The following is a 43,007-nucleotide window of genomic DNA, read 5'->3' on the forward strand; positions in this document are numbered from 1 at the left end:
GTCCCTCCCCTCGCCGCCGACCCTCCCCTCGCCGCCGTCCGGCCGGCCGCCCTCGCCGGGCTCCTCGTCCACGATGTCCGCGTCCACCACGTCGTCCTGGCCCGTGCCGCCGGTCTGTCCGGGCCCCTCCTCCGCCGTCCGGGAGCCCTCGGCGCCCTCCTGGCGCTCCCTGGCGCGGGCGTACATCGCCGTGCCGATCTTCTGCGCCGCAGTGGAGGCGCGCTCGACCGCCTGACGCAGCACCGCGGTGTGTTCCGCGGCCTGCGCGGGGTCCTCGGGAGTCTCGGCCAGCCGCGCCTTCAGGTCGTCCAGCGCGCCCTCGGTCTCGGAGCGGGTCTCGGCGGGGACCGCGCCGTCGTCCGTGTCGGCCAGAAGCCGTTCGGTCTGGTGCACGAGTTGCTCGGCCTGGTTGCGGGTCTCGGCGGCCTCGCGGCGCTTGTGGTCCTCCTCCGCGTACTGCTCGGCCTCGCGCATCATGCGCTCGATGTCGTCCTTCGGCAGGCTGGACCCGCCGGTGACCTGCATCTTCTGTTCCTTGCCCGTCCCCAGATCCTTCGCGAAGACGTGCATGATGCCGTTCGCGTCGATGTCGAAGGTGACCTCGATCTGCGGCACGTTGCGCGGCGCCGGCGGCAGCCCCGTCAGCTCGAACATGCCCAGCTTCTTGTTGTACGCCGCGATCTCCCGCTCACCCTGGAAGACCTGGATCTGCACCGACGGCTGGTTGTCCTCCGCCGTCGTGAAGGTCTCCGAGCGCTTCGTCGGAATCGTGGTGTTCCGCTCGATCAGCTTGGTCATGATGCCGCCCTTGGTCTCGATACCGAGCGACAGCGGCGTCACGTCCAGCAGCAGGACGTCCTTGACCTCACCCTTGAGCACACCCGCCTGCAGGCTGGCACCGATCGCCACGACCTCGTCCGGGTTCACGCTCTTGTTGGCGTCCTTGCCACCGGTCAGATCCTTGACCAGCTCCGCGACAGCCGGCATCCGCGTCGAACCGCCCACCAGGATGACGTGCTCGATGTCGGACAGCTGGATGCCCGCGTCCTCCACCGCCTGGCGGAAGGGGCCCTTGCAGCGTTCCAGCAGATCCTCGGTCAGCTGCTGGAACCGCGTACGCGTCAGCTTCTCCTCCAGGTGCAGCGGACCCTCGGCGGACGCCGTGACGTACGGCAGGTTGATCGTCGTCTCGGTGGACGAGGACAGCTCGATCTTCGCCCGCTCCGCCGCCTCCCGCAGGCGCTGCACGGCCATCTTGTCCTTGGACAGGTCGATCCCGTGCCCGTCCCGGAACCTCGCGACCAAGTGGTCGACGAGGCGCTGGTCCCAGTCGTCACCGCCCAGAGAGGTGTCGCCCGCGGTGGCCTTGACCTCCAGGACGCCCTCGCCGATCTCCAGCAGGGAGACGTCGAACGTGCCGCCGCCGAGGTCGAAGACGAGGACCGTGTGCTCGTCCTCCTTGTCGAGCCCGTAGGCGAGGGCGGCGGCGGTCGGCTCGTTGACGATCCGCAGCACGCCCAGGCCCGCGATCTCGCCGGCCTCCTTGGTGGCCTGGCGCTCCGCGTCGTTGAAGTACGCCGGAACGGTGATGACGGCGTCGGTCACCTCTTGGCCCAGGTAGTTCTCCGCGTCTCTCTTGAGCTTCTGCAGGACGCGGGCGGAGATCTCCTGCGCGGTGAAGGACTTGCCGTCGAGCGTGCCGGAGGGCGGGAAGCGCCAGTCGGCCTGGCCCATGTGGCGCTTGACCGAGCGCACGGTGCGCTCGACGTTGGTGACGGCCTGCCGTTTGGCGACCTCGCCCGTCAGCACCTCGCCGCCCTTGCCGAACGCCACCACCGAGGGCGTCGTCCTGGCCCCTTCGGCGTTGGCGACAACGGTGGGCTCGCCGCCCTCCAGGACGCTGACGACGGAGTTCGTCGTACCGAGATCGATCCCGACAGCGCGTGCCATCGCCGTCCTCCTTCGCCGGCTGCCGTGTGGGCCCCGTCGGCCCGCACTCGCGGGGCGCCGGCCGGCTAGGAAAGAGTCTTGCCCTCCTCGATGGCTTCGGCCACTTCTGCGGTCCGTTCGGCCTCCTCGGCGGCGAAACGCTCGGCGTCCAGCTTCTCGGCGATCTCCTCGTCCTGTGCCATGAGCAGGTCGAGGTTCTGGTCGCCCATCTCGAAGACGCCCATGTCGAGGTAGGCACGCTGCAGGCGCTCGCCCCACAGTCCGATGTCGCGCACACAGGGCACGATGCGGCTGAAGAGGAGCTTGCGGAAGAGCTGGAGGTACTCGGACTGCTCACTGAAGACGTCCGCCTCGGCGCGCGGTATGCCGAAGTTCTCCAGCACCTCCGCGCCCTTGAGGCGGTCGCGCATGAGGTAGCAGCCCTCGATGACGAACTCCTCGCGCTCGCGCAGCTCGGCGTCGGTGAGCTGCTTGTAGTAGTCGCGCAGCGCCATTCTGCCGAAGGCGACGTGCCGGGCCTCGTCCTGCATGACGTAGGCGAGGATCTGTTTGGGCAGCGGCTTGTCGGTGGTGTCGCGGATCATGCCGAAGGCGGCCAGCGCCAGTCCCTCGATCAGCACCTGCATGCCCAGGTACGGCATGTCCCAGCGGGAGTCGCGCAGGGTGTCGCCGAGGAGGGACTGGAGGTTGTCGTTGATCGGGTAGAGCATCCCGACCTTCTCGTGGAGGAACCGGCCGTAGATCTCGGCGTGCCGGGCCTCGTCCATCGTCTGGGTCGCGGAGTAGAACTTCGCGTCCATGTCGGGCACCGACTCCACGATCCGCGCCGCGCACACCATGGCGCCCTGCTCCCCGTGGAGGAACTGGCTGAACTGCCAGGAAGCGTAGTGCCGGCGCAGCTCGCCGCGCTCCGCCTCGTTCATCTTGTCCCAGTAGGGGGTGCCGTGGAGGGTCATCGCCTCGTCGGGGGTGCCCAGCGGGTCGTACGGGTCGACCTCCAGCTCCCAGTCGATGCGGCGCTGTCCGTCCCACTGCTTGTCCTTGCCCTTCTGGTAGAGGGCGAGGAGGCGGTCCCGGCCGTCGTCGTACTCCCAGGAGAAGCGGGCACTGCCGGAGGCGGGGACCTGCCAGAGGGGGGCGTCGGTTGCGTGCACATAGAGATCGTGTGTGGACACGGACATCTCCTTCGGTCACGGACTGCCCGGTGTGCATGGGTTGTTGGCAGAGTCACACGCGTGTTACCGCGCGGTCAACAAGTGGTGCGCGGGGGATTGACGCCCCTGCTGACAAGCAGTCTCATAAGAGGCGACAGCAGACGTGACCACCGGTAACCCTCGCGAGTCGGTAGCCCCTCGCGAGCCGGTGACACCCCGACGAAGAGGTGCCCCAGCATGACGACAGCGCCTGACATCGCCGCGACGGAACGCGAGGCGCTCAGGGACGCCCTCGGACTGCTCAAAGACCGCGAGCAGGTCGCCGAGCGCCTCCTCGAGTCCTCCAGGAAGCACTCCTTCGACCCGGACACCGAACTGGACTGGGACGCGCCGTTCGAGGACGACAAGTGGTTCTGGCCGCCGGAGCTCGTCTCCCTCTACGACACGCCCCTGTGGCGGCGCATGTCACAGGAGCAGCGCAAGGACCTGGCCCGGCACGAGGCCGCCTCGCTCGCCTCACTGGGCATCTGGTTCGAGGTCATCCTGATGCAGCTGCTGGTGCGGCACATCTACGACAAGCCGCTCACCAGCAACCACGTGCGCTATGCCCTGACGGAGATCGCGGACGAGTGCCGGCACTCCATGATGTTCGCGCGCATGATCAAGCGGGGCGGCGCACCCGCCTACCCCGTCTCCCGGCTGCACCACAACCTGGCACGCGTCCTCAAGACGATCTCCACCACGCCGGGTTCTTTCACCGCGACGCTGCTGGGAGAGGAGATCCTCGACTGGATGCAGCGGCTGACGTTCCCGGACGAACGGGTGCAGCAGCTCGTACGCGGCGTGACCCGTATCCACGTCATCGAGGAGGCCCGCCACGTGCGTTACGCGCGCGAGGAACTGCGCCGCCAGATGGTCACCTGCCCCCGCTGGGAGGCCGAACTGACGCGGATCAGCTCCGGGGAGGCCGCGCGCGTCTTCTCCATCTCGTTCGTCAACCCGCAGGTCTACGAGAACGTCGGGCTCGACAAGCGGGAGGCGGTCGCCCAGGTGAAGGCCAGCGGCCACCGCAGGGAGATCATGCAGACCGGCGCCAAGCGGCTGACCGACTTCCTGGACGAGATCGGTGTCCTGCGCGGCGCGGGACGCAAGCTGTGGGTGAGCTCGGGACTGCTGGCCAAGTGACACACCCCGACATCCCTCCGCTCCGCGTGAGGGCCGCGTAAGCGTCGCGCGAGGGCCACGTGAAGCCCTCGTGGAAGAGCGGGGAAAAGATCTGCGGAGCCCGGGGAACATCCGAGCGTGCCGGGACGGTTACGCTGCACTGCATGAGCAGCAGTGGCACCGCCCCGGCGTATCGCAGGCTCAGTGTGGACGAGCGGCGCAGCCAACTGCTCCGTCACGCCCTCGACCTGTTCGCGCACAAGTCGCCGGAGGACGTCTCACTGGACGACGTCGCGGTCTCCGCAGGCGTCTCGCGGCCACTCGTCTACCGCTACTTCCCCGGCGGTAAACAGCAGCTCTACGAGGCCGCGTTGCGCAGCGCGGCCAACCGGCTGGAACAGTGCTTCGCCGAACCGCCCGCCGGACCGCTCACCACCCGGCTCGCCCGGGCGCTCGACCGGTACCTGGCGTTCGTCGACGAGCACGACGCGGGTTTCATGGCCTTGCTGCAAGGCGGCAGCGTGGTGGAGACCTCGCGCACCACCGCGATCGTCGACGAGGTGCGCAGGGACGCGGCCGAGCAGATCCTCACGCACCTCGAAGCGGAGGCGGGCCCCGGTTCGGCGCGCTTGCGGATGGCCGTCCGCACCTGGATCGCCGCCGTCGAGGCCGCCTCCCTGATCTGGCTGGACGAAGGCAAACAGCCGCCACTGTCCGCGCTGCGCGACTGGCTGGTCGACCACTTCGTCGCCGTACTGACCGCCACCGCCGCATCCGACCAGGTGACCGCCGCCGTGGCCCGGAGGGCGCTCGCCCTGGAGGAGAGCGACGGGCCGGTCGCCCAACTGGTGACCAGAGCGCTTCCCGTGGTCGCCGACGCGGGGCATCTGCTCGGCTCGTGAGCGCACGACTGTGCGGTCACACGGCTGTGTGGCCACACGACTGTGTGGCCATGCGACCGTGCGGTCGCATGGGGTGGCAGGCACGTGAGCTCGTACACATACAGACTTAAAGAACGCTTGAACGTCGGGCTAGGCTGGCCCCATGGCGACTCACCTGTCATGGAAGGCCAAGGAGGCCACCGTCGGAGAGCTGGCGGAGCGAGCCGGCGTGGCCACCTCCGCACTGCGCTTCTATGAGCGCGAAGGGCTCATCCGCAGCCGCCGCACCACCGGTAACCAACGGCGCTACAGCCGCGACACGCTGCGCCGAGTCGCGTTCATCCGGGCCTCCCAGCGCCTCGGCATCCCCCTCGCCGCCATCCGCGACGCCCTCGCGCTGCTTCCCGAAGGGCGCACACCGAACCGCGACGACTGGGCAGCCGTCTCCGAGTGCTGGCGCGAGGACCTCAACCAGCGCATCGCGCTCATGGAACAACTCCGCGACCACCTCACCGACTGCATCGGCTGCGGCTGCCTGTCCATGACCACCTGCGCGTTGGTCAACCCACGCGACCGGCTCGGGGACGAGGGGCCAGGTGCCCGCCAACTCGCCCAGCCGTGCGGCCCCGACCCCAGCCGGGCGGACGTTTCCGCGTGTGGGACAGGGGGTGCGGGGGCTTCCGCGTACGGAGCGGATGGCTCCGCGCGCGGGGTGGACGATTCCGTGTGCGGAGCGGACGATTCCGCGTGCGGGGCGGACGATTCCGCGTGCGGAGGCGGATCCGGACGCCGGGCCCGCGTCGCCGCCGAGGAGGCGGTCTGAACCCGTGCGCAGCGAACAGACCGCCTTCCGTGGCGGTCCGCTGGACGGCCGCACACTCGCCGTCCCTCTCGGTCCCACCGGCAGGCCGCCGCGCACCTACGAGGTACCGGTTCCCGCTGCCGACGGCGGCCCCACGACGGTCCACGTCTACCGGCTGGAACCCGCCGCCGTGAACCGGCTCGGACTGCCACGCGGCTGGGCGTACGTCTACGAACCGGACGGGACGCCCGAGAAGGCGCCATGGGCGCGGCTGCCGTGGCGACGAGGGCGCGCCGGCTGAAGGAGGCACGCCGCTCCGGCACGTGGAATGCCGACAGGGCGTCCTCTTTCCGCCACCCGCTTGTCACCGCCGGACCTGGACAGACGGGCAACGGCGGGGTTTTCTGCTGGACGTGATCGACGGAATCGCACGGCTGCCCGAAGCCGGCCCGCAGCGGCTCGGCCCCTTCCGCCTGTTCGGCGTCCTGGGCAGCGGCCGGACGGGCACCGTGTACCTCGGCAGAGGCGCCGCACGGCGCGGTACCCGCAAGCGGATCGCGGCGGTGCGCGCGATCCGGCCCGAGCTCCTGCGTGACCGGCAGCTACGGGCCCTGCTACGGCAGGAGACGGCCCGGGTGGCCGACGCGGTCGACAGCCCGTTCATCGCCGAGGCGCTCGGCTGCGAACTGGACAGTGAGCAGCCGTGGCTCGCCGGCGCGTTCGTTCCCGGCCTGCCGCTGTCAGCGCTGGTGGCGTCGTACGGGCCGCTTCCCGAGATGTCCGTCCGCGCCCTCGGCGGTGGCCTCGCCCGCGCCCTGGCGGCGTTGCACGCGGCGGGCACCGTCCATGGGGACCTGCACGCCGGCAACGTGGTGCTGACCCTCGGCGGGCCCCGCGTGGTGGACCACGGCGCGGCCCTCGGACGGCAGGCCGCGTCCCCTGACGGCACCGGCCAGAGCGCTGCGACGGTTCCGGGTCCGCTGACACGACGGGCCGAGGACGTCTTCTCCTTGGCCACCGTGCTGGTTCTGGCGGCGAGCGCACGGCACCCGTTCGCCGGGAGCGCCCTGCCCACCGATCGCGAGAGCCCGGATCTGACGGGCGTTCCCGACGCTCTCCGTGCCCCACTGCTCGCCTGCCTGCACAAGACGCCCGAGACCCGCCCCCACCCCGAGGCCCTGGCCCGCGCCCTGGACCTGTCCGGTGCGGCGGGCCGCCCGGCGCGGGAATGGCTTCCGGACGCCTACCTCCACGAGATTCACGGCCGCGCCGAGGAGGCCCGGAAGCTGGTGGGCAGGGGGCCGTGGCGCCGTTGAGCGGGGGACGCCGCTGAAGCGGGCGCGATGGGGGCGGGGACACTACTGAGGCGGGTCGCAGGGCCGGGCTTCGGCTCAGCTCCCTACTGTCACCCGTGCGAGTGAAGACGGTCGGGTGCCGAGTACTGGACGGAGCGCGGCACCAGAGGTAGGGAAGCGCTTTTTCGTCAGCCCGGGGCCGGGGGATGGCACCCCGCCCTGTGCCGGCTGACCACCTCTCGCGAGCCGGACCAGCGCGGAGTCGTCCCGAGGGCCGGCGGCCGACCCCGACCGCCGTCACCTGACGCCGCCCCTCGTGGGACCTCGGCGCGAGCTGCCGAGACCGTCGCCGGACTCCGGTGTCATCTCGATCGGGTGAGAGACGTGCGCCCTCCCGCTCAGCTCGCCCTGAGCCGACAGCCCAACCCGTGCCACGATCGCGGCGGAGCGGCCTGAAACGGGGAAACGCCGCTCGGAAGCGAGGTGCGCGGTGTTGGTGAGGGCACGGAGGACCCAAGCGGTCGGCGACCACGAGCGGAGCCGAACCGCAGGGCGCGGCGGTACGGCACGCCGCCGCGTCAGGGCGCGCGGAAGTACGGCGCGTGGAGGTACGGCACGTGGGGGTGCGGCGCGTGGGGGTGCGGCGCGTGGCGGTGGAACGACGCTCGCGGTGGTGATGCCGGTGTTGGTTGCCCTGGGGCTGGTGGCCCCTCCGGTCTTCGCGGCGGTGCCCGAAGCGGTCGTGCGGGTGCCCGGCACGCCCGCGCCCGGCCCTGAACCGGGCCCTGTGGGGGCGGGGCGGAAATCGGTGGGCGAGCTGCTGGGCGAGCTGAGCGTGCTGTACCAGCGCACGGAGGAGGCCTCGGAGGCGTTCAACAAAACGGCGGAGAAGCTCAAGAAGCAGCGCGCGTCCTCCCGGAAGGCCCAGTCACGGCTGGCCCGGGCCCGGACGGCGCTGGAGCGGGAGAGGGCCCGCGCGGGCGAGCTCGCCCGTCAGCAGTACCGGGGGGCGAGTGTCGGGCTGCCACCCGCCGTCCAGATGCTGTTGAGCTCCGATCCCGAGCGAGTGCTGGAGCACGGCCACTTCCTGCGGCGGGCAGCCGGAACACAGGCGGCGACGGTACGCAGGGTGACCGACGGCCGACAACGGCACGCCACCGCGGCGAAGCGTGCTCGCGCCGCCGTGAAGCGGCAGGAGGGGCTGACGGAACGCAAGAAGAAGCAGCGCGACAAGGTGCGCAAGCGGCTGCGCAACGTCGAGAAGCTGCTCTCCTCGCTGACCGGGGATCAGCTCGCCCGGCTCCACGCGCTGGAGCGTGACCGTACGGACGCGGCACAGCAGAAGCTGGTGTCGTCCGGTGCGCTCGATCCGAGCGGCGCGGTACGGCGCTCCTCGGAACAGGGGCGCAAGGCGCTCGACTGGGCGATGGACCAGGTCGGCAAGCCGTACGTGTGGGGCGCCGAGGGCCCGAGGTCCTTCGACTGTTCGGGGCTCACCTCACAGGCGTGGCGGCACGCCGGCCGGACGATCCCCCGCACCAGTCAGGAACAGTGGCGGCGGCTGCCCCGGGTGCCCCTGGACGAGCTGCGCCCGGGCGATCTGGTCATCTACCACCGCGGGGCGACTCACGTGGGCATGTACGCGGGTGCCGGACGGGTGGTGCAGGCGCCTCGGCCAGGCGCGGACGTGCAGGTGACCCCCCTGGCCACGGATCCACCGCTGGGTGCCGTTCGACCGGACAAGCGCCGGACATGAGTCGGCTGCCGGCCCAGGCAACGGGCGCGTCGTCCAGGCCGGAGGCGTCAGTCCAGTTCCGCCAGCAGCACCGTCGCGTCGTCGTGCTGCTTGCCACGCGCCGGAACCGACTCCGCCTCCGCCGTGCGGACCCGGCTGACCAGAGCGCGGGAACCTTCCTTACGCACGAGGGCGAAGAGTCCCGCCCAGTCGCCGAGGTGGAAGGTCTCGGTCCAGCGTGTGGCGCCGTCCGTGAGGGCCAGCAGTGCGCGGACGTCAGCGCGGGGCCGGGTTCCGGTCACCGCCCGGGCAGCGACCTGGGGATCCGCGGCGGCCGTGTAGAACCCGCTGCCGTCGGGCGCGTTGCGCAAGCCTTCGACAGCGCGCACGTAGGCCGCGCGGTCCGTTTCCGCGCCGGTGTGGCGGGCCTGGTCGCGCAGCGCCCGCACGGCCTCGGGGAGTTCGGCCAGACGGCGGTCCAGCAGCGGCTGGACCGTGCCGTCGGCGGCCTCCACGAGCAGTGCGGAGTCGGAGAGCACCAGGTGTTCGACCTGCTCCTGGTCCCACCGGGCCGCGACCACGGTTGCCTGAGGTGTACGGGCGTGAGAAAGATCACACGTTTCGCGGTGTGTGTCCGCTGTTCGGACCAGCGCGGCAGCAAGGCATCCGGACAGTGGCATGTCCCGACGGGCGCCCGCCAGTTCGACGAGAGCGCCGCCCAGTCGGGCCACGAACCAGGGAACACCGTGGCGGCAGCCGTCATCCTCCTCGGGCGGGGTGACCCCGTCCAGGATCACGAGCACACCCCCCACGCCGGCCGCCGGCAGCGCGGCCGACGCGTAGTCCTCGTTGGGGCGTTGGGGGTCTCCTGGCTCGGTGACCATGTCGATACGCATGGCAGCAGTGTGCAGGACCGGGGATCTTGGAGAGGCGGACGACGGTCGCGGCGGCACCACGTCTCCCCGCAGGGCACGGGGAGGAGCAACGACGGCCGTAAAGACCCGTGGGAGCACCGACCCACAGTCGGCGTCCACGGCGGATTTCCCCGTGGAAATGACCGGAATGAGACCTTCCGAAAAACTGGGTCCGGCATCCTGCCAGGAGGCAGGAAGGATTTCCAACCAGGGCCCGAATCGCCGACCGCGCCCGGCTCGGGCCGAGTTGTTCCGTCACCGAGGAGTGTTGTTCACTCCTTCGGGTGGCCCAGCAGGGGATTCTCACCCGCCTCAAGAGCGCACTGCAATGGTCGGTCGTCGAGTCGGGGCATCCCGGGCCCTCCGGGAGAGGCGGGACGAGATTGCGAGTGCGGGTGCGGAAGAAGCAGCGTCGGACAGCGGACGTTCCCCAGGCCACAGCGACCGGCAGCGGTGACGCGCCTTCCGCTCCGCCCGCGGAAGCCCAGAACGCGGCGGCAGCCCCCCGCCGCAGGGCTCGTGTGCGCAACCGGCTGCTGGTGTCGGTCGCCGTGTGTGCCGTCGCTGTCGTCGCGGCCGGCGCACCGACCCTGGTCGCCGGCTCCCAAGACACCGCGGCCGCACAGGAACTCGTGGACCTCGCCCGGCTCAACCAGCAGGCCATCGCCCTCTCCCACTCCCTCGAAGACGAGCGGGACGGCATGATCGAACACGTCGCCGGGGGCGGTGGCGGACAGAAGGGCACAGGGGTTAGCGACGCCCAGCGCGCCCGGGTCGACCGGCAGGCACGAGAGGTCCGCTCAGCCGCGTCCTCGGCGCCCACCGGGAGTGCGGTGCCGTCCGGCTCCCCGGCCGCGGTCGCCCAGGCCCTCAAGAAGCTGCCGACCGTCCGGAAGCAGGCCATGGCCGGCAAGGGCGGGGCGCTGGAGGCGTACGAGGACTACTCGCGCGTCATCCAGACGCTGCGTCACCTCGCCCGCGACGTGGCCGGCGGACTGCCGGCACGAGCGCAGGACCGCACGGCCGCCGCGCTGCCCGACCTCGCGCGCGCCGTCGACCAGGCCTCGGCCACCCGAGGGCTGCTGGAGGCCGCTCTGGCGGGCGAGGGCACGCAGCGCCGGGTGATGGCCGAGGCAGGGCAGGCGCACCTGCGGGAGAAGGCGGCGCTCGCGGACTTCCAGGAAACGGCCGGCACGAAGGCCTGGGACAGGTACAGCACGACCGTCAACGGCCCCGACGTCTCCACAGCGGAGCGCTACCTGAACACCCTCACGGCGCGCCCGTACCTCACCCCCGGCGCACGCTCCGTGAACGCGGAACGGTTCGACACCTCCGTCTCGGCGCGCCTCGCGCACATGCGCGGTGTGCAGTCCGCGTTCGCCGCCGCCGAGGTCAAGCGGCTGGAGGTCCTTCGCGACGACGACGTGACGGCGCTTCAGCTGCGCGCCGGACTCGTGGGCTTCTGCCTGCTGCTCGCCGTCGCCCTCAGCGTGGCGACCGCCCGCTCGCTCACGCGACCGCTCTCCGTACTCAGGCGCGGCTCCAAGCGGCTGGCGAAGGACCCGGTCGGCGAGGAGCCGATCACCTTCCGCGGCCGTAACGACGAGTTCGCCGACGTCGTCGGCGCACTCAACGCGCTGCGGGCCACGACGGCGGAGCTGCGGCGCCGCTCCTCGTGCGCCGAACGCGAGCAGGACCAACTGGCCGTGGAAAAGGCCGAGCTGACCGAGAAACACCAGTTGCTGGCCGAGGACTTCGCCACTCTCCGTGCCGAGCTGGAGGAGGTCAGGGAACGGTCGAGGGCCGCCGCGGCCCAGTCGGGCACCGTCCGGCCGGGCACGGTCGCGTCGGACACGGCCGTGCCGGACACCGCCTTTTCGGGCACGGCCTTTTCGGAGACGGCCGTGTCGGGCGCGGAGCAGGAGGCGTTCGCGGACCTGGCCACGCGCAGTCTCACCCTGGTCGAGCGGCAGCTGGGCATCATCGAGGGGCTGGAGGAGAAGGAGGCCGATCCGGACCGGCTCGACACGCTCTTCAAGCTCGATCACCTGGCCACCCGAATGCGGCGGCACAGCGAGAACCAGCTGCTTCTGGCGGGCTCCCGGCGCACCGAGCGGGAGGACCCAGCGGAGCAGGTGCCCGCACCGCTGCTCGACGTGCTGCGCGCCGCCGTCAGCGAGATAGCGCAATACGAGCGCGTGGCGCTGGGTGACGTGCCGCAGGACGTGCACGTGGTGGGTTTCGTGGCGGACGACCTGAGTCACCTGATCGCCGAGCTCCTCGACAACGCCGCGGCCTTCTCCCCTGCCGGGTCCGGGGTGCGGCTCACCGCGCTGACCTCCGAGGGCGGCGACGCACTGGTGTCCGTGGAGGACGAGGGCGCCGGGATGGACGAGTCCGTACTCGCGCAGGTGAACGCGCGATTGGCCGAGCCGGAGACGGCGCCGGCGCCGCGGTCGGTGGACGCGTGGGCTTCCTCCGCCCCCTGGGGCCTGGGGCTGCACGTCGTCGCCAAGCTCGCAGCCAGGCACGGGGTACGTGTGCGCCTGAACGCTCTCGAAGAGGGCGGTACAGCCGCGCAGGTGACGGTGGCGAGCAGGCTCCTGCTCGGCGGGGCGCCCGACGACGGCTGTGCGACCGGCCGCAGCGGGGCGACCGGCGAAGCCGCGGGCGACCCCCCCGCCAGTGACGCCGACGGCGGCGTGAGTGACAACCACGGCACGGGTGACAACCACGGCACGGGTGACAACCACGGTGCGAGTGGCAGCCACGGTGCGAGTGGCGGCGACGGCGTGCGCGACGGGCACGGTCTGAGCGACGGCGGCGCGAGCGCGGACGACGGCGCGGCCACCGGGTCGGCCGCGGAGGAAGACGCCGGCGAGGGGCAGCACGCCAGGGCTGCCGACCAGGCGCCGACCCGAGCCGTGGAAACGGGCCCGTCCGCTCAGGACGACCAAGGCGCCCGAGCCGCCCAAGAAGCGCAGGGCGGGACGCAGGGCGAGGGTGCAGGCGAGGACGAGAGCGGGAGCGCCGGGTTTCCCGAGGTTCCCGAGGTTCCCGCTGTGGCTTCTCCCCAGGGGACGCCCGCGCATGCTCCGGAGCCGGAGCCGGAGCCGGAGCCGGGCCGGCCGACGGGCGCGGGCGCGGGCGTGAGCGCGGGCGCGGCGGCACCGGACGGGTCCGTCACGCACACCGGGCTGCCCAAGCGGGTCAGGGGAGCGACGGCTGAGGAGGCGGCGGCGCCGCGCCAGCGTTCGGGCGGTGCCGACCCCGAGCAGCTCCGGCGCAGGCTCGACGGGTTTCAGCAGGGCGCCCGGCAGGGCCTGCGCGAAGCAGCCGCCCGCCTCGCCGCGGAGAACGCCGGGAACGGGGCGGGCTCCGGCGGGCCGGAGGGGGATCGGGAACGCGCGGGGGAAGGAAACGAGCGTCCCGAGGGCAGCGCGGTGACGGAGCCGACGCGTCCGCAGGTTGACGGGGGTACCGCCGAGGAGGCCCGCAAGTGAGTGTGCCCACCACGCGTACGTCCGGCAGCGCGGAGGCACAGAATCTGCGCTGGTTGCTGGACGGTCTGGTCGCTGAGGTGCCGGGCATCCGGTCCGTGGCGGTCGTCTCGTCCGACGGGCTGCTGCTGCTCGCCTCGGACCCCGCGCTGGGCCCCGAGTACGGGCGGTTGGGCCAGGGGGCGGCCCCCTCCGCGGGAGAGGTTGCGGAGAGTGACGCGGAGAAGGGGACCGCCGAGAACGGAACCGCCCAGAAGGACACCGCGGAGGGGGAGACGGGAGAGCAGCCGCGGCGGGGCGCCGACGCGTCCGCCGAGCCCCGCGTTCCGCCGATGCGGCGGCGCGGTGAGGCCGGTCGGCGCCGCGGGCCCCGTGGCTCCAGCGGGGACCTGGCGACGATCGTGTCCGGGGTCGCCTCGCTGACGACGGCAGCGGCGAGGCTGACGGACGGTGGCGCCGTGCGGCAGACCATGGTGGCCATGGACGAGGGCGCCCTGATGGTGATGACGATCGGGGACGGGTCGCTGCTCGGGGTGCACGCGGCGGCGGACTGCGACATGGGGGCGGTCGGCTATCAGATGGGGCTCTTCGTCGGCCGTGCGGGGCACGTGCTGACACCGGAGCTGCGCAGCGAGTTGCGTGGGGCGATGAGTGCGAGCTGGTAGCCCCTCGGGGCTGGTATCCGCTCCGGGGTAGCCGGAGGGCTGCTCACTCCTCCTGGTCCGCCAGGGAGTTCAGGCGGTGGAGGAGGCGGGCCAGCTCGGCGATCTCACCGCGGTCCCAGGCGGCAAGCTTGCGGGCGTAGGAGAGCCGCCGCGCGTCCCGCACCCGGGTGAACCGCCTGCGCCCCTCGTCGGTGAGGAGCACCAGCGAGGCCCGGCGGTCCTTCGGGTCAGGCCGGCGCTCGACGAGGCCGAGGGCCTCCAGCGCGTGCAGTTGCCGGCTTATCGTCGCCTTGCCGACTCCGAAGTAGCCGGCCAGCTCCGTCGCCCGCTGTTCGCCGGCGTCCTCGAGGCGGACGAGGAGACCGTACGCGGCGGGTTCCAGGTCGGGGTGGACCTGGCGTGCCATCTCTCCCGAGGAGGCGCGGGCGCGCCGCAGGAAGACCGCCAATTCGCGTTCCACGTCGAGGCATTCGGGGCCGAACAGCGCGGCGGGGTCCGCGGGGGCGGTGGCAGACGTGGCGTCGGCGGGGGCATCCGCGGGGGTGTTCCCGGGCGTGCCAGCGGCGGGTGCGGTGTCTCCGGCGTTTTCCATGAAGAAACTTATCTCCAGCGAGCGCGATAGTCCCAGCTCCGCCAGTATTTCGCAGGATTAGACCAACGGAGGACGGTGGGGCATCTTCCGCCCGGTCGGTCTACGCGCGTACCTTCACATATGACATGCCCATTCCAGTGGAGCGACTGTCACTCCGCGCGTCGCAGCGCAAAACCCCCCACATCGGTAAATACTACGCACGTACCAGACCCCCACCATCGAGGCTCCGGAGGCAGCGATGCCCAGCTTCAGATCCGGTACGGCCCGTCACAGACGTGGACTCGCGGCTGTCATCGGGATGTTCGTCTCCCTGCTCGCGCTCGTATTGGCTCTTCCGGGCGCGGCGTCGGCGGTTCCGGGCGACGGAGAAGCAGACACGAAGTCGGCCAGGTCGAACCAGGCCGCCACGGACGTGGAAGGACTCCGCGGCAATCCCAAGGCGCCCGCCGAGCGCGGTGAGGCCTGGATGGGCGCCGGCGTCCGGATGCACGAGGCGGACAGGACCGACGGTACCCCGCCGGACAGGGCGCGTGCGGGTCTGGCCGCGACGGTCCACGGCGTCGACGTCAGCAGCCACCAGGGCAACGTCGCCTGGTCGACGCTGTGGAACAGCGGTGTCCGCTTCGCCTACGCCAAGGCGACCGAAGGCACGAGCTACAAGAACCCGTACTTCGCACAGCAGTACAACGGCTCCTACAACGTGGGCATGATCCGCGGGGCCTACCACTTCGCGACGCCCAACTCCTCCAGTGGTGCCACCCAGGCCAACTACTTCGCCAGCAACGGCGGCGGCTGGAGCAAGGACGGCAAGACGCTGCCGGGCGTGCTCGACATCGAGTACAACCCCTACGGTGCCACGTGCTACGGCCTGAGCAAGAGCGCGATGGTGAACTGGATCAAGGACTTCACCAGCACGTACAAGGCCCGCACCGGGCGTGACGCGGTCATCTACACCACCACGAACTGGTGGACGCAGTGCACCGGCAACAGCAGCGCCTTCGGCAACTCCAACCCCCTCTGGATCGCCCGGTACGCCTCCTCGCCGGGCACCCTCCCGGCCGGCTGGGGCTTCTACACCTTCTGGCAGTACACCTCCAGCGGCCCGACCGTGGGCGACCACAACTACTTCAACGGGTCGATGGACCGGTTGAAGGTGTTGGCCAATAACGGCTGAGGACCGCACCTCCCCCCGGCTGGGGGCGTAGGGGGTCACCCCCCACACAACACAGCAACGGGTCGATGGACCGGTTGAAGGTGCTCGCCAACAACGGCTGAGGACGTGTACCTCTGACAGTAAGTGGCCCCCCGCCCGGCGGCGGGGGGCCACTCTTGTGCCGGTCGCGTCCGTCACGCCGCGACCGGGGTCTGCCGGGCGGGGCTCTGTGCGGGTGTCAGGGCCAGCTCCAGGACCTGGCGGACGTCCGAGACGGGGTGGACGTCGAGACCGTCGAGCACCTCTTCGGGTACGTCGTCCAGGTCGGGCTCGTTCCGCTTGGGGATGATCACGGTGGTCACCCCGGCGCGGTGGGCCGCCAGGAGCTTCTGCTTGACGCCGCCGATGGGCAGCACCCGGCCCGTGAGCGAGACTTCTCCGGTCATGGCGACCTCGGGCCGCACCTGGCGTCCGCTCAGCAGCGAGGCCAGGGCCGTCGTCATGGTGACGCCTGCGCTGGGTCCGTCCTTGGGAACGGCACCCGCGGGCACGTGCAGGTGGATGCCGCGTTCCTTGAGGTCACCGACGGGCAGTTCCAGTTCGGCGCCGCGCGAGCGCAGGTAGGAGAGGGCGATGTGCGCGGACTCCTTCATCACGTCGCCCAGCTGTCCGGTCAGGGTCAGCCCGGAGGCGCCCGTCTCGGGGTCGGCCAGCGAGGCCTCGACGAAGAGGACGTCACCACCTGAGCCGGTGACGGCCAAACCGGTCGCGACACCGGGGACGGCGGTGCGGCGCTCGGCCGGGTCCTGAGCGGCCTCGGGCGTGTGCCGGGGGCGGCCGATGAGTGCGCGCAGCTCGTCCACGCCGACGGTGTACGGCAGCTCGGCCTGTCCCAGCTGCTGCTGGGCCGCGACCTTGCGGAGCACCCGCTGGACGGCCCGCTCCAAGGAGCGCACGCCCGCCTCGCGGGTGTACTCGGCGGCGAGCTTGCGCAGCGCCGGCTCCTCGAGGGCGACCTCGCCCTCGGCGAGTCCGGCGCGCTCCAGTTGCCGGGGCAGCAGGTGGTCGCGGGCGATGGTGACCTTCTCGTCCTCGGTGTAGCCGTCGAGTTCGACGACCTCCATGCGGTCGAGCAGGGGCTGCGGGATGGCTTCCAGCACGTTGGCTGTGGCCAGGAAGACGACGTCCGAGAGGTCGAGCTCGACCTCCAGGTAGTGGTCGCGGAAGGTGTGGTTCTGCGCCGGGTCCAGCACCTCCAGCAGCGCCGCGGCCGGGTCGCCGCGGAAGTCGGAGCCGACCTTGTCGACCTCGTCCAGCAGGACGACCGGGTTCATCGACCCCGCTTCCTTGATGGCGCGGACGACGCGTCCCGGCTGGGCTCCGACGTAGGTGCGCCGGTGGCCGCGGACCTCGGCCTCGTCGCGCACACCGCCCAGCGCCACGCGGACGAACTTCCGTCCCATCGCGCGGGCCACGGACTCGCCCAGCGAGGTCTTGCCGACTCCGGGCGGCCCGGTCAGTGCCAGCACCGCTCCCCCGCGCCGCCCGCCGACGACGCCGAGGCCGCGCTCGGTGCGCCGCTTGCGCACGGCGAGGTACTCGGTGATGCGTTCCTTGACGTCCTGCAGCCCGGCGTGGTCGGCGTCGAGTACGGCCTGGGCTCCGGTGATGTCGTAGGCGTCCTCGGTGCGGACGTTCCACGGCATCTCCAGGACCGTGTCCAGCCAGGTGCGGATCCAGCTCACCTCGGGTGACTGGTCGCTGGAGCGCTCCAGCTTGTCGACCTCCTTGAGGGCGGCCTTCCTGACCTCCTCGGGCAGGTCGGCGGCCTCGACGCGGGCGCGGTAGTCCTCGCCCTCGCCCTCCGGGTCGCCGTTGAGCTCGGCCAACTCCTTGCGGACGGCTTCGAGCTGGCGGCGCAGCAGGAACTCGCGCTGCTGTGCCTCGACACCCTCCTGGACGTCCTTGGCGATGGACTCGGCCACGTCCTGTTCGGCCAGGTGGTCGCGGAGCGCGGCAGTGGCGAGCCGCAGCCGTTCGACGGGGTCGGTGGTCTCGAGCAGCTTCAGCTTCTGCTCGGTGGTCAGGAACGGGGAGTAGCCGGCGTTGTCGGCGAGCTGGCCCACGTCGTCGATCTGCTGCACCCGGTCCACGACCTGCCAGGCGCCGCGCTTGCGCAGCCAGTCGGTGATGAGGGCCTTGTACTCCTTCATCTGTTCGACGACCTGCCCCGGCAGGGGGTCGGGTACCGGCTCGGCGACGGGCGTGCCCAGTACCCACAGGGCGGCGCCCGGGCCGCTCGTGCCCGTCCCCACGCGGACGCGGCGCAGGGCGCGGATGAGGGCGCCCGGGTCGCCGTCGGCGAGGCGTCCGGTCTGCTCCACGCGGCCTTCGACGCCGATGTCGGCGTACGTGCCCTCGACCCGCGGGACGAGCAGCACGCGCGGCTTGTCCGTCGAGGCCGCGCCCTCGGGGGCCGAGGCGGCGGGTGCCGACCCGGTGGACGCCGCCGACTTCGCCGCGTCGACGGCCGCCCGCACATCGCTGTCCGAGAGCTCCAGCGGCACCACCATTCCCGGCAGGACGACGCCGTCCTCGGCGTCGATCGGCAGCACGGGCAGGGCGAGCGGTGCGGACTGGGGCTCCGTGGATTCAGTAGACTCAGCAGCCATGATCTCTCCCTAGGCAGGCAAGTTGAGTAATACCCACTCAATGCTTTTGATGCCCCTGATGTTCCCCCGGCCCACCGAGGAACTGTTCGCTCTCAGCGATCGCCGCACCCTCCCCCCTCCGGGCTTCCGGCCTACGCTGCCTCCATGCCGTATTCCGCCGTCTCCGCCCCGGCCACCGACACCGCCGTCACCCTTGAGCGGCGCGAGGGGCCGTGGGGTGAGGTCGTCCTGCGGCGGCGCGGGACGCACTACGAGATCATCGCCAACGGCTGCTTCCTGATGGACACCTCCGACGGACGGTCCGAGCGGCTGCTGGTGCGGGCGGCGCTGGAGGAACTCGACACCCGCGCGGGCCCCCGGCTGCTGATCGGCGGGCTGGGAGTCGGTTTCTCGCTCGCGGAGGCGGCCGCGGAGCCGCGCTGGGGCGGTATCACCGTGGTGGAGCGCGAGCCGGCCATCCTCGACTGGCACCACACAGGGCCGCTCTCCCAGCTCTCCGCCGATGCGCTGGCCGATCCGCGCACCGCGCTGGTGGAGGCCGACCTGGTGGCGTACGTACACGAGGCGGCGGCGGGCGGCGGCGGCCGTTTCGACGCGCTGTGCCTGGACATCGACAACGGTCCCGAGTGGACCGTCACCGACGACAACTCCTCCCTCTACTCCCCCACAGGTCTGGCGGCCTGCCGGGAGGCGCTCGCTCCGGGGGGCGTCCTCGCCGTCTGGTCGGCGCAACCCTCGTCCGCATTCGAACGATCACTCGTGAATGCGGGGTTCTGCCGTGTTCGGACGGATGAGATCCCCGTCGTCCGAGGCGTCCCCGACGTGGTCCACTTCGCAGCCCGACCGGCGTAGCCGAGCGGTGGAGCAGGCCCTTACGCTGCTGTTCCAAGAAAGCCGGAAGAGCCACAGGGGCGGGGTCGTATGGACCAGAAGAACACCACTCAGACAGCTGGCGGAGCCGTCGCCGCGACCACCCCCGGCGCTCAGCGACGCATTCTCGTCGTGGAGGACGATCCCACCATCGTCGACGCGATCGCGCGGCGGCTGCGCGCGGAGGGCTTCCAGGTACAGACGGCCGGTGACGGGCCCGCCGCGGTGGACACCGCCGAGGCGTGGCAGCCCGATCTGCTGGTGCTGGATGTGATGCTGCCCGGCTTCGACGGCCTGGAGGTCTGCCGCCGGGTGCAGGCGCAGCGCCCGGTTCCGGTGCTGATGCTGACCGCGCGGGACGACGAGACGGACATGCTGGTGGGTCTCGGCGTGGGCGCCGACGACTACATGACCAAGCCGTTCTCGATGCGCGAGGTCGCCGCCCGGGTGCACGTGCTGCTGCGCCGGGTCGAGCGGGCGACGCAGGCGGCGAGCACGCCGCGCAACGGCATACTCAGGCTCGGCGAACTGGAGATCGACCACGCCCAGCGGCGGGTCCGCGTCGGCGGCGAGGACGTGCACCTGACGCCGACGGAGTTCGACCTGCTGGTGTGCCTGGCGCACTCGCCGCGCGCGGTGCTCTCCCGCGAGCAGCTGCTGGCCGAGGTGTGGGACTGGGCCGACGCGTCCGGCACCCGCACCGTGGACAGCCACATCAAGGCCCTGCGGCGCAAGATCGGCGCCGAGCGCATCCGCACGGTGCACGGGGTGGGGTACGCGCTGGAGACCCCAGGACCCGACGGCGCCCCCGCGCCGGTGACGGGTGCCGCGACGGAGAGCTCCTGACGGGCGGCGGGACGGCGCGCGTGTTCGCTTCGGTGTCCAGCCCCTCCGGCTCGTCCGGCCCCCACGGCTCTCCCGGCCCATCCGGCCCGCACGGCTCTCCCGGCCCATCCGGCCCCCATGGCCCTTCCGGCCCCCACGGCCCTTCCGGCTCGTCGGGCTCCGGCCCCCCCGGRCCGCCGACGCTGCTGGCCCGCTCGCTGAGCCGCTGGAAGCGCTCTGCGGCGGCCCGCGTCGGTTCCCACTGGTGGGAGCGGCTGTGGGAGGGTCTGCGTCCGCTGGACCCGTACAGGTCGGTCAAGGCGGCGCTCGGCGCGCTGGTGATCGTCTCCGTGGTGATCACCACACTGCTGGCGCTCTTCGCGGTGCAGTCGGCGACCGAGCTGCGGGTCATCACGATCATCTCGATCGTGGCCTCCCTGCTGATCACCCAGTTCGTGGCGCAGTCGGTGACGGCGCCGCTGGACGAGATGACGGACGCGGCCAAGGCGATGGCGGGCGGCGACTACTCCCGCCGGGTGCGTGGCGGCCGGCGGGACGAGTTCGGAGAACTGGCCGAGAACTTCAACCGGATGGCTGCCGATCTGGAGGCCGTCGACCAGCACCGCAAGGAGCTGGTCGCCAATGTGTCGCACGAGCTGCGCACCCCGATCGCGGCGCTGCGCGCGGTCCTGGAGAACGTCGTGGACGGTGTCTCGGACGCCGACCCGGAGACGATGCGCACAGCACTGTCGCAGACCGAACGGCTGGGCCGCCTGGTGGCTCACCTGCTGGATCTCTCCCGGCTGGACAGCGGGGTCGTCCCGCTGCACTCGCGGCGTTTCGAGGTGTGGCCGTACCTGGCGGGCGTGCTGAAGGAGGCCAACATGAGCAAGGGCTCCGGGCACTCCCGTAAGGATGTCCACCTGCATCTGGACGTCTCGCCGCCCGAGCTGACGGCTTACGCCGACCCCGAACGGCTGCATCAGGTGGTGGCGAATCTGATCGACAACGCCGTCAAGCACAGCCCGCAGCACGGCCGGGTCACGGTCCGGGCCAGGCCGGGCGGCGAGGCGGCAGCGGGCGGGTCCGCCGACAGCCTGGAGGTCGAGGTGCTGGACGAGGGGCCCGGCATACCCGAGGCCGAGCGGCAGCGGGTCTTCGACCGGTTCAACGGCACACACAGCACCGAGTCCACTCGGGGCGCCCAGGGCATCAGCCCAGGGGGCGGCACAGGTCTGGGGCTGGCCATCGCGCGCTGGGCGGTGGAGTTGCACGGCGGCTCGATCCGAGTGGCCGAATCGCCGCGCGGTTGCCGGATCCAGCTCACTCTTCCGGGGACGAGCGGGCAGCCGGATTGACGCTTTCCCGCGTCCAGGGGGCCCGGGGACGCACCTGGTGGGGTGTCCGGTTCCGTCCGCGAGGCAAAACCGTGAGTGATTCCCGCCAAGTCCTGGCCCGAAACCGGCTGCTTAATGTGACGTACGTGACCAAGGGGCCGCCCGGACTACGCCTCTCGCCAGGAGAGGCGTAGCCTTTATTTCCGCTGTCCACCACCTAAGGAAGCGGAAGAGGGCGGTTGCCGCCGTGTCGTCACAGTCCCCCAACAGCTCATCGAGCACCTCTACGGAACGGAAGGACGGACAGGGTAAAGACCCTGGTCCGGCGTTCGGGCCGAACGAGTGGCTCGTCGACGAGATCTACCAGCAGTACCTCCAGGACCCGAACTCGGTAGACCGAGCCTGGTGGGACTTCTTCGCTGACTATCAGCCGGAGTCCTCCGAAGGGGCCGCGGCGCCGGACGGCGCGGGCACCCCACGGGACGCCTCCCCGAAGGCCGCGCCGGCCCAGGCCCCGGCGTCCTCCGCCGCGCCGCAGGCACAGGCACAGGCCCAGCAGGCCGCCCAGCCCGCGAGCGCCCCCGCGCAGGCCGCCCAGCCGAAGCAGGCGCAGGCACAGCCCCAGCAGGCCGCCGCACCGGCCGAGCCGCAGCAGAAGGCCGAGCCGCGGCAGAAGGCGGAGCCCAAGCCCGCCGCCAAGCCGGCGGCCCGGCCCGCGGGCGCGGCGAAGGCCTCGGACGGCGGCAAGGCCGCGGCGGAGGGCCAGGCCGAGGGTCCGGAGTACGTGGCGCTGCGCGGCCCGTCCGCGGCCGTGGCCAAGAACATGAACGCCTCCCTGGAGCTGCCCACGGCCACGTCCGTGCGCGCGGTCCCGGTGAAGCTGCTGTTCGACAACCGCATCGTCATCAACAACCACCTCAAGCGCGCCCGCGGCGGCAAGGTGTCGTTCACGCACCTGATCGGCTACGCCATGGTGCAGGCGCTCAAGGCGATGCCCTCGATGAACCACGCGTTCACCGAGAAGGACGGCAAGCCCACCCTGGTCAAGCCGGACCACGTGAACCTGGGTCTGGCCATCGACCTGGTGAAGCCGAACGGCGACCGCCAGCTCGTCGTGGCGGGCATCAAGAAGGCCGAGACGCTGACCTTCTTCGAGTTCTGGCAGGCCTACGAGGACATCGTCCGCCGGGCCAGGAACAACAAGCTGACGATGGAGGACTTCTCCGGCGTCACCTGCTCGCTGACCAACCCGGGCGGCATCGGCACCGTGCACTCGGTGCCGCGTCTGATGCCGGGCCAGGGCCTGATCATGGGCGTCGGCGCGATGGAGTACCCGGCCGAGTTCCAGGGCACCTCGCAGGACACCCTCAACCGGCTCGGCGTCTCGAAGGTGATGACCCTCACCAGCACCTACGACCACCGGGTCATCCAGGGTGCGGCCTCCGGCGAGTTCCTGCGCAAGGTCTCGCAGCTGCTGCTGGGCGAGGACAACTTCTACGACGAGATCTTCCGTGCGCTGCGCATCCCGTACGAGCCCGTGCGCTGGATGCAGGACATCGACGCCTCGCACGACGACGACGTCACGAAGGCCGCGCGCGTCTTCGACCTGATCCACTCCTACCGGGTCCGCGGCCACATCATGGCCGACACCGACCCGCTGGAGTACAAGCAGCGCAAGCACCCCGACCTGGACATCACCGAGCACGGTCTGACCCTGTGGGACCTGGAGCGGGAGTTCGCGGTCGGCGGTTTCGCCGGCAAGTCCATGATGAAGCTGCGCGACATCCTGGGCGTGCTGCGTGACTCGTACTGCCGCACCACCGGCATCGAGTACATGCACATCCAGGACCCCAAGCAGCGCAAGTGGATCCAGGACCGCATCGAGCGGCAGCACTCCAAGCCGGAGCGCGACGAGCAGCTGCGCATCCTGCGCCGGCTGAACGCGGCCGAGGCCTTCGAGACGTTCCTGCAGACCAAGTACGTGGGGCAGAAGCGCTTCTCGCTGGAGGGCGGCGAGTCCGTCATCCCGCTGCTGGACGCGGTCATCGACGCGGCGGCCGAGTCGCGGCTGGACGAGACCGTGATCGGCATGGCGCACCGCGGCCGGCTGAACGTGCTGGCGAACATCGTGGGCAAGCCGTACGCGCAGATCTTCCGGGAGTTCGAGGGCAACCTCGACCCGAAGTCGATGCACGGCTCCGGCGACGTGAAGTACCACCTGGGCGCGGAGGGCGTCTTCACCGGCCTGGACGGCGAGCAGATCAAGGTCTCGCTGACGGCCAACCCCTCGCACCTGGAGGCGGTCGACCCGGTCGTGGAGGGTGTCGCCCGCGCCAAGCAGGACATCATCGGCAAGGGCGGCACGGACTTCACGGTGCTGCCGATCGCGCTGCACGGCGACGCGGCCTTCGCGGGCCAGGGCGTGGTGGCCGAGACGCTGAACATGTCGCAGCTTCGCGGCTACCGCACCGGCGGCACGATCCACATCGTCATCAACAACCAGGTCGGGTACACCGCGCCGCCCGAGTCGGCGCGCTCGTCGATGTACTCCACGGACGTGGCCCGCATGATCGAGGCCCCGGTCCTGCACGTCAACGGCGACGACCCGGAGGCCGTGGTGCGCGCGGGCCGGCTGGCCTTCGAGTACCGGCAGGCGTTCAACAAGGACGTCGTCATCGACCTGATCTGCTACCGCAGGCGCGGGCACAACGAGACGGACAACCCCTCGTTCACCCAGCCGCTGATGTACCACCTGATCGACAAGAAGCGCTCGGTGCGCAAGCTGTACACCGAGTCGCTGATCGGGCGCGGCGACATCAGCCTGGAGGAGGCCGAGCAGGCGCTGCAGGACTTCCAGGGCCAGCTGGAGAAGGTCTTCACCGAGGTCCGTGACGCGACGGCGCAGCCGATGGCCGCCGAGGTCCCGGCACCGCAGGCGGAGTTCCCCGTCGGTCTGGACACCGCGATCTCCCAGGAGGTCGTCAAGCGGATCGCCGAGTCGCAGGTCAACATGCCCGACCGGATCACCGTCCACCCGCGCCTGCTGCCGCAGCTCCAGCGCCGCGCGCAGATGGTCGAGGACGGCACGATCGACTGGGCGATGGGCGAGACGCTGGCCATCGGCTCGCTGCTGATGGAGGGCACGCCGGTCAGGCTGTCGGGGCAGGACTCCCGTCGCGGCACCTTCGGGCAGCGGCACGCGGTGCTGCTCGACCAGAACTCCGGCGAGGACTACACCCCGCTGCTGTACCTGGCGGAGGACCAGGCGCGCTACAACGTCTACGACTCGCTGCTGAGCGAGTACGCGGCGATGGGCTTCGAGTACGGCTACTCGCTGGCCAGGCCGGACGCGCTGGTGATGTGGGAGGCGCAATTCGGTGACTTCATGAACGGCGCCCAGACGGTCATCGACGAGTTCATCTCCTCGGCCGAGCAGAAGTGGAACCAGACCTCCGGTGTGACCCTGCTCCTGCCGCACGGCTACGAGGGGCAGGGCCCCGACCACTCCTCGGCCCGCATCGAGCGGTTCCTCCAGCTGTGCGCGCAGAACAGCATGACCGTCGCGATGCCGACGCTGCCGTCGAACTACTTCCACCTGCTGCGCTGGCAGGTGCACAACCCGCACCACAAGCCGCTGGTCGTCTTCACCCCGAAGTCGATGCTGCGGATGAAGGCGGCGGCCTCCAAGGCGGAGGAGTTCACCACAGGCGGCTTCCGTCCGGTCATCGGTGACACGCTCGTCGACAGCGGCAAGCTGGACCCGGCGAACGTCCGCAAGGTCATCTTCTGCTCCGGCAAGGTCTACTACGACCTGGACGCCGAGCGGACGAAGCGCGACCTCACGGACACCGCCATCATCCGGCTGGAGCGGCTCTACCCGCTGCCCGGCAAGGAGATCCAGACCGAGATGGCGCGCTTCACCAACGCGGAGAAGTACGTCTGGGCCCAGGAGGAGCCGGCCAACCAGGGCGCGTGGCCGTTCATCGCGCTCAACCTGGTCGACCACCTGGACCTGATCATCGGCTCGGAACCGGTGCCGAACGCGGACCGGCTGCGCCGCGTCTCCCGGCCGTCCTCGTCCTCGCCCGCCGTGGGCTCGGGCAAGCGGCACGCGGAGGAGCAGGCCCAGCTCGTCAAGGAAGTCTTCGACATCTGAGACGCCTGACGCCTGCCGCAGAAGCAACCGAGGGCCCCCACCGCGACCGCGGTGGGGGCCCTCGGGCGTCCGGGAGGCGCGCCGCCCGAGCCGCGTGCCACCCGGTCTGCTCCGGCCCGGACCAGACCGGATCTGATCGGATCGGGCCGGACCGGACCAGACCGGACCGGGCTGATCCGAACCGGACCGGGTCGGGCCGGGCCGTACCTGGCCTGCTCAGCCCAGGTACGGCTCGTAGTCCCAGTACGGGCGGGTGCGCTGCCGGGCGGAGAGGGTCTGCTGGTGCTGGGCCCCCAGCGAGCGGGTCAGGCGCTCCAACGCGTCGCTCTCCACCGCGCGGGCCTCGTCGCGGCGGCGCAGGGAGCGCAGGTCGATGGCCTGGGCCACCATGCACGAAAGGGTGAGGGGGTGGTCCTCGCCCAGCACGCGCCGGGAGCGCTCCAGCGTGTCACGGCTGAGCTCGTGGGCGTCCTCCAGGGCCTCGGCGAGGTGGCGCCCGCCGCTGGTGTTCAACGCGCAGCCGAGGGTGACGGGGTGGTCGGGGCCCAGCAGCGAGGTGACGCCGGCGAGGGCCTGCTCGAACATGTTCAGGGCGCCGTCGCGTTCGCCCTCGATCTGCAGGACGAGGCCCGCGTTGGACTGCATGGCCGTCGGCACCGGGTGCGCGGGCCCCAGCAGGGCGCGGAAGCCCTCCTCGGCCTCCGTCAGCAGCTCCCGTGCGAGGGTGAGATCGCCGTGCTCGCGCAGGAAGTTGCCGTAGTCCGTCATCAGGGACAGCGTCGTGTAGTGGCCGCGGCTGTGCACCTGCTCCTGCTGGTCGAGCAGGAGCGCCATCGCCGTCGCGATGTCCTGCCGGGGCGTGCCCGCGCGGCGCTGGCACAGCATCAGGTTGTGCCGGGCCATCAGCGTCTGCGGGTGCTGGGCGCCGAGCACCTGGAGCTGGAGCCGCATGGCGAGCTCCTGGCGGGCCAGCGCCTCCTGGTAGCGGCCCAGCAGGCGCAGGTCGCGGGCGCAGGAGTTACCGCTGCCGAGCGTGTAGGGGTGGCGGGCGCGCAGCACCTGTTCGCGGGCGCGCAGGGTGTCCAGGTCGGTGTCGTAGGCCTCCTCGTAGCGGCCGAGCAGCCTGAGCCCGACGGCGAGGTTGTGCTGCGCCAGCAGGCTGGCGCCCTCGTCGGGGCCGTAGAGCCGGCGGGCGACCTCGACGACTCTCTCCTGGCGCTGCAGCGCCTCGTCGTACTGACCGAGCAGGCGCAGGTCGGCGGCCAGACAGCTGGTGGCCTCCATGAGGGCCTCCTCGTAGGGGCCCTCGGAGCGCGGCACCTCCGCGAGGCGCTCCAGCCGGTCGGCGTCGAGGATCTGCGCCTCGCGGAAGCGTCCGGCCGCGCGCAGCACATTCCCCTGGAGGGTGGCGAGGGAGAGCATCTGCTGCGCGTCGGAGCCGAGGAACCTCTCCCACTCCGTGCGGATGCTGGCTGCCAGCTCGGCTCCGAGCGTGAACTCGCCCGAGTTGTAGCAGTAGCGCAGGCAGTTCAGCAGCATCTCCTGGACGCGGCGCTCCTTGCTGGAAGGCGCGATCGACGGCAGCAGGTGCGGCAGCAACTCGGCGTAGCGCCCCCACTGTCGGCTGTCGTTCGGCGCGCCCGGATCGGCCTCGACCAGCAGCCGGTGCACGGTGCCGCGGACGGCGTCGTTGTTGCGGCCCTGGGTCAGCTCGCTGACGACGCTGTGGACGACCTGGTGCATCAGCACCGAGTCGTTCTGCTCGCTCTCGCCGGCCTGGACGCGCGACTCGCGGGTGATCACCGAGTAGTTGACCAGCGAGTCGAGGGCGCGCGCCCAGCTGGAGCGGTCGCTGGCGATCCACCGCAGGTTGTCGGGCAGTTCGGCGGCGGGGATGCCGCGCGCGAGGCCGAGCGGGATGCGTCCGGGGGCGAAGACCGCGCACAGGGAGAGCAGGTCGACGGCGCGCGGCTCGGACTTGCGCAGCTTGTTCAGCAGCATCGACCAGGAGGTCAGCGACGAGTACGGGTAGTCGTCCGGCATGGTGCCCGACTCCAGTCGGGTCAGCCCCACGCCGCGCACCATGCGCAGGTACTCGGGGACCTCCATGCCCTCCTCGCCCAGCCAGGCCGCCGCCTGGGCGAGCTGGAGCGGCAGGTCCTGGAACTCGCCGGCCACCTCGTCGGCCTGCTCGGCGGTGATGTGCGGGGCGCGGCGCATCAGGTAGCCGGTGGACTCGGCGCGGCGGAAGGCGGCGATCTGCTTGATGTCGGTGGCGGCGCGCCAGCTCTTGTTGCGCGAGGTGATCAGGACGTGGCCGCTGCCGCCGTGCGGCAGGAAGGTGGCGGCTTCCTCCGGGTCCTCCCAGCCGTCGAAGATGAGCAGCCACCGCCCCGAGGGCGTGTTCTTGCGCAGCGCCTCCCGCACGGTGCGCAGCCGCTCGCCGACGTCGCCCGCGCGGTCGAGCCCGAGTTCGACGGCGAGCTGCCCGAACGTCTCGCGCTGGGTGTTGCGCTGGTCGCAGTTGACCCACCAGACGACGTCGTAGTCAGGGCCGAAGCGGTGCGCGTACTCGGCCGCGATGTGCGTCTTGCCGATGCCCGCCATGCCGACGAGCGCGCACACGGCCGCGCCCTGCTCCGCGTCCATCAGCCGCTCCTGGAGCTCGTTGAGGATCACGTCGCGGCCCGTGAAACGCCCGTTGCGGCGCGGCACCTCCCCCCACACGTCCGGCGGGTCGTTGGGGTAGCGGCTGGTGTAGCCGGTCTGCGCCGCGGGCGCGCGGCGCGGGCTGAGCCCCAGCCGGTTCAGCAGCCTGCGCTCGGCCTCCTCCTCGCCGACGCCCCACAGGTTGACCGGCTCCAGCACCGCGGTGGCGGGCAGCAGCTCGCGGTTGGTCAGGTTGACGGCGGCGAACCGGTCGGCGTGCGCGGCCACGTAGCCGCGCAGCACCGTGTTCCAGTCGGCCTCGGTGCGCGGGCCGAGTTGCAGGAACACGTCGCTGATGACCAGCAGCACGCGTCCCGAGGCCAGCTGGAGGTCGCCCAGCGCTTCGTGCAGCGGCTGCTCGCGGTCCGGGTCCCAGCGCTGGAGCGTGGTGCGGTGGCCGTGACTCTCCAGCCGGTGCGCGATCCAGTGGCCCCAGGCGCGGTGGTAGCCGGGGAAGACCACCACGAAGTGCTCGGACTCGTCTCCGGGCGGGGTGCCCCGAGCCGGTTCCCGCTGAGCGACCATGCCTGCGTTCTCCCTCGTCCAGCAGCCGTCGTCACCCCGGGGGCGACCTGTACGGCAAGACTACCCAAAGTGACCGTTTGTGAGCTTGTCGGCAGCGACGGCGACGCCGCGGGCGTCCCGGCCGCCTGAGGCGGTGAGCCGCGCGTGGCGGCGGCGCATCCCCTCCACGAACTCTGTGCCCTGGCGGGTCAGTTGACCAGAGCCCAGAAGGAGGAAAAGAGCATGGTCGACCTGGGTGAGGAAGTCCGCGCGGCGCCCCCGCGCGGCCGTTCGCTCGGCGGGGGTCGCCGCGGCACGGCGGGCGAGCCTGTCCCACAGGTCGGCGAGGGCCAGGTGCGCGTAGGTGCCCTGCAGCACGGCGTCCAGCGGCCTGGGGTCGCTGCGCCAGCCGACCTGGAAGACCGCTTCCGTGCCCGGCCTGCTGAGCCGCACCACGCCCTCGAGAACGGCGAGTTTGCTGTGCTGCACCTCGTGGACGAGGACCTCGGCCAGCTCCTCCGGCGTGTGCGGGCGCGTCACCAGCACCGCCCAGGGGGCGGCCATCCGGGTCGCGCTGGCGCGCCCCTGGGGCTTCCACAGCACGGGAACGAGGGACCGCACCAGCCCGGTGACCTCTGCCGCGCGTTCCCGGTCGGCCTCCCGCAGCAGGCGGAGGGCCCGCTTCCACAGTCTGTGCCACGTGTCCGCCTCGCCCGACGCGGCCAGGGTGACGGGCCGCAGTCCCCCGAGGCCCGCCGGGCGCGTCCCGTCGCCCAGGTGGGGGTCGCGGTCGTCCAGGACCGCGAAACCGCCCGTGAGCCCCCGCAGCGGGTGCCAGGGGGCCTGCTCCGCGTCGTATCCGTGGCCGAGGACGGCGGCACGCGGCAGGCGGACCGTACGGCCGCCCCGCGGCGTGAAGGACACGTCGTCGCCCGCCGCTTCGAGACGGGCGTACGGGGCGTCCGTGAGGTACGTGCCCAGCCCCGGCAGCGTCAGCCGTCCGCCGGAGGTCGGCAGGTCGAGCCTGAAGGCGGTGCCGGCAGCGGTGGCGACGGCGGCGGCGAGCGGTCCGGAGCCGGCGAGGGCCGCGGACAGTCCCTCGGGGCCGGCCTCAAGGGTGTGCGCGAGCCAGTTGCCGACGGCGGGATAGCCGAGCGCCGACCGCGCGGCGGCCGGGTCGTGGGACTCGGCCTGTTCCAGCAGCGCCCAGTGCGCGTCCAGCGCGCGGGCGGTCCGCTCGGGCGGGTGGGCGCGCTCGACGCGCGTCAGCAGCGCCTTGAGCAGGACGAGGCGCCGGGAGTGCAGCCAGGCGCCCAACGCCGCCGCCTCCCCCGGCTGCGGCCGGGTCTCTCCCATCCGGCGCAGTTGGCGGTCCGGTATGTCGAATGGCGTCATCGCGGCGGGTCACAGCGGGTTCTGGCGGCCCGCTCCGCGCCCTCCCGCGGTACCCGTCCGGCCACCGCTGCCCTGCGCGGCGCCGGAGATTGTCTGAAACACGCTCTTCCGTTCCCCCGCCCGGGACGCGCCCTGCGAGATATGGCCCTCCCCGTCGACGCCCTCGCCACCTTTGGTGCCGGACCTCCACATCCGCGACAGCTCCTCCCCGTCGCGCAGGGTGTTCTCCACCACCGCCGTGACGGCGGGATCGTCGCAGGTCCTCAGCGCGCGTAGAGTCAGGCCCGTCAGGTCGGGCAGAGGCGGCGGTGCCGCTTCGGTCTGACGGCCCGGGCCACGGGACGTGCCATCGGTCCGCACGGCCACGCTTTTCTCCTCCCCTAGAACTCCGCCCGGGGGCGGTAGCCACGGATGGTTTTCCTTTCCCGTAGCAGGTATCCGGAAACACGTTCGCCGCACACGACCGTCGCATTCGGCCGGTACTCACGCCACGGCACGCGTGCAACGCACGTCCTCAGCGTCCCAATTCGGCCACCCGGCCCCTGGTGTCGCGCACCTCGTCCCAGGGGACGTCCGCCAGGTGACCGGCCAGCAGCTGCCATTCGGCTTCCGCCGCGCGGTAGTCGGCCAACGCGTCCACCTCGCGGCCCTGCGCACGGTGGAAGTCGCCGCGCGCGTGCAGCGCCCTGGCCACCGTGAGGGAACCGCCCTCGTGGGCGCCCGCCACCTCCTCCAGCGCGCTGGTGAGCTCCGCACCCGCCTGCTGGGACTGCGGCGTCCCCGCGGGAAACAGGGCACGGGCCCTGCCCAGCCGCAGCCACGCCTGCGCCCGGCTCTCCGCGTCCGCGCCCTGCCGGGCCGCCTGCTCCAGCAGATGGCACCCCTCGTACAGGTCGGGCCTGAACTGCTCCGCGTCGTAGCGCAGCAGCAGTACGCGGCCCAGCAGCAGTGCCGCACGGGCCACCGCGGGGCTGCCCGTCGGTGCGCGGGTGAGCGCCTCGCGGAGGATGCCCTCGGCGCGGGAGAGGTCGCCCGCGTCGGTGAGCAGCATCTCCCCCCACTCGGTGAGCAGCTCGCCGCGCTGGACGCTGTCCGGCGGGGTGAACCGTTCGGCTTCGGTGTACGCCTGCGCCGCGGCCGTCCAGTCGTGGGCCTCGCGCAGCACGCGGGCGCGTTCCCTGGCGCAGCGCAGCCGCAGCCCGGTCCGCTCCCCCGCGGCGGAGTCGGCCCGCGTCAGCACCTCCAGGCGCTCCCGGGGTGGGGCACCGCTCAGCCGCAGCGCGGACGCCAGGTCGAGCAGGACGCCGCAGCGCTGGGCCGCCCGCTCCTCGCGGCGGTCCACGGCGGTGGCCGGCCGGGCGGCCGGGGTCCCCTGCTGCGTGGCCGGGGGCCCCTGCTGGGGGGCTGGGACGCCCTGCTGAGGGGCTGGGACCCCCTGCTGCGTGGCCGCGCCCCCTCCGGCCGGGGACGAGGCGGACTCCGGCGCCCGCGCGGACGTCTGCGGCGGGGTGACCGGCTCGGTACCCGCACTGTTCTTCCGACGGCCGGCCTCCGCCGACCGGGCGGAGGCCGGGGCCGCGGGGTCGGTGGGGGCGCTGGAGTGCCCGGGGGTGCCGGGCGCGCGGTCAGCCAGCATGTCGCTCACTTCGCGGAGTTCGCTGACGGCCTCGAGGGCCGCCCTGTGGCGGTGTTCGGGTGCTGCGTGGGCGAGCGCGAGCAGCACCCGGCCCAGCCGGAGTTTACGGGTCAGCTCGGCGTCCGGTGGCAGCGCCGGGTCCGTCGTGTCCCCCGTGAGGCGGTCCGCCAACGAGCGCAGCAGCCGCTCGGCGCGCAACAGGTGCCGCAGTCCGCCGCGGGCCTGCCACAGGTCGTTCTCGACGCCGGCCCGCTCCAGCAGGGTGGCCGGCGCGTCGTCCGTCAGGAGTTCGGCGGCGTCCCGCAGCAGGGGTTCGGCACCCTGCGGGCTGCGCCGTACGCCGGCCGTTCCCGCGAGGGCGCGCAGGACGCGACCGAGGGCCAGCCGGGCGCGCGGGCTGTCCCGGTCGGCGGCGCGTGCGGCTTCTCCCACCGAACGAGCGCGGTGCAGCAGTTGGATGTCGCGCTGGGCCCGCCACTGGCCCAGCAGCCGTTCGGTTTCGGCCACCTGGTCGGCCGCGTGCACGTCGGGCAGGTAGAAGCGGACGACCTCGGCGGGGATGGTGGCGAACAGCTCGTCGACCTCGTCGTCGTCCCGTGGCGAGGCCAGGGGACCTTCCTCGTCCTCCCCGGTGAGCTGGGCGACGGCCAGCGCCGCGAAGTTGCGGGTGCCCTTGCCGAAACGCTGCTCCACATGGTCGGACAGGTGTTTGAGGGTGAGGACGGCGGCGCTCTGGTCCAGCGACTGGAGCAGCAATTCCCGCACCCCCGGCGCGAACGTGTAGCGCGGCCCGTACGCGGACGCCTGGCCCTCCCCCTCGCCCTCCTCCTCTGGCAGCCGCGTCAACAGCCCCGACAGCAGGACCTCGGCCAGCTCCATCGGCCCCGTGTCGGGCAGCATCGCCTCCTGCACGAGATGGATGACCGGCAGCAGCAGCGGGACGACGGACAGGTGCAGCGCCAGATCCAGCGCGCCCGGCGAGGCGGTGTTGCGGAACTCCCTCAGCAGCGTGCGCGGCGGCACACCACCCGGCGCGGTGCGCGGCGGCGGCATCGCCGGGTGCCGGGGCAGCACCCAGGCGGCGGCCCCGGGGACCGCGCGCTCCCCGTCCGTGCCCAGCAGCCGCGCCCAGTTGCCCAGCGCCTCGGGCGTCGGCAGCAGCACCGGCACGGCCACCGCGTCGGCGGGCGGCAGCGGTCCGTACCCCTCAGGCTCGAAGGTGACACGTCCGCCGGAGCCGCGCTCGCGCAGCAGCGTCCCCGGCTCGGCCGGCAGCGCCGTACGCGGCCACAGGCGGGGCGGCAGCGGCTGGACGACGGCCAGCGGGGACCGCCCCGACCAGCGGTGCAGCAGCCGCTGGGCGCGGCCGTCCTGCCACAGCGCCCCCACGCAGTCGCTGACGACCAGGGTGAGCCGCCGGCCCGTGGTGTCGCGGTACTGGTCGGCGGGGCGCAGCCGGGTGGTCCCGTCGGCCGGTCCTGTGCCGATGAGCGGGGAGCCGTCCCTGGCGCGGTAGAGGTAGCGGACCTGCACGTCGCGGAAGACGCCGAGCTGTTCGAACGTTTGGCGCAGCCGCTCCAGCGTGGGCTGCCACACGGACGCGGTCGGCGAGGCGTCCATGATGAGCTGGATCTCGCTGTAACGGCGGATCGCGGTGCCGAACACGGGCAGCACCGTGGCGGAGCGGGCACTCAGGTCCGCGGTGGCGCCCTCGTCCAGCCCCCCGGTGGCCGGGGGGAGCGGCGGGCGGTAGCCGTGCAGCGGGCGCAGCGCGTGCTGCAGTTCCAAGAGCCCGGACAGCGCCCCCGCCGCCGGGGCGCGCACCGGGAAGCCCGAGGACGGCGCGCCCCCGTGCCGGCGCGGCGCGAACAGCGACACCGGCGCCGTCCGCTCGGTGACCGCCGCCGGTGCCTCGTCCGGATCCGTCTCCTCGTCCTCGCGCGTCGGCGGTGCGGACGGCTGCGCGTGCGGCGCTCCGGCCGCGGGCCAGCGCGGGCTTGGGGCGCCCGCTGCGGCTTCGTCCGCCTGCCCGTGGGCCGTGAACCGGGCGAGCCACAGCGCCTCGGCCACTTCCTCGGACGAGGGTTCCCAGCCGGCGGCCCGCAGCCGCGCCACCAGCTGAGCCACCTCCCCGACGGCCAGGGCCTCCTGGACGGCCGTGGAGGGCTGCGGCGGGGACGCCTCGGGCCGCGCACGGCCGGTGGGCCGTCGCGGCGGGGGCGGCGCCGGACTCATCAGCGCGTCACCTCGGGCGATCGAGGGGGCGCAGCAGCATCTCGGCGAGCCGGTCGCGGGTGACCCTCTCGACGCCCGAGGCGCGCTGTGTCAGGAACAGTGCGTTGAGCAGCTGGTCGGTGGCGATGACCTGCCCGGGCTCGCGGCGCAGGAACCGCTGAACCAGCTCGGCGCCCTCCTCAAGCGCCTCTTCGCCCAGATGTGCGGAGACCATCGCGGCGAGCTGTTTGTCGCCCGGCGGTTTGAGGTCGAGCTGGATGCAGCGGCGCAGCAGCGCGGCCGGGAAGTCCCGCTCGCCGTTGGAGGTCAGCACGATGAACGGGAACGCCGTGCACCGCACCCGCCCGCCCTCGATGGGGACCTTGTCGCCGTCCGCGGTCAGCACCTCGGTGACCGGCTCGCGGTCGGCGATGCGCTCCAGCTCCGGAATGGTGAACTCGCCGTCCTCCAGGACGTTGAGCAGGTCGCTGGGCAGGTCGATGTCGCTCTTGTCCAGCTCGTCGACGAGCAGCACCCGGGGCAGCGGCACCCCGTCGGGGCCGTCCTGCGCGGGCAGCAGCGCCGTACCCAGCGGACCCAGCCGCAGATACGACCCGATCGGGGGACGGGCGGGAGACGAGTCGCCCTCGCCGGCCACGGCACGGTCCAGCTGGACGTCCTGGAGTCTGCCGATGGCGTCGTAGTGGTAGAGCCCGTCCGCCAGCGTCGTACGGCTGACGACAGGCCAGCGGAGCACCCGGCCGAGACCCAGCTCGTGCGCGACCGCGTGCGCGAGGGTCGACTTGCCGGTGCCCGGGTTGCCGGTGACCAGGAGGGGGCGGCGCAGGTACAGCGCCGCGTTGACGGCCTCGACCTCCTCGGGACGCGGATGCAGACTCTCCACCAGGCGTCGCCGCGCGCCCAGCCGCCGCGCGGTGTCGGCGCCCTCGGCGTCGTCACCGCCGTCGCCTTCCGCGCCACCCGGGCTGTCGGGGCCGGTGCCGGCACCGGTGAAGTCGCGCCACGGGGGCGGCTCGGGCAGCCCCCGCACGCCCTCGTGCGGCACACCCGCGCCGCGGTAGATGCGCCAATCGCTCACGATGTGCTCCTCAACGCTGTCGACTGCCTGGGCATGAGCGGTGGTTCGCGCAACGGTTCGTCCCCAATGGTCCTGTGGGGCGGATCGTAAAGCAGGACGATATGCCGTGCCCAGGCCGCTGGGTGGTCAATTGGCGCACTGTTCACGCCAGTTGCCCCTTCCGTGTCCCAGCTCTCCCAGCTCCCTCCGTCACCCAGGTCGGCGTTGGTGTTCCGCAGCGCCCTGATCTCCTGCGGAAGCTGCCGCGCCGAGTGGACCTGGCGCAGCAGCGCGGCGGCCCGCTCGTGGAACTCCTCGCAGTCGTCGTGGTCGTGCTGATCGCTGCACGAGTGCCGCCACAGTGCCACCGCGTGCCCCGCGCCGAGCGCCGCCGCCATGGCGCGGGCGCCCGGGCCGCTGCCCGCCCGCGCGCAGTACACCGGCACGGCGCCGGGCGGCGCGGCGAGCAACCGCCCGTAAGCGGCCTGCCCGCCCTCGGGCGCCGACGCGCCGTGCCCGGCCACGGGCACCTCGCGCCGCAGCGGCACGGCCTCCATCGGGCCGCCCAGCACCGCGGTGGCCCTGGTGCGTGCCTCCGGGGTGTACCCGTGGTCCCTGCGGGACCTGTCACGCACCACGACCAGCCGGCGCTGCCCCAGCGGCACAGCGTGCGGGTTGAACGGGTCGTCCGGATCGTAGGGACGGACCCGCCACTCGTCCACCGGCTCGTCGAACAGCGCCCGCGGCAACAGGAACTCCACCGCCGCCAGGTGCTCGTCCACGTCGCACTGGTCGAGCGCCTGGGACAGCGCCCCGCGCACGGCCTCCTCCAGCCGGGAGCGCGGCACCTCCTCCCGGCTCTGGTCGACGATGGACTCCTCCCGCTCCCCCTCCTCGGCGGTCTCGTCCGCGCCGTCGTCGCCGGCCAGCAGCTCGTCCTTGTCGGCCGAGCGCACCAGCAGCACCCGCCAGGCGTGCCGCCCGGAACCGTAGATGTCGGGCTCCACCTCCACCAGCACGTTGGCTCTGGCCGCCGACGCCGGACGGTGGCTCTCCAGGAGGGAGGGGATGCGGGCCCGGATCACGTCGTTGTGCAGCGTGTGGCCGGTGCGCTCCACCCAGGCCCGCAGATCCGCCAGCGCGCGCGCCGAACGCGGCGTGCCTGCCGCACCCGAACGGGTGAGGGCGGCGGTCACCTTACCGGCGTACACGACCACGGCCTCCAGCGCCAGGTCGGGCGAGGGCTCCGCCGCCGGCGCGTCGCCGTCCCGCGGCTCGTAGAGCAGACCCGCCCCCTCCCGCCAGGAGCGGGGATCGTGCTCGTTGAGGGTGTAGGGCAGGCGCAGCACCATGTCCCGCGCCTCGTTGGCGAGTTGCAGCACCTGCCCGGCGCTCGCCGGCGGTTCCACCTCGGCGAACAGCGCGTACAGCTCCGCCCGCCGATCCACCGTGAACCCGTAGGCCGGCTCACCGCCCAGGGGGCCCAGCCGCGCGTGCTGGCGATACCAGCTGTGCCCGAACCCGTGGTAGCGCCGCAGGTGGTAGCGGTCGTGCGAGGACAGCACCTCGTGCAGCACCCGCGCCCCGCGCGGCCCCGCGTCGCACAGCTGGCGCAGCGCGGTGACCCGCGTGGCCACCCCGGTGTGCGGACGGGAGCCCTTGCCCTTGCTGAGGCCCAGCACCGCACCGCGCCGCTCGTCCAGCACCGGGCCGCCGGAGCAGCCCTCCGTCAACTCGTCACCGCTGAGCATGAGGGGGCGGCCCCGCACGCCCGTGGCCGTCGCCAGCCCGGTGAAGAACATCTGCTCGCCGCGCTCGGGCCCCGGCACCCAGCCGTACAGCCCGACGGAGGCCGGGGTGAGGGCCGAGCGGTCGCTCAGCCACAGGCAGTCCACGTCCTGGGCGTCCGGCACCCGAACGAGCGCCAGGTCCGGGAACGGCCACCGCGCCTCCGGCTGCTCGGGGTCGGCGGGCAGCGGCAGGCCGAACGCGAGCTCGCCGAGGAGCACCGTGCTCTGCGCGTCGTCGCCGATCGTGATGCCGATGGCGCGCTCCCCCCTCCACACGCTCGAGGCGCCCTTGCCGACGACATGGGCACACGTGAGGACCCAACCGGGCGCGACGAAGAAACCGCTCCCCCAGAACGACCGCCTCCCCGCGAGGGGTTGGGCGATCCCGCTCACTCCGTCACCGCGACCGCCGCTGGCGCCGCCGCCGCTGCTTCCGTCGTACCCCTCGGGCGGTGCCCCGATGCGCACGACGGAAGCGCGAACGGAGTCGGCGAGGCCCGTGGGGGCGTTCACGCGGCACAGGGCGCGCACAGCAGCACGCCGAATCGTGGCCTCCCGCACCGCGCGGCTCGCACTCCGGTCACAGCACTCCCCCTCTACGCCCCGTTCCCCCGTCGCTTCTTTCTGTGAGATGCCTGAGGTAGCAGGCTAGTCCCCGGGTGCGACAGACGGGAGAGGCGGCGCCCCAACATCCCCCGCACAGCCCGTACTCACGACGGGGGACGGCCATTCTCCCGGGTGCGCAGCCGGGCCTCCCGGGGAGGCCGATACGGGACCGGACCCGAGCCGGACCGAGCCAGGCCAGACCGAGCCGAGCCAGACAGGGCCGGGCCAGACCGGGCCGGGTGGCGGCCCGGCCCGACAAGGGCCTCAGTTTACCGATGCGCACCCGCGCCCGCGCGTCACCCGCCTGCCCGGCGTCACCCGCCCTGCGGTGCGGTACCCGGGGTGCCGGTGCCGTCGGCGGTCCGCGTGCCTTCCGGTGTGCCGTCCCGGCCGTCGCCGTCCGGCTGGTTCGCCGCGTGCCACGTGAGGGTGACGGAGACCGAGGCCTTGGCCTCGCCGTCGGCGAGAACGGCGGCGAGGGCCTTACCCGACTTGACGGCCAGCTCGACGCCGAACGTGGCGCTGACCTCGTCCGGGCGCGCCTGGCGTGCCGCCCTCAGCACGGCCGATCCGACACCGCTGATCACCTCGTTGAGCTGCTGGGCCCGCGCGATGAGCTGGTCACGCGTGCCCACGTCGTCGTACTGGAACTCGTCGGCCCCCGGCGGGACCTCGTCCTCGTCCAGGACGCGGACCCGCGCCAGCAGCGTCTCGCCGCCCGGCAGCGTGATCTCCCGGATCTCCCGCTTCATACGTCCCCCTCACCGCTTGCTGCCCCAACGGGCCTGCTCCGCCCTTCTATTGAACATCCACGGCGGCTGCTCGCGCGAGCGTGGGCGTGGGCGTGGGCGAGGGCGAGGCGTCGATCACCGGGTGCGCCCGCCTTCCCCTCCGTCCCTCTCGCCCCGTTCCCCGTCCGCCGCGGAGCCGTCCGCTCCCCCGTCGGGATTGCGCAGGAGGACGCCGATGTGAGCGGCGGCGGTCGACAGGTGGCGGCGCACCTCGCGCAGTTGCCCTTCGCTGACGCCGTGGTCGCGGGCGGCGTCCCGCACGTCGTCGCGGAAGCGGTCGAGGAGCCGTTCGAGATCGCGCGCCGGGTCGCCCGTGGAGTCGGCCATCGGAGCCTCCGCCTCGGCGTCCGGGTCGGTACCGGCCGGGTGCGGGCGCACGTACGGCGGCCAGGCCGTGGTCTGTCCCGTGATACGCCCCAGGCTGCCCATGCCGCGGGCGAGTTCCGACATGCCGTCGCGAACCGCCCCCGACCAGTCGCCCGCCTGCACGCGGGTGTGCACCTGATCCTGCACCTGACGGGCGAGACGCTGCACCTCGGCCAGCGCCTCGGTGTGGGCCTCCCGCTCCTTCCTCGCCTGGCGCTTGGCGCGCTGCGCCTCCTCCTTGGCCTTGCGGGCCTGTTCCTTCCACTCGTCCTTGGCCCGGCGCATCTCCTCCTTGGCGTGCCGCCACGCCTCCTTGTCGCCCCAGACCCCCTCCCAGCCCTCGCCCCAGCCGTCGTCCCAGCCGGCGGGCTTGTCGTACCCCGTGGTGGTGCTCCCGTGGCCGCGGGCGCCCTTCGCCCGGTGGCGCGTGGTGCGTGCCTGCTCGCGCATCTCGCGGCGCAGGTCGCCGGCCGTCCCGCTGACGTCCTCGCGGATGTCGCCGGCGAGTGCTGCCACGGAGTCGCGGATCTCGATCTCCAGCTCGGCCAGCTCGGCCTGCCTGCCGGCGAGCTCGGTTCGGCCCGCCTCGGTGATGGCGTACACCTTGCGGCCCCCCTCGGTGGTGTGGCTGACGAGCCCCTCGGCCTCCAGCTTGGCCAGCCGCGGGTAGACGGTGCCGGCCGAGGGCGCGTACAGGCCCTGGAAGCGCTCTTCGAGGAGACGGATCACCTCGTAGCCGTGGCGTGGCGCCTCGGCGAGGAGCATCAGCAGATACAGGCGCAGTCGGCCGTGCGCGAAGACGGGGGGCATGTCACAGGTCCTTCGGCGAAGAGGGGTTGCCACGGGGCGCGGTACCACCGGGAGGCCCTGGCGGACGGGCACCGCCGGCCGCTCCGGCGCCCTGGGCCGCGCCGACGCGGTCGCCCGGATGCGGCTCCTCCTCCGAGGTGTCCGCCCCGGGCGGACGGCGGAGGAGTGCCACGCCGCCGGAGACGGTGTTGGCCTCCAGGGTGCCGTGGCCGCCGCCCAGGGTGCCGGCCACCCGGTAGGAACCCCAGCCGGCGGTCGTCAGCTCGTCGAAGGCGCTGGAGACGGCGCCGCCCGCCGTCTGGGCCTCCACCGTCAGGTCCGCGTCGTCGGGCAGCCTGACGGCCAGCTCGCCCGAGACGCTGCTCAGCCGGATATCGGCGGGGCCGCCCGCTCGGGGGGAGCCCAGATCGAGGATCATCGCCCCGCTGACCGAGTCGGCGGTGATCGTGCCCAGGGAGCCGTCGATGCACGTCAGGTCGCCGGAGACCGTGGAGAAGCGCAGCGGCCCCGACAGCCGCTGGGTCTCGACGTCCCCCGAGACCGTCTCGGCCGTCACGGGGCCGCGCAACCCGACGAGCGTCGTCGTACCGGAGACGCCGGCCACCTTCGTGCTGCCGCGGATACCGGAGACGACGGCAGCGGCCCGCACCACTCCGACGGACAGGGCGACATCGGCCGGCACCCGCACCGACACCTCCGCCCTGCGGCGCCGGCCCTTGCCCTCGAACCACTTGAGGAAGCCGCTCCAGGGCAGGTCCTCGTAGGCGACGACCAGCCTGCTGCCCTCGCGTCGCACGAGCAGCGGCGGGCCCTCGACCCGGCCCACCTCGACGCGGGTGGCCGCCTCGTCGGTGCCGACCACGTTGACCGTCCCGCTCGCCACGCGCACGTCCAACTCCGTGACGGGGTCGTCGAAGTCGATCCGCCACGGCTCGGTGATCTGCCACGACCGGTCGTCGGGTACGGGCACGGCGGCCTCCCCAGGCTCGGCGCTGCGGTGTGCCCGGCGCGGGCGGCGCGGCCCCGCACACGGCGTGGCGCGCGACGCCCGGCGTCCCCGCACACGGCAACGACATATCGCGTCTACGAAGGAACACGATATGTCGTGTGTCGCGACAGGCGCAACCCCCTCGGCTGCGGCCCCCCGGGGAAGCCGGGCGCGGCCCTCCCTAACGCCTCAGTCGTCGGCGGCGTCGCCGTCCTCGTCGTCCTCGTCGTCCTCGTCGTCCAGCCGTGCCAACCAGGTGGCGAGCCGCTCCACCGGCACCTCGAAGTCCGGGTTCAGATCGACGAAAGTCCGCAGCTGCTCGGACAACCACGCGAGGCTGACCTCTTCCTCGCCGCGCCTCTTCTCCAGCTCTTCGATGCCACGGTCGGTGAAGTACACGGTTCTGCTCCTGGTCAGGTACGCGACCGCGAGGCGGTCACGGGGACAACGGGCGCGGCCTGAGGCCTTCGTCCCAGGGTATGCCGGACCCGTCGGTCATCCGTCACTCGTGGCGCCCCACGGCGTCCGAGGCGGCGCCGACGGCGAAGCCGAGGGCGATGAGCAGCACGCAGACGTAGATCTCGTAGCCGTCCAGGAAGCCGAGGTGGTCGACGACCGCCCACTTGTCGAACCAGCCGGTGAGCTTGTGGGCGATGCCGCCCGCTCCTTGGGCGATGAGGAGGAAGGCGACGAAGCCGAGAAGATTCTTCATGCCCGCAGACTGGCGCCGGCCGATGCGCACAGGGATCGGGCTTCGGGGGCGGAACGGGCGACGAAAGTCTGAGATCGACAGCGTCCTTGTCCTACCGAAGTCGCTGCCTGCGGCCCGGAGGGGACAGTGGCCCGGCAGCGACCGTAGATTGCGCGGCATGGGGTCTGAGCACAACAGCAGCGCCGCTGTCCGGCGGGCGGGACGGCGCAGTGCACGCGACTGGGCCGTGGACATCGGCGCGTTCCTGTGCGCCGGGTGCTTTCTGGTGCTGAGCACCGACGCGGTCGCCCTCGATCCGGGTACCTCACCCACAGCGCTCTTCCTCGACCAGCTGCGGGGCGGGCTCGCCTGCGCGGCGCTCTTCCTGCGGCGCCGGTGGCCTGTCCCGCTCGCGCTCGTGCTGCTGGTGGCCGAGCCGTTCTCGCACTTCGTGACGGGGCCGATCCTCGTCGCACTGTTCACCGTCGCGGTCAGCAGGCCGCCACGGGTGACGGCGTACGTGACGGCGCTCGCCTACGCGCCGGTGCCGTTCATCCTCGCGAGCGGCCCCGACGCCAGCGACCCGAGGACGGAGTCGGCGCTCACCTATTTCGTGCTCCTCGCCGGGGCGATCGGCTGGGGGCTGTACGTCCGCTCGCGACGGCAGTTGCTCTCCTCGCTCCGCGAGCGGGCGGAGCACGCGGCGGCCGACGCGCGGCGGGAGGCCCGCGAGGACGTGGCACGCGAGATGCACGACGTTCTGGCCCACCGGCTGTCGCTGCTGAGCGTCCACGCCGGGGCCCTCGAGTTCAATCCGGGCGGCGACCCCGCACAGGCGGGGCAGGCCGCGGGCATCATCCGGGAGAGCGCGCACCAGGCGCTGCAGGACCTGAGGGAGATCATCGGCGTGCTGCGAGCCCCCGAACAGTCGGACAGGCCGCAGCCGGTACTCGCCGACGTGGAGCGGCTGGCGGACGAGTCCCGGCGGGCCGGCAACCGCGTCAGCCTCGACCTCGACGTGGCGGGCGGGCTCGGGAGCGTGCCCACGGTGGCGGGCCGCACCGCGTACCGCATCGTCCAGGAGGGCCTGACCAACGCGCGCAAGCACGGCGCGGGGCCCCGCACACCCGTCTCGGTGACCGTGCGCGGCGCCTCGGGCCGCGGCCTCACCGTCGAAGTGCGCAACCCGGCGGGACGCGGCGGGGCGCCCCCCGAGGTCCCCGGGGCCGGGCTGGGGCTCATCGGCCTGACCGAGCGCGCCCAGCTGGCCGGCGGGACCCTCGAACACGGCTGGGACGGCGCCGACTTCCGCCTCAGCGCCACGCTCCCCTGGGACACCGCAGCGGCACCGGTGCCCGGTCCTGCCGAGAGGGCGGGCACGGCCGCGTGAGACGGCACGGCTCGGGCGAAGGGCGCCTGTGAGGCGCCTCTCGCGCCGGCCTCACCTGCGCGCGGTGTCCGCCCCGCTGTCCGCCCCGCTGTCCGCCATGTCACCGACCGCGGCCCAGGCGAACGTCATCGCGGGCCCGATGGTGGCTCCCGGGCCCGGATACGTCTCGCCCATGACGGCGGCTGAGGCGTTGCCCGTGGCGTAGAGACCGCCGATGACACTGCCGTCCTCACGGAGGACACGGGCGTGCTCGTCGGTGGTGAGGCCTCCCTTGGTGCCCAGGTCGCCGGGGACGACGGGGACGGCGTAGTACGGCGGCCTGGTGAGCGGGGCGAGGTTGGGGTTGGGGACGACGGCGACGGCCTGCGCGAAGG

29 protein-coding genes and 3 pseudogenes are annotated in these 43,007 nt (G+C 72.5%); 15 read left to right on the forward strand and 17 right to left on the reverse strand.

Going from position 1 to position 43,007, the window contains the following annotated elements:
* Both dnaK and AB8Z75_RS03460 read right to left on the reverse strand, forming a co-directional pair.
* On the reverse strand, positions 1 to 1,950 hold a 1,950-nt coding region (gene dnaK, locus AB8Z75_RS03455; protein ID WP_369199849.1), incomplete at its 3' end, for a molecular chaperone DnaK.
* Between the two features lie 65 nt (positions 1,951 to 2,015).
* The gene (locus AB8Z75_RS03460; RefSeq protein ID WP_369199850.1) at positions 2,016 to 3,131 is read right to left on the reverse strand and encodes a ferritin-like domain-containing protein; all 1,116 of its coding nucleotides are present in this window, start codon (positions 3,129 to 3,131) and stop codon (positions 2,016 to 2,018) included.
* 210 nt (positions 3,132 to 3,341) lie between these two features.
* Here AB8Z75_RS03460 and AB8Z75_RS03465 point away from each other — a divergent pair, with 210 nt between their 5' ends.
* From AB8Z75_RS03465 to AB8Z75_RS03490, 6 genes and pseudogenes are all read left to right on the forward strand, one after another.
* On the forward strand, positions 3,342 to 4,289 hold the full coding sequence (locus AB8Z75_RS03465) for a diiron oxygenase (RefSeq protein ID WP_369199851.1): 948 nt from the start codon (positions 3,342 to 3,344) through the stop codon (positions 4,287 to 4,289).
* A 143-nt stretch (positions 4,290 to 4,432) separates the two neighbouring features.
* Positions 4,433 to 5,170: a TetR/AcrR family transcriptional regulator gene (locus AB8Z75_RS03470; protein WP_369199852.1), complete on the forward strand. Its 738-nt coding sequence runs from the start codon at positions 4,433 to 4,435 to the stop codon at positions 5,168 to 5,170.
* A gap of 142 nt (positions 5,171 to 5,312) precedes the next feature.
* Positions 5,313 to 5,765, forward strand: a pseudogene (gene soxR, locus AB8Z75_RS03475) (redox-sensitive transcriptional activator SoxR); the annotation flags it as partial.
* Between the two features lie 211 nt (positions 5,766 to 5,976).
* On the forward strand, positions 5,977 to 6,252 hold the full coding sequence (locus AB8Z75_RS03480) for a hypothetical protein (protein WP_369199853.1): 276 nt from the start codon (positions 5,977 to 5,979) through the stop codon (positions 6,250 to 6,252).
* Positions 6,253 to 6,364: 112 nt separating this feature from the next.
* A complete protein-coding gene (locus AB8Z75_RS03485) occupies positions 6,365 to 7,267 on the forward strand; it encodes a protein kinase (protein WP_369199854.1) in 903 nt (300 codons plus the stop codon).
* 655 nt (positions 7,268 to 7,922) lie between these two features.
* Positions 7,923 to 9,002 carry a C40 family peptidase gene (locus tag AB8Z75_RS03490; RefSeq protein WP_369199855.1) on the forward strand — a complete coding sequence of 360 codons (1,080 nt, stop codon included), beginning with the start codon at positions 7,923 to 7,925 and terminating at the stop codon, positions 9,000 to 9,002.
* A 47-nt stretch (positions 9,003 to 9,049) separates the two neighbouring features.
* On the opposite strand, the gene AB8Z75_RS03495 is transcribed toward AB8Z75_RS03490, so the two are convergent.
* On the reverse strand, positions 9,050 to 9,877 hold the full coding sequence (locus AB8Z75_RS03495) for a protein phosphatase 2C domain-containing protein (RefSeq protein WP_369199856.1): 828 nt from the start codon (positions 9,875 to 9,877) through the stop codon (positions 9,050 to 9,052).
* A 302-nt stretch (positions 9,878 to 10,179) separates the two neighbouring features.
* On the opposite strand from AB8Z75_RS03495, the gene AB8Z75_RS03500 reads away from it, so the two are divergent.
* From AB8Z75_RS03500 to AB8Z75_RS03510, 3 genes and pseudogenes are all read left to right on the forward strand, one after another.
* The gene (locus tag AB8Z75_RS03500; RefSeq protein ID WP_369199857.1) at positions 10,180 to 13,398 is read left to right on the forward strand and encodes a nitrate- and nitrite sensing domain-containing protein; all 3,219 of its coding nucleotides are present in this window, start codon (positions 10,180 to 10,182) and stop codon (positions 13,396 to 13,398) included.
* Positions 13,395 to 13,541: pseudogene (locus AB8Z75_RS03505) on the forward strand (roadblock/LC7 domain-containing protein); the annotation flags it as partial. The gene AB8Z75_RS03500 and the pseudogene AB8Z75_RS03505, both read left to right, overlap by 4 nt.
* 213 nt (positions 13,542 to 13,754) lie before the next feature.
* Positions 13,755 to 14,060: pseudogene (locus AB8Z75_RS03510) on the forward strand (roadblock/LC7 domain-containing protein); the annotation flags it as partial.
* A 43-nt stretch (positions 14,061 to 14,103) separates the two neighbouring features.
* On the opposite strand, the gene AB8Z75_RS03515 reads toward AB8Z75_RS03510, so the two are convergent.
* Positions 14,104 to 14,652 (reverse strand): MarR family winged helix-turn-helix transcriptional regulator, encoded by a 549-nt coding sequence (locus AB8Z75_RS03515; RefSeq protein ID WP_369199858.1) that lies wholly within the window; start codon positions 14,650 to 14,652, stop codon positions 14,104 to 14,106.
* A 238-nt stretch (positions 14,653 to 14,890) separates the two neighbouring features.
* Between AB8Z75_RS03515 and AB8Z75_RS03520 the strand changes: the two genes are divergently transcribed.
* Positions 14,891 to 15,826 carry a lysozyme gene (locus tag AB8Z75_RS03520; protein ID WP_369199859.1) on the forward strand — a complete coding sequence of 312 codons (936 nt, stop codon included), beginning with the start codon at positions 14,891 to 14,893 and terminating at the stop codon, positions 15,824 to 15,826.
* Positions 15,827 to 15,999: 173 nt separating this feature from the next.
* Here the strand turns inward: AB8Z75_RS03520 and lon are convergent, their stop codons facing one another.
* Positions 16,000 to 18,477 (reverse strand): endopeptidase La, encoded by a 2,478-nt coding sequence (gene lon, locus AB8Z75_RS03525; RefSeq protein ID WP_369199860.1) that lies wholly within the window; start codon positions 18,475 to 18,477, stop codon positions 16,000 to 16,002.
* 144 nt (positions 18,478 to 18,621) lie between these two features.
* Here lon and AB8Z75_RS03530 point away from each other — a divergent pair, with 144 nt between their 5' ends.
* The 4 genes from AB8Z75_RS03530 to AB8Z75_RS03545 all read left to right on the forward strand — a co-directional run bounded on the left by AB8Z75_RS03530 (position 18,622) and on the right by AB8Z75_RS03545 (position 25,665).
* A complete protein-coding gene (locus AB8Z75_RS03530; protein ID WP_369199861.1) occupies positions 18,622 to 19,329 on the forward strand; it encodes a spermidine synthase in 708 nt (235 codons plus the stop codon).
* A 69-nt stretch (positions 19,330 to 19,398) separates the two neighbouring features.
* Positions 19,399 to 20,193 carry a response regulator transcription factor gene (locus tag AB8Z75_RS03535; protein WP_114023889.1) on the forward strand — a complete coding sequence of 265 codons (795 nt, stop codon included), beginning with the start codon at positions 19,399 to 19,401 and terminating at the stop codon, positions 20,191 to 20,193.
* A 197-nt stretch (positions 20,194 to 20,390) separates the two neighbouring features.
* Positions 20,391 to 21,530, forward strand: coding sequence for an ATP-binding protein (locus AB8Z75_RS03540; RefSeq protein ID WP_369199876.1), 1,140 nt, complete (start codon positions 20,391 to 20,393; stop codon positions 21,528 to 21,530).
* Between the two features lie 226 nt (positions 21,531 to 21,756).
* Positions 21,757 to 25,665, forward strand: a complete 3,909-nt coding sequence (locus AB8Z75_RS03545; protein WP_369199862.1) for a multifunctional oxoglutarate decarboxylase/oxoglutarate dehydrogenase thiamine pyrophosphate-binding subunit/dihydrolipoyllysine-residue succinyltransferase subunit — start codon at positions 21,757 to 21,759, stop codon at positions 25,663 to 25,665.
* 216 nt (positions 25,666 to 25,881) lie between these two features.
* Here AB8Z75_RS03545 and fxsT read toward each other — a convergent pair whose 3' ends face one another.
* The 11 genes from fxsT to AB8Z75_RS03600 form a co-directional block, all read right to left on the reverse strand.
* Positions 25,882 to 28,899, reverse strand: coding sequence for an FxSxx-COOH system tetratricopeptide repeat protein (fxsT, locus tag AB8Z75_RS03550; RefSeq protein ID WP_369199863.1), 3,018 nt, complete (start codon positions 28,897 to 28,899; stop codon positions 25,882 to 25,884).
* A 60-nt stretch (positions 28,900 to 28,959) separates the two neighbouring features.
* Positions 28,960 to 30,273 carry an HEXXH motif-containing putative peptide modification protein gene (locus AB8Z75_RS03555; RefSeq protein ID WP_369199864.1) on the reverse strand — a complete coding sequence of 438 codons (1,314 nt, stop codon included), beginning with the start codon at positions 30,271 to 30,273 and terminating at the stop codon, positions 28,960 to 28,962.
* Positions 30,274 to 30,282: 9 nt separating this feature from the next.
* Positions 30,283 to 30,639 carry a hypothetical protein gene (locus AB8Z75_RS03560; protein ID WP_369199865.1) on the reverse strand — a complete coding sequence of 119 codons (357 nt, stop codon included), beginning with the start codon at positions 30,637 to 30,639 and terminating at the stop codon, positions 30,283 to 30,285.
* A 148-nt stretch (positions 30,640 to 30,787) separates the two neighbouring features.
* Complete coding sequence (locus AB8Z75_RS03565) at positions 30,788 to 34,144, reverse strand: SAV_2336 N-terminal domain-related protein (RefSeq protein ID WP_369199866.1); 3,357 nt, start codon at positions 34,142 to 34,144, stop codon at positions 30,788 to 30,790.
* Between the two features lie 7 nt (positions 34,145 to 34,151).
* Complete coding sequence (locus AB8Z75_RS03570; protein ID WP_369199867.1) at positions 34,152 to 35,222, reverse strand: AAA family ATPase; 1,071 nt, start codon at positions 35,220 to 35,222, stop codon at positions 34,152 to 34,154.
* Positions 35,219 to 37,504: a trypsin-like peptidase domain-containing protein gene (locus tag AB8Z75_RS03575; RefSeq protein ID WP_369199868.1), complete on the reverse strand. Its 2,286-nt coding sequence runs from the start codon at positions 37,502 to 37,504 to the stop codon at positions 35,219 to 35,221. Before AB8Z75_RS03575 ends, AB8Z75_RS03570 begins: the two co-directional genes overlap by 4 nt.
* Positions 37,505 to 37,911: 407 nt before the next feature.
* The gene (locus tag AB8Z75_RS03580) at positions 37,912 to 38,349 is read right to left on the reverse strand and encodes a CU044_2847 family protein (RefSeq protein ID WP_369199869.1); all 438 of its coding nucleotides are present in this window, start codon (positions 38,347 to 38,349) and stop codon (positions 37,912 to 37,914) included.
* A gap of 114 nt (positions 38,350 to 38,463) precedes the next feature.
* Positions 38,464 to 39,564 (reverse strand): helix-turn-helix transcriptional regulator, encoded by a 1,101-nt coding sequence (locus tag AB8Z75_RS03585; RefSeq protein ID WP_369199870.1) that lies wholly within the window; start codon positions 39,562 to 39,564, stop codon positions 38,464 to 38,466.
* 1 nt (position 39,565) lies between these two features.
* A complete protein-coding gene (locus AB8Z75_RS03590; RefSeq protein ID WP_369199871.1) occupies positions 39,566 to 40,534 on the reverse strand; it encodes a DUF4097 domain-containing protein in 969 nt (322 codons plus the stop codon).
* 207 nt (positions 40,535 to 40,741) lie between these two features.
* Positions 40,742 to 40,951 carry a DUF6104 family protein gene (locus AB8Z75_RS03595; RefSeq protein WP_369199872.1) on the reverse strand — a complete coding sequence of 70 codons (210 nt, stop codon included), beginning with the start codon at positions 40,949 to 40,951 and terminating at the stop codon, positions 40,742 to 40,744.
* A gap of 103 nt (positions 40,952 to 41,054) precedes the next feature.
* The gene (locus AB8Z75_RS03600; protein WP_369199873.1) at positions 41,055 to 41,264 is read right to left on the reverse strand and encodes a hypothetical protein; all 210 of its coding nucleotides are present in this window, start codon (positions 41,262 to 41,264) and stop codon (positions 41,055 to 41,057) included.
* A 157-nt stretch (positions 41,265 to 41,421) separates the two neighbouring features.
* Between AB8Z75_RS03600 and AB8Z75_RS03605 the strand changes: the two genes are divergently transcribed.
* Entirely contained in the window at positions 41,422 to 42,633 is a 1,212-nt protein-coding gene (locus tag AB8Z75_RS03605) for a sensor histidine kinase (RefSeq protein ID WP_369199874.1), read from the forward strand.
* Positions 42,634 to 42,684: 51 nt separating this feature from the next.
* Here the strand turns inward: AB8Z75_RS03605 and AB8Z75_RS03610 are convergent.
* Positions 42,685 to 43,007 (reverse strand): FAD-binding protein (locus AB8Z75_RS03610; protein WP_369199875.1); only part of this gene is annotated, 323 nt, incomplete at its 5' end.

Source organism: Streptomyces sp. PU-14G, assembly GCF_041028275.1.
In the GTDB taxonomy this organism is placed as follows: domain Bacteria; phylum Actinomycetota; class Actinomycetes; order Streptomycetales; family Streptomycetaceae; genus Streptomyces.

Coding starts and splice junctions, on each gene's coding strand:
- AB8Z75_RS03460 (WP_369199850.1), bottom strand. CDS start 3,131: ATGTCCGTGTCCACACACGATCTCTATGTGCACGCAACCGACGCCCCC.
- AB8Z75_RS03470 (WP_369199852.1), top strand. CDS start 4,433: ATGAGCAGCAGTGGCACCGCCCCGGCGTATCGCAGGCTCAGTGTGGAC.
- AB8Z75_RS03565 (WP_369199866.1), bottom strand. CDS start 34,144: ATGAGTCCGGCGCCGCCCCCGCCGCGACGGCCCACCGGCCGTGCGCGG.
- AB8Z75_RS03490 (WP_369199855.1), top strand. CDS start 7,923: ATGCCGGTGTTGGTTGCCCTGGGGCTGGTGGCCCCTCCGGTCTTCGCG.
- AB8Z75_RS03585 (WP_369199870.1), bottom strand. CDS start 39,564: ATGCCCCCCGTCTTCGCGCACGGCCGACTGCGCCTGTATCTGCTGATG.
- AB8Z75_RS03515 (WP_369199858.1), bottom strand. CDS start 14,652: ATGGAAAACGCCGGAGACACCGCACCCGCCGCTGGCACGCCCGGGAAC.
- AB8Z75_RS03605 (WP_369199874.1), top strand. CDS start 41,422: ATGGGGTCTGAGCACAACAGCAGCGCCGCTGTCCGGCGGGCGGGACGG.
- AB8Z75_RS03535 (WP_114023889.1), top strand. CDS start 19,399: ATGGACCAGAAGAACACCACTCAGACAGCTGGCGGAGCCGTCGCCGCG.
- fxsT (WP_369199863.1), bottom strand. CDS start 28,899: ATGGTCGCTCAGCGGGAACCGGCTCGGGGCACCCCGCCCGGAGACGAG.
- AB8Z75_RS03495 (WP_369199856.1), bottom strand. CDS start 9,877: ATGCGTATCGACATGGTCACCGAGCCAGGAGACCCCCAACGCCCCAAC.
- AB8Z75_RS03555 (WP_369199864.1), bottom strand. CDS start 30,273: ATGACGCCATTCGACATACCGGACCGCCAACTGCGCCGGATGGGAGAG.
- AB8Z75_RS03530 (WP_369199861.1), top strand. CDS start 18,622: ATGCCGTATTCCGCCGTCTCCGCCCCGGCCACCGACACCGCCGTCACC.
- AB8Z75_RS03520 (WP_369199859.1), top strand. CDS start 14,891: ATGCCCAGCTTCAGATCCGGTACGGCCCGTCACAGACGTGGACTCGCG.
- lon (WP_369199860.1), bottom strand. CDS start 18,477: ATGGCTGCTGAGTCTACTGAATCCACGGAGCCCCAGTCCGCACCGCTC.
- AB8Z75_RS03580 (WP_369199869.1), bottom strand. CDS start 38,349: ATGAAGCGGGAGATCCGGGAGATCACGCTGCCGGGCGGCGAGACGCTG.
- AB8Z75_RS03600 (WP_369199873.1), bottom strand. CDS start 41,264: ATGAAGAATCTTCTCGGCTTCGTCGCCTTCCTCCTCATCGCCCAAGGA.
- AB8Z75_RS03465 (WP_369199851.1), top strand. CDS start 3,342: ATGACGACAGCGCCTGACATCGCCGCGACGGAACGCGAGGCGCTCAGG.